Below are 55,558 nucleotides of genomic sequence, written 5' to 3' on the forward strand. Positions count from 1 at the left end.
CTGGTGAGGGTCCGGCGGATATAAAAAAGCCCCAGGTTTCACCTGAGGCTTTGAAGTTGGCTCCGCGACCTGGACTCGAACCAGGGACCCAATGATTAACAGTCATTTGCTCTACCGACTGAGCTATCGCGGAACAGCGGTGCGTATCCTACTGTTAACTAAAGGAAAGTCAACACCTTGCGGATCACAGTACCTGGACGATAGCGTCGGTGACGTGGTCTAAATTGTCGTGGTTCAAGGCTGCTGCGCAGATACGTCCGGTTCCAATGGCATAGACGCCGAATTCCACACGCAGACGCTCGACCTGAGCCGCGGTAAGGCCTGAATAGGAAAACATGCCGCGCTGCTTGGCGACGAAGCTGAAGTCCTGCTTGGCGCCTTTCTCGGCCAGTTGGCGAACCATACTCAGGCGCATGTCCTGAATGCGGCTGCGCATTTCGCCCAGCTCGGTTTCCCACATGGCACGCAGTTCTGGGCTGTTGAGTACGGCGGAGACCACCGTTGCGCCGTGGGTCGGCGGGTTGGAATAGTTGGTACGGATCACGCGCTTGATTTGCGACAACACGCGTGCTGACTCGTCGCGGCTCTGAGTAACCATCGACAATGCGCCAACACGCTCGCCATACAGCGAGAACGATTTGGAGAAGGAGCTGGATACGAAGAAGCTCATGCCTGATTCTGCGAACAGGCGCACGGCCGCAGCGTCTTCCTCGATGCTGTCGCCAAAGCCCTGATAGGCGATGTCGATAAACGGCACGTGATCGTTGGCGCGCAATACCTCGAGGATCTGCTTCCAGTCTTCCGGCTGCAGGTCGACGCCGGTCGGGTTGTGACAGCAGGCGTGCAGCACGACGATCGAGCGGGACGGCAGGTTTTTCAGATCTTCGAGCATGCCGGCGCGGTCGATTCCGTGGCTGGCAGCGTCGTAGTAGCTGTAGTTCTGCACGGCGAAGCCTGCGGATTCGAACAATGCGCGATGGTTTTCCCAACTTGGGTTGGTAATGGCCACGACCGCGTCGGGCAGCATGCGCTTGAGGAAATCCGCGCCGATCTTCAGCGCGCCAGTGCCACCCAGTGCCTGGGTGGTCACCACTCGGCCGGCGGCAACCAGTGCAGAATCGGTACCGAACAATAGGCCTTGTACGGCCATATCGTAGCTGGCGATGCCTTCGATCGGCAGATAGCCGCGCGGTGCGTTCAGTTCCAGACGTGCCATCTCAGCGGCGGCTACGGCGCGCAGCAGCGGAATACGGCCTTCTTCGTTGTAATAGACACCAACACCGAGGTTGACCTTGTTCTGCCGCGTGTCGGCATTGAAGGCTTCATTGAGGCCGAGGATAGGATCGCGCGGCGCCATTTCGACAGCGGAGAACAAACTCATGGTGGGGAGGCTCGAAGAGAAGGAGGTGAGTGATACAGCACCCTCGCTTCGCGCTGAGGGCGGTGCGCAAACGGGGCAAGAGTATAGCGGTCCTGGTCCTTCGTCGCGATATGCTAGGGCGGTTTTTCTGACGGGATAGAGGCTGTCTCGACGCTAGGCTTGCAACGCTTTCCCTGCGCTGAGGCGCGACGCACTTGATATCTTCAGCGCTGGCCGCATTGAAGGGGCAGCGGCCCGGTGCCGTGTAAACGGTGCTGTCAGGGATGCCAAACCGCCCGGTTTAGGGTCGGCTCGCAATCATAAGAGGTCGATATGTCGCAGTTCGAATTGGTCACGCGTTTCAAGCCCGCCGGTGACCAGCCGGAAGCCATTCGGCAAATGATCGAAGGCATCGAGGCTGGCTTGTCGCATCAGACGCTGCTGGGCGTGACTGGCTCCGGCAAGACGTTCAGCATCGCCAACGTTATCGCTCATGTGCAGCGACCGACTCTGGTTCTGGCGCCGAACAAGACGCTGGCTGCGCAGCTCTACGGCGAATTCAAGACATTCTTTCCGAACAACGCGGTGGAGTACTTCGTTTCCTACTACGACTACTACCAGCCGGAAGCCTATGTGCCGTCTTCGGATACCTTCATCGAGAAGGATGCGTCGATCAACGACCATATCGAGCAGATGCGTCTGTCTGCGACCAAGGCGTTGCTGGAGCGGCCCGACGCGATCATCGTTACCACGGTGTCGTGTATCTATGGTCTAGGTGATCCGCAGTCTTATCTGAAAATGGTCTTGCATGTGGATCGCGGTGACCGCCTGGATCAGCGCGAGCTGTTGCGCCGCCTCACCGGCCTGCAGTACACCCGTAACGATATGGATTTTGCCCGTGCGACTTTTCGCGTGCGCGGTGATGTGATCGATATCTTCCCGGCCGAATCCGACCTGGAAGCGGTGCGTATCGAGCTGTTCGACGATGAGGTGGAAAGCCTGTCCGCCTTCGATCCGCTGACCGGCGAGGTGATCCGCAAGCTGCCGCGCTTCACCTTTTACCCCAAAAGCCACTACGTCACGCCGCGAGAAACGCTGTTGGACGCTATCGAGAAGATCAAAGTGGAGCTCAAGGATCGTCTCGACTATCTGCGTGCCAATAACAAGCTGGTGGAGGCGCAGCGGCTGGAGCAGCGGACTCGCTTCGATCTGGAAATGATCATGGAGCTGGGCTATTGCAACGGCATCGAGAACTACTCGCGCTACCTCTCCGGGCGCGAGTCAGGCGAGGCGCCGCCGACGCTTTATGACTATCTGCCGGCCGATGCGCTGTTGGTGATCGACGAGTCTCACGTCAGCGTGCCGCAGGTTGGTGCCATGTACAAAGGCGACCGCTCGCGCAAGGAAACGTTGGTGGAATATGGCTTCCGTCTACCCTCGGCGCTGGATAACCGGCCGATGCGCTTCGACGAGTGGGAAGCGATCAGTCCGCAAACCATCTTCGTCTCGGCGACGCCAGGGCCTTACGAGGCCGAGCATGCGGGACGTGTGATCGAGCAAGTGGTGCGCCCCACCGGGCTGGTCGATCCGCAAATCGAGGTGCGCCCGGCGCTGACTCAGGTCGACGACCTGCTCTCGGAAATCAACAAGTGCGCGGCCAAGGAAGAGCGGGTGTTAGTCACCACGCTGACCAAGCGCATGGCCGAAGACCTCACCGATTACCTCGGTGACCATGGCGTGCGGGTGCGCTACCTGCATTCGGACATCGATACGGTCGAGCGCGTAGAGATCATTCGCGATCTGCGCCTCGGCGTGTTCGACGTGCTGGTGGGGATCAACCTGTTGCGCGAGGGCTTGGACATGCCCGAGGTTTCGCTGGTAGCGATTCTCGACGCCGACAAGGAGGGCTTCCTGCGCTCCGAGCGCTCGCTGATCCAGACCATCGGTCGCGCGGCGCGTAACCTCAATGGCCGGGCGATCCTCTATGCCGATCGCATCACCGGCTCGATGGAACGGGCCATGGGCGAGACCGAGCGTCGACGTAACAAGCAGATCGCCTTCAACGAAGCTCACGGCATCGTTCCGCAAGGCGTGTTCAAGGATGTTCGGGATATTCTCGAAGGCGCCACCGTGCCCGGTTCACGCAGCAAGAAGCGCCGCGGCGAGGCGAAGGCGGCTGAGGAGGCCGCGCGCTACGAGAACGAGCTGCGCTCGCCCAGCGAGATCACCAAGCGCATCCGTCAGCTGGAAGAAAAAATGCTCGCGCTGGCCCGCGATTTGGAGTTCGAAGCCGCCGCGCAGACCCGCGACGAGATCCACAAATTGCGCGAGCGGTTGTTGCAGGTCTGATTCGCCGAGTCGGCGGGCATGTATGCGAGCCGGTCGTGCCAACACTGTGCTCGCCAGCTGGCTCAGTGCGCCGCGCCATCCTTTATGTTCTCCGGCAGCCGGCGCGTCAGCAGCACCGCCACCATGCTGATCGCCAAAGCAATGCTCACGAAATGGAAGGCATCGTTGTACGCCATGATCATCGCCTGCTGATGGGTGATTTCGCTGAGCTTGCCCAGTGCCGCCTGCTCACTGCCCAGCTGCTGGGTAAGTGAATTGAGGCGTTCGGCCACCGCCGGATTGCTTGGCACGACCGATTCGCGCAGGTAATCGAAATAAACCTTGGCACGGCTGTCTAGCAGCGTCGCAAGCAGCGCGATCCCGATAGCGCCGCCGAGGTTGCGGAGAATGTTGAACAGGCTCGACGCGGACCCGGCGTCCTGCGGCTGGATATAGCTTGTAGCGATGATCGAGATGGTCACCATGAGCATTGGCTGGCCGAGCGCGCGGATGATCTGAATCGGGTGGAACTGGTCACCGGCGAAGTCCGGGTTGAGGGCGCCGGAGGCAAAGCTGGAAATGCTGAAGAGGGCAAAGCCGGCCGCGCAGAGCAGCTTCGGCGGAACTGTTTTCATCAGCCTGGGCATAAGCGGAATCACAAACAGCTGCGGAATGCCCATCCACATGATCACCTGGCCGATCTGTAGAGCGTTGTAGTTCTGGATCTGCGCCAGATACAGCGGTACCAGATAAATCGACCCGTAGAGCCCGAGACCCATGCCCAGGCTGGCGATGCTGGTCAGGCCGAAGTTGCGCTCGCGCAGAATGCCCAGGTTGATCAGCGGGTTGGGTCGTGACAGTTGCAGGATCACGAACAGAATCAGGCTGACCAGCGCTACCGAGCCCAGCTGGACGATCAAGGCCGATTCAAGCCAGTCCTTGCGGTGTCCTTCCTCAAGAAACACTTGCAGGCAGCCCAGCCCCATGGCTAGCGTGACGATGCCGGCATAATCCGTGCTCTTCAGCAGCTCCCAGTGCGGTGGCTTCTTTTCCAGCCCATAGAGCAGCCCGGCGATCATCAGCAGGCCGGGCGGCACATTGATATAGAAAATGTATTCCCAGCCCCAATGCTCGGTGAGCCAACCGCCGAGGGTCGGCCCTATTGATGGCGCAAAGGTTGCGGTGATGGCGAATAGCGCCATGCCCTTGGCGCGATGGTGCTCCGGCAGTTTGATCAGCGTCAGGGTAAAGGCCAGCGGGATCAGCGCACCGCCAGTGAAGCCCTGCAGGGCCCGGAACACGATCATGCTTTCCAGGCTCCACGCGAACGAGCAGAGCAGCGATGAAATCAAGAAGCCGATCGATACCCAGACCGCGAGCCGTCGCGCCGACAGCAACTGAACCAGCCAGGCGGTCAGCGGAATCATGATGATTTCCGCTACCAGATAGGACGTGGAAATCCACGAGCCTTCCTCCAGCGTGGCGGACAACGCGCCCTGAATATCCTTCAGCGAGGAGTTGGTGATCTGGATGTCCAGTATCGCCATGAACGCGCCAAGCATAGCGCTCATCACGGCTATCCAGTCGCGCCGGCTGGGTTCGCCAACCGGGCGGATCAGCGCATCAGCGGACACGAAGGTCGATCTTCACATCCACCGACATGCCGGGGCGGATACGCCCATGGAGCGCATTGTCGCTGGCGAAGGTCAGCTTGACCGGAATGCGCTGGACCACCTTGGTGAAGTTGCCGGTGGCGTTGTCCGGCGGCAGCAGACTGAACTGGGCGCCAGAGGCAGGGAACAGGCTTTCGACGCGGCCTTCGATAGGCGTGTCGGGGTAAGTGTCGAAGATCAGCTCGGCACTCTGGCCTGCTTGCATCTTGCCGATCTGGGTTTCCTTGAAGTTCGCCTGGACCCAGATTTCCTCATCCGGGACGATAGACATCAAATAGGCTCCGACCGGCACGTACTGGCCATTGCGGGCAGAACGCTGGCCGACGATGCCGCTGATGGGCGAACGGATTTCGCTGCGGCCGAAGTTCAGTTCGGCCTGTTCGATTTCGGCACGAGCGCTGTCAATCTGTGCTTGCAGGCGTTTTATGTCGGCTTCCAAGGCATCGACCTGCTGGCGCTGAGCGGCCAGGTCCGCTTCGGCTTTCTGGCGTTGCGAGCGGGCGACACGGGCATCGGCGGACAGGGTGGTGACGCGTTCCTCGGAGACGAAGCCGGGCTTGCGCAGCGCCTCGACGCGCGACAGGTCGACCTGGCTGCGCTCCAGATTGGCCTGGGCAGCGCCGACCGAAGCCTGGCTGGCGGCAATCAAACTGCTCTGCTGCGCGAGGCGACTGCGGGCCTGGGCGAGTTCCGCTTCGCGAATAGCAAGATTGGCGTGGGCCTGTTCGACAGCAAGATGGAAGTCGCCGGGCTCTAGTGTCACTAGCAGATCACCTGGCTTCACGTGCTGATTGTCCTGAACATGGACCTTTTCAATACGTGCGGCGAGCTGGCTGGAGATTCGGGTGATCTCTCCCTGCACGTAGGCGTTATCGGTGTGTTCGTAGTAGCGACCGACAAAGTACCAGTGGGCGAAGAACGCGGCCGCGACCAGCAGCACCAGGGCAAAGAAAATGAATAGGCGGCGTTTCAGCTTAGCGGGCATGGGGTCGCTCATAGCCGTGAATTAGCCGGCCAATCTAGCAATGTTCCTGTTGCGTAATAAGCCGTTACAATTGCGAAACTTTGTTGCGCATAAGGAACAATGCGATGGGGTTGGACGATGCGCTGATCTTCACCCGGGTAGTCGAGTGCCACAGCTTTACCCAGGCCGCATCAAGTTTGGGTATGCAGAAATCTACAGTGAGCCGACGCATCGTCCAGCTCGAAGAGCGGCTCGGCGTAAGGTTAATCAACCGAACCACGCGGCGTTTGCGGCTGACCGAGGTCGGGCAGGCCTATTACGAGCGTTGCCGGCAGATCATGCTCGATTTTGCCGAAGCTGAGCAGGCGGTCATGCAGCTACAACAAGCACCGGCCGGGTTGCTGCGAATCACCGCGCCGATCGAGTTCGGTCAGTGGTTTCTTGGTCGCGTGCTGGGCGAATTCATGCGCCGATATCCGGAGATCAATGCCGAGGTTGAACTGGCTTCGCGACATATCGATCCAGTGGAAGAGGGCATCGATATCGTCATATTGGTCGGACAGCCTCAGGACTCCACCTTGATTGCACGCAAGCTGTTCGAGACCCGTCGACGTCTCTGCGCGAGTCCCGCTTATCTAGCGCAGCACGGCATGCCGTTGTATATCGAAGATCTTGCTGGCCACCGCGCGATCACCCTGTCGCGGGATCCGGTGCGTTATTGGCCGATCCTCGAACAGAACGTTGCCTGTCGCCGTGTGCTGTCCTGCAATAACATTACCTTTGCCCGCGAAGCGGCGCTGGCTGGGGCCGGTATCGCAGTGCTGCCAACCATGATCACGGATCAGGAAGTGCGCGACGGTCACCTGGTCGAGCTGCTGCCGGATGTCGCCCTGCCGACCGGCGAGGTGTACGCCGTCTATCCGTCGCGGCGATTTCAGGCGATGAAGGTCAAGGCATTCCTCGACTTCCTGGTGCAGGCGCTGCCCGTAACGGATGGTCGCCTGGTGGAGCCGGTGGAGGCACGCCTGTTAACATCGCGCCTTTATACGCGCTGACTCAGCCGACCGAGCCGGCTAGCGCCAGCTGCCGTGTCTTTCCGTGCATTGATTCGAGAACATCATGACCACCGTTCGCACCCGTATCGCGCCATCTCCCACCGGCGATCCTCACGTCGGTACTGCCTATATCGCGCTGTTCAACCTCTGTTTTGCGCGCCAGCACGGCGGCCAGTTCATCCTGCGCATCGAGGACACCGATCAGTTGCGCTCGACCCGGGAGTCCGAGCAGCAGATCTATGACGCGCTGCGCTGGCTGGGCATCGAGTGGGACGAGGGCCCGGACGTTGGTGGCCCGCATGGTCCATATCGGCAGAGCGAGCGCGGCGAAATCTACAAAAAGTATTCTGACGAGCTGGTTTCCAAAAGCCATGCCTTCCCCTGTTTCTGCAGCGCCGAGCGCCTGGATCAGGTGCGTGCCGAGCAGATGGCGAACAAGGAAACCCCTCGCTACGACGGTCATTGCATGCATATTTCCCCGGAAACGGCGGCACAGCGGATCGCAGCCGGCGAGTCCCATGTGATCCGTATGAAGGTGCCCACCGAAGGCGTTTGCCAAGTGCAGGACATGCTTCGCGGTACGGTGGAAATCGGCTGGGATCGCATGGATATGCAGGTGCTGATGAAGGCCGACGGTCTGCCGACCTATTTCCTTGCCAACGTCGTCGACGACCATCTGATGGGTATCACCCACGTGCTGCGCGGCGAGGAGTGGCTGCCGTCGGCGCCGAAGTTGATCAAACTCTACGAATACTTCGGCTGGGAGCAGCCGCAACTGTGCTACATGCCGCTGCTGCGCAATCCCGACAAGAGCAAGCTGTCCAAGCGCAAGAATCCGACTTCGGTCACTTTCTATGAGCGCATGGGTTTCATGCCCGAGGCGATGCTCAATTACTTGGGCCGCATGGGCTGGTCGATGCCCGATGAGCGTGAGAAATTCACCCTGGCGGAAATGATCGAGCACTTCGACATTAATCGCGTATCGCTGGGTGGGCCGATCTTCGACGTCGAGAAGCTGTCTTGGCTTAATGGCCAATGGCTGCGCGAGTTGCCGGTCGAGCAGTTTGCTACACAGGTGCGCGAGTGGGCTTTCAATCCTGAGTACATGATGAAGATCGCGCCGCACGTGCAACAGCGCGTCGAGACCTTCAGCCAGATCGCGCCTTTGGCCGGTTTCTTCTTCTCCGGGGCGCTGAATCTAGACCCAGCGCTATTCGAGCACAAGAAGCTCGATGCGACCCAGGTCCGTCAGGTATTGCAGCTGACCCTGTGGAAGCTGGAGGCCCTGCGGCAGTGGGAGAAGGAGCGCATCACGGAGTGCATCCAGGCGGTGGGTATGCATCTCGAACTGAAACTGCGCGATGTCATGCCGCTGATGTTTGCATCCATCACCGGGCAGGCCAGTTCCGTCTCGGTACTCGACGCGATGGAAATCATCGGGCCGGATCTGACGCGCTTCCGACTGCGTCAAGCGCTGGAGCTGTTGGGTGGTGCATCGAAGAAGGAAGTGAAGGAGTGGGAGAAGCTGTTCGCGGCGATGGCCTGACAACATTGCTGCCGTGACCAGCGCTCGCTTGGTGGTTTGCGCTTCGATGCTGCCCGCTAGTGATCGTCGCTCAGCCGCTCGTCGGCGTAAGTAGTTGTTCTGAAGCCGAAATTCTTCATCGCTCAGGAAAAATATCGTTGACACTCTGCAGGGGCGCACCTAATATGCGCCCCGTCCTCGAGATGGGGCTATAGCTCAGCTGGGAGAGCGCTTGCATGGCATGCAAGAGGTCGACGGTTCGATCCCGTCTAGCTCCACCAATCTCGATTGCCACACCGGTCGATTCGATCGGTTGCCTTTGAAGGGCTTTGCGTCCCCTTCGTCTAGTGGCCTAGGACACCGCCCTTTCACGGCGGTAACAGGGGTTCGAGTCCCCTAGGGGACGCCATTATTCAGGTCGCGATGCGTAAGCGGCGCGAGTCGAGAGACGTTAAATCCGGGGCTATAGCTCAGCTGGGAGAGCGCTTGCATGGCATGCAAGAGGTCGACGGTTCGATCCCGTCTAGCTCCACCAATCTCGATTGCCACACCGGTCGATTCGATCGGTTGCCTTTGAAGGGCTTTGCGTCCCCTTCGTCTAGTGGCCTAGGACACCGCCCTTTCACGGCGGTAACAGGGGTTCGAGTCCCCTAGGGGACGCCATTTTTATTGCCCGTTTTGGGCATCAAAGGGTCATTTCTCACGAAATGGCCCTTTTGTTTTGGGCGCATTTTTAACGGGCCGTATATTGTACGGCCCGTCTTCATCAGGCTGAAACGGTAACGATGCTGAATGGTCAGGCATAAGTGACCGATACCTGCGTGACATCCACCGCACGCCTGGCTTCCAATAGGCCTCTCCGCAATCTCGGCGGCGCGCAGCACAGCGAGGGTTATGCATGATCTGGGACCAGGACGACGCGTTCATCATTGACTTCGAGGTAAATGCCGAACATATCGACGAGCTCGGCCATGCCAATAATGCGGTTTACGTGTCCTGGCTCGAGCGCTGCGCCTGGCAGCACTCTCAAAGTCTGGGATTGGGGCTGGAAGACTACCGTCGGTTGGATCGTGCGATGGCAGTACTTCGACACGAAATCGATTATCTGGCGGCAGCCTATCGTGGGGATCAATTGCAGTTAGCGACTTGGATCGTCGATTCCGATCAGCGCTTGAAGATGAAGCGGAATTTCCAATTGATCAGGCCTGCAGACGGTACGACTTTGTTGCGTGCTCAAACGACCTTTGTCTGCATTCAGCTGTCGAGCGGCAAACCCAAGCGGATGCCGGCAGAGTTCATCGAGGGGTACGGCAGGGCGCTGGTTCAGCCTTACCCCCTCGACCACTAGGAGAGCGCGTTGCTTTAACGCTGTTCTGGCTTGCTAACGTCGGCCTCACGACGTTCCTCGGCGTCTTCGCGCCAGTCGTCCTGCACTTCATTCTTCATCTTCTCATCCATGGTCTTGCCATCTTTCCCAACATTGGCGGTATTGTCGCGCTGATGGTTTTCGCTCATGGCGCTGCCCTGAGTGTCGCCAGTGGTGCCGTGCGTGCCGTTATGCATATCTTCCTGATTGGCCACCGCGCCGGTGGCTAAAGCGCTGGTGAAGATTGCAGCGACTAGAGTCATTGTTTTCATCGGAAATTCCTCCAGGTGGTTGGAATGGTGATTCCTACCTCTCTTATTCCGACTCGGAGCCTGGAAAATTGTTCGCTTCGAGGCGGTTGGGGGACTGGAAGAGTCGAGTCATCACGGCGTTTGGACTGCCATCGGCTTCGCTCACTTGCGGAGCTCTGGACGCATTTACCCAAGTTGCGGGTTCGCTGATTGAGCGGCTGGTCAGGTGAAATCAGCCCTGGGTATTAGCGCTGTGCTTCATGTTATCCGTTGCGCAATCGATCGCCTGGCTGAGTTGCTGCAAGCAAATCTCGATAGCCAATCCGCGGTGGTTAGGATCGAGCCGCTCCAGATCAGATATGGCCTCAAGCAGATCCAGATAGCCATCTTCGTTCACCAGCATTCCGTGACTCACGGTTAGGGTGCGATCTTCGAGCGACAGCCTGACCGGATCTCGACCGGCCAGCGACGCGCCCGAGGAGAGCAGGCAGTCGATGTGCTTGCGCAAAGCGTGGTGTTTGCGTTGATCTACCTGGTTTGGCAACTGCAGAAGCTCCTCTCTGATGATGTCATTATGATTCCGCTCGATGGCCTCTGCAATTATTGCCAAGCCGCCGACGCAGGTCACCGATCCATCGGTTGTCCGCATTGAGCTGACAATCGGCGATAATGCCTGCGGGCCCGCTCATCCGTACGGCATAGCGTTTTGTGCGAGGAGGAGTGGTCATTGATGACGCTACGAGTTCCCTGCCGTTAATCCGAGCCGAAAAATCATCCACGTCGATTGCGATTGCTTTTACGCCGCGATCGAGATGCGTGACGATCCCAGCCTCGCCAACCGACCTATTGCGGTGGGCGGGTTGGCTGACCGTCGCGGCGTCATTGCGACTTGCAATTACGAAGCGCGCGCCTATGGCGTACGCTCGGCCATGGCGTCTGGGCATGCGCTGAAGCTATGTCCCGATCTGCTGATCCTGCGGCCCCGAATGGATGCCTATAAGGAAGCCTCCCGCGAAATCCACGGCATCTTTCGCACCTACACCAACCTGATTGAGCCGCTGTCGCTGGATGAGGCCTATCTCGACGTAAGCAGCTGCGAGCACTTTGCCGGCAGCGCAACCCGTATCGCGCAGGACATCCGCCGACGCGTCTGGCAGCAGCTGCGCATCACGGTTTCGGCGGGGGTGGCTCCGAACAAGTTTCTCGCCAAGATCGCCAGTGACTGGAATAAGCCTGATGGCTTGTTCGTGATTACGCCGGATCAGGTGGATGATTTCGTGCAGGCCTTACCGGTCACCAAGCTGCACGGTGTCGGACGGGTAACAGCCGAGAAGCTGAAAAGACTGGGAATTCAGACCTGCGCCGACCTGCGCACTTGGAAACGCCTGGATCTGGTACGAGATTTCGGCTCGTTCGGTGAGCGGCTGTGGGGACTGGCGCATGGGGTCGATGAGCGTCAGGTTCAGGTCGAAAGCCGGCGTCAGTCGGTCAGTGTCGAGAACACCTATGACCGTGATCTACCGGATCTCGCGACCTGCCTGGAGCGATTGCCAGAACTGCTTGATGAACTCGCCGGAAGGATGGCGCGGCTCGATAGCGGATACCGTCCCGGCAAACCCTTCGTCAAGCTCAAATTCCACGATTTCACCCAGACCACTCTTGAACAAGCCGGTGCCGGTCTCGAGCTGGAGGATTATGCCGATCTTCTTGCTGGCGCCTTCGCCCGCGGTAAGCGCCCAGTACGGCTGATAGGCGTAGGCGTCCGGTTGATCGACTTGCGCGGAGGCTTCGAGCAGTTGCGCCTGTTCTGAAATGGTCATCGGTAGTGTTTCTCTTCAACTCTGCTGTCTTGCAATCGGCACCCGGTAGCCCTTCGCATCGTATGCAAATCGAATACGTGTCTGAACGAAAAAGGGCCGCTCCGTGAGCGGCCCTTCTATCTGATGTAAAAGAGGGGATTCCCGGCCTGCCTGTACCGAGGTCCCCGAAACTGGTTCACCGAAGAAATGCATCGGTCGTGCCAGTTCAGGAGATTGCAGATTGCTGGCGGAGAAAAAGCTGTGGGCGCTAGCTAACGCTGAATGCGATGGGCTCCGCCGCGAAGCAATTGCACCGCCCGACGCTCGATATCGAAGTGAGCATGCATGCTCGAGGTGCGTTTCCGAGTAGGAATGCTCAGCTTTGGCGCGGTCAGTTCTGTTCCGGCCAGACGCGGATCGGCGCGCCTTTAGCCGGCCAGAAGCGCAGTTGATCGATGTTGGAGACATCCCATCGTTCGATTTGCGACAGCAGCTCAAGAAAGTGCTGCTCCTGCTTCATGATGTGTTCCGCGCACATCTTGCGTGTACTGCCGATTTCGCTGAAGCGGATTTTTTGATTGTCGAGCTGGTAGCTGGCGAACCAGTGGTTACAGCCAGCGTTGCCGTAGACGCGGTCTTCGCTGAAGGTCAGCGAGACGGGGTTGCGACCAACGACCGGCTTGTTTCCTATCCACTCTGCGATATAGGTGACGTCGTTCTGCAGGGTCAGTGGTTCGACCACGCAGCCGCTGACCAATAAGGCGAGACTCGCCAGTGCGAAATTTTTCATTGCTGAGCATCCTTGCATGCAGGGCATAAGTGGCGGCCTGTGTCGTTCTTCCAGCCGAGTTCGGCGATTCGCGCCTCAGCTGCCGGGGTACGAGCGGCTTCGCCTTTGGCTGCATCCACGGCAAATTCGAAGTCCAGCTGCTTGCCGCATCCGTCGCAATCGACCTGCCAATTAACGATCGCCAGCTCGCGGAATACCGGGCCGCTAGCCACTGCCATCCATTGCCCCGGCGGATTGATCAGGTGGCGAACCTTGTCCACGGTCAGGCGTTGGAAGAGTTCGCGGCTGCCCTTGAGCGTGACGATCAGGACATCACCTATGCGAACGTTGCCGCCATTGCCGGTGACCTGATAACGGCCCGGTGCCAGGGCGCGGCATTCGGTCAGTGTGTGTGCGGGATTGAGCAGGTTGTAGCGGAAATCGTGTTCGGCCATGACTCGCGATCGATTGGAATGAGGGGGAGTTGCGGTGGGCGGTAATGCTAGCACGTGAAACATGGAGGGCGGTGCCGGCGCGAGGTGTCGGCGCCATCGGCTGGTTGTGGAGGCTACGTCGAATCTGCCGGCGCGGGAGATGGGGTTCGGAAAACGTGGCATTTAGAAGCTTAGTGAAGACGAGCGCCGGGTTGGGAATGGGCTGATGGTGTTGAACCCTGCCCCTCACCCCAGCCCTCTCCCCGAGGGGAGAGGGGGCAGATTGATGCTGTCGTTGCGTTGTTGTAGACCCGGCAGCGGGTGGGCTTGGAGCTGCAGAAGCTATAACGCCGATTCAGTTATGGCCGGTCGTTGGCAAAGGTCTCGTCGAAGAAGACTTTCATGTCTTCCCAGGAACGTTCGTCCGCGCGCTTGTTGTAGGCCACATCGACGCCTTTGTCTTGGAACTTGTCTGCGCCGGGGTTGGTGAAGCCGTGTTTGGCGCCGGGCAGGTTGACGAACTGGAAGTCGGCGCCGGCCTTGACCATCTCCGCGTTTAGTGCGGCGACGTCTTCGGCGCTGACCATGCTGTCTTCGCTGCCATGTTCGACCAGCACGCGTGCCTTGACGCTGCCCGGGGCAGCGCGAGTTTCAGTCGCCAGCGCGCCGTGAAAGCTGACTACACCTTCGAGCGGAACGCCCTGGCGCGCCATGTCCAAGACCACTTTGCCACCAAAACAGTAGCCGACCGCTGCGAGCTTGTCGGTATCGGTCTGTGGCTGTTGCTTGAGCAGGTCCAGACCGGCATTGAAGCGGCCCTTGGCGGCGTCGGCATCGGCCAGTGCGGCTTTCATGAAGGTCATTGCATCTTTGGGGTGTTCGGTGTTCTTGCCTTCGCCGTACATGTCGATTGCCAGGGCGCTGTAGCCAAGCTCGGCAAGATCGCGGGCGCGGCTTTTCGCGTAATCGTTCAGGCCCCACCATTCATGCACCACCACAACGCCGGGGCGTTTACCTTCGACAGCGTCGTCATAGGCGTAGTAGCCGATCATCTCGGTGCCATCGGCAGCGGTGTAGGGAATTTCCTGGGTCTGTATTTCAGCTTGAGCGACGGCACTGGCGGCCATCAGCGCGCCGAGCAAGTAATAGCGCATGGAAAGGACTCCTTGTTGTGGACAGCGTCGATAGATAGCGGTTGTTCGACTCGCGCGCAACCAGGTTGTTCAGGCGGAGCGCTGCACAGGACCCAGCGCCGGTCGTAACGGGCGCCACCATTACCGATGAAAGAAGCTGTCGTCCCTTCCTTTCGATAAGCATGGATGTTGTGGGTGATGTTTCATCCAGACACAACGGGTGCACCGGCTGAAGGGTCGATCCGGAACGTCACTGCCTGGCTTCTGTCTGCAAAGAAGTTGTCGGTGGTATTCGGCACCTATGCTTATCTTGGGTCGATCAGTATGAGACCGCCGCGATAACAGGCCGTGCTGTGCTAGGCTTCGCGCCTTTTTTTCGAGGCTCGATGGGCCGAATTCGGGACTGATGATGAACGCCGATAGCGACTCCTCGATTCATTTCAAGCGCGGCACCGCCGCCTACCGTCGTGCGACGCTGGCGCTGTTCTGTGCCGGTTTCGCTACCTTCGCCATGCTCTATTGCGTGCAACCGCTGCTACCGCTACTGGCGGGGCATTTTTCCGTCTCGGCCGCCAGCAGCAGTCTGGCGCTATCGTTGACGACCCTGTCGCTGGCGCTCTGCCTTCTGGTGTCCGGGGCTCTGGCAGAGAGCTGGGGACGCAAGCCGGTGATGGTCGCAGCATTGTCGCTGGCAAGCCTGCTGGGACTTGCCTGTGTGCTAGTGGATTCCTGGAGTCTTTTGCTGCTACTACGAGCCTTGTTGGGCCTCGCGCTCAGCGGACTGCCAGCGTTGGCGATGGCTTACGTGGGTGAGGAGTTCGATCCCGATTCGCTGCCGGCTGCGATGGGCTTGTACATAGGCGGGACCGCACTCGGCGGTCTGTTGGGCAGATTGCTGTCTGGGCTGTTGAGCGACATCGGCGGCTGGCAGTTGGCACTCGGCGGGATCGCCGGCCTGGGTCTGCTGGCGCTGGGGTTGTTCATCTGGCTGTTGCCAGCATCGCGTCATTTCAAGGCTCAGCCTTTGTCACTGCGCGGATTGCTGGGCAACTTCGGTCAGCATCTGAGCAACCCGATACTGCGTAACCTATTTCTGCAGGCGTTCCTGCTGATGGGCGGCTTCGTCGCACTGTTCAACTATATTGGCTTTCGTCTGGCTGGAGCGCCTTTCGGTCTTTCCTCGACGGTGATTGGCCTGCTGTTCACCGTTTATCTGGTGGGGATATTTAGCGCGGGTTGGGCCGGAAGGTTGGTGCCGCGCCTCGGAGTCAGGGCAGTCCTGCAAAGCGGAATCGGCTTGATGCTTATGGGCGTGGCGCTGTGTTCGACACCTTGGTTGATCGCCATCGTTGTCGGCCTGGCGCTGTTCACGTTGGGGTTCTTCGCTGCCCATGCGGTCGCGAGTGGGCAGGTCGGCCAGCATGCCAGGGGCGCCAAGGCTCAAGCAGCGGCGTTGTATCTCTGCGCTTATTACCTGGGGTCGAGCGTGGTGGGTTATGCAGCCGGTTATGTCTGGGAGCACGCCGGCTGGTTGCCACTCATGGCCGTGCTCGCCGCGCTGTTCGTGCTTGCCGCCTGGTGGGCACGACGCTTGTAGTGCATTGGCGCGACCGGTTTACTCGACGCGTTGCTGACCGCTGAAAACCAGCGTGGCTCGGCAGCTGCGGCAGAAATAGCGGCGGCCCTTTCGGACCAGGGCGTGACGCTGCGCAGTGAACGAAAAGTCCCGCTCGACGCACTGGCAACGATAGATGTAGCGGCTGACCTGGCGACGGGCGATTTCATAGGTATGACAGCGGTCCGGGGTCAGCTGATACACGCCGCGCATGATCAGCTGCCACTCTTCGCCATGCGGGCGGATGCGCCCGCCGAACATTTGGTGGGCAACCAGATGCGCGACTTCATGGGCCACGGTCTGCTTGAGAAAATGTTCGCGGTTTTCCTGGTAAAGCTTTGGATTGAAGCGCAGCAGGTTCTGGTTCAGATGCGCAACACCCGCTTTCTGTCCGCGCAGTTTGAAGCTGACCTGCGGCCGTTCGAAGCGCTGATTGAAAAAGGTTTCGGCCTGTTGATAACAGGCCTCGATGCGGGCATGAAGCTGCTCGGGCATAGGGGCCTCCAAAGAAGCCCCGAATTATGCCGCAACCTGCCTAGCTGACAACCACTCAGAGACCGCCGGGCTCTTCCTGCGGACGTTCCTGCTGTGTGCCATAGCTCTGGTTTTCCTGCACGGTGCGCTCATAGTTCGGCTCGAGCGAGAGATTCCAGAACAGGATCATGCTAACCAGGACGGTTACCAGCACCAGCAACGCGACGCCCCAGATCGAACTTGCATAGAGAAAGCTCTGCGAGCTGCGCTGACGCATGAAGGCCGGTAGGCCGGTGAACAGCAGATAGGTAGCGTAGATCCCGGCGATCAGCAGGACGATGGCGGCAAACCAGCGATTCGGATACAGGCCGGTGACCCCGGCGAGTAGGAAAGGTGTGATCACATAAGCGATGAAGCCGGTGCATTGGTTCAGGTTCGGTCGCACGTCAAACGCGCGCGCCATCCAGCGTACGAAAAATCCCATGATCACCGTGCCGATGATGATGGTGACGTAGAGCAGCAGGCACAGCTGCAATGCGCTGGCGAAATCGAGCCTTACGCGTTCATCATCTACCAGGCTCCAGCCGACAAAGGTGACCCCGATGAACAAACACACCGTGGGAATCAGCGCCAGCACCAGCAGGTGCATCAGGTAGTGCAGGCTGTGAACATCTTCCTTCTGGCGGATGACTTCCCAGGCACGGTCCGGCCGGGTGAACAAACTGATGAATTCTGGGGTCATGAAAGCCTCCTGATACCGATGCTTGAGCCGCTGTCGTACGTATAGACGTCACAGCGGCGCAGGGATTCAGCAGGCTTTACTTCAATCTGTCGCGCCTGGATGTTCAGGTATATGCAAAAGCTTCAAGCCCCGCCAGTTCGGAGCTTGAAGCTTTAGACCTGCCGCTGTCAGCGGATGTAGATCGGACCGACCCCCATGCCCCACGTAATCACCGACAACGCGATGATGGCCACCAGTACGACCAGCCCGACAGCCAATATCGAGCTGGAGAACAGGAAGCCCTCGTCCGATGGGATGTTCATGAAAGTCGGCAAACCGACATAAAGCAGGTATGTCGTGTAACAGATTGCCGCCGTGCCGACGACCATGCCCAGCCAGATATGCGGATAGAGCGCGGCCAGCCCGCCGACGAACAAGGGTGTCGCGGTGTAGGCGGCAAAAACGATGCACTGAACCAGTGTCGGGCTTGCATCATAGGTACGAGCCATCCAGTGAATGAATCCACCCATCACCGCCACGCCGGCGAGCATCGCCAGATAAGAAAGTAGGGTGAGCTGCAGCGCGCTGCTCTCGGTGAGCTTTACCGCCTCGCCACCGCCAATGCTCCAGCCGACCTGAGTGGTTCCGATGAATGCCGATATCGCTGGAATCGCTGCCAATACCGCGACTTCACCCAAATGTAGGTGTCCGACCTCGCGTTCTTCCCCGGTGATTTCCTGCCATTCCTGGCCAGGATGAGCGAACAGTCCCCAAACGTGATTGATCATGCCAGCGTCTCCTCAGTTTTGGAGGGTCGCTTCGCCTGGCGTGCCGTCAAAAGGACGGGCGTGCGACCTTAAGTCGCAGTATAGGAAGTTGACGGTACGGCGGATTGGGGTTGGTTAGAGCAATTGGGAGCTATGCCATCACCGGTAATAGCGCTGGAGTATTTCCATCGCCAGATTGATTGACTGGATCCGCGTGGTACTGCCGCCGCGGTCGGGATGATGAATGCTGACGAGCTGGCGATAACGTTGCTTGATCATCTGTAGATTCAGCGAAGAACTGCTCTGATCCAGTTCGAACAGTTCCAGTGCCGCACGCTTCTGCTCCGGATCCTCTGCACTGTTCCTCTCGCCGACATAGTCGCCACGCATCCGCGACCAGAAGCTGGCCAGCAGCCGTTCCACTGCGTCCTCGTCGGTATCGCGTAGGTTGGTCATGTCGAGGTAATACTCACGCAGCGGATCCTGTGCCGCTACGCCGCTAGCTGCGGGCGTGTAGGGCTGGAGTTGAACGCACAACGGTGAGATTTGCAGGTTGTGGCTGGTCTCGCCCCACAGCTGATCGCGTAGACGGTACAGCGCATTGAAGACAAGAAAATGGGTGCGAAACAGCACCAGCTTGTCGAGCAGCGGCAGGTTGGGGATATGGGTGCTGTGACGGGCCTTGAGCTGTTGAATCAGCTGGTATTCGCTGCAACCTTCCGGCTGTTCGCGCAGCAGCACGAGTATCTGTTCGGCCAGGTCCATTTCGGGTTCGAGATCATCGTTCATGCCGACAAGCCTAGCATAGCGCCAGCATCGCAAAGGGCTGGATGGATGGGCTGGGGTGACAGCGCTTTTTGCGCGTAAAATGCGCGCCTTTCGCATCTCACCGGACTCTGACATGGGCAACCTCTCGGTCAACCAGAACAAACTGCAAAAGCGCCTGCGCCGCCTTGCTGGCGAGGCCGTCACTGATTTCAACATGATCGAGGATGGCGATAAAGTCATGGTCTGCCTGTCTGGCGGGAAGGACAGCTACACCATGCTCGACGTGCTGCTTTATCTACAGAAGGTCGCGCCGATCAAGTTCGAAATCGTTGCGGTGAATATGGACCAGAAGCAGCCCGGCTTCCCTGAGCATGTCCTGCCCGAGTATCTGCGGTCCATCGGCGTCGATTACCACATCGTCGAAAAAGACACCTATTCGGTGGTCAAGGAAAAGATCCCGGAAGGCAAAACTACTTGCTCGCTGTGCTCGCGCCTGCGTCGCGGCACGCTCTACACCTTCGCCGACGAGATTGGCGCGACCAAGATGGCGCTCGGTCATCACCGCGACGACATACTGGAAACATTCTTTCTCAATATGTTCTACGGCGGCACGCTCAAGGCCATGCCGCCCAAGCTGCTCTCCGACGACGGCCGCAACGTAGTGATCCGCCCACTGGCCTATTGCAACGAGGCCGATATCGAAGCTTATTCGCAGATGAAGGCATTCCCGATCATCCCGTGCAACCTCTGCGGCTCGCAGGAAAACCTGCAGCGCCAGGTAGTCAAGGAAATGCTGCAGGAATGGGAGCGCAAGTCGCCGGGCCGTGTTGAAATCATGTTCCGCGCCCTGCAGAACGTGGTGCCCTCTCAGCTGGCGGATCGCAAGCTGTTCGACTTCACCAGTTTGCGTATCGACGACACCGCCACGCCGCGCTTCCTGGATGTGATGAGCTTGTAAGAGCAGTCGGCAAGCTCCGGACGGCTAGTAGGGTGGGCCGGGCGGCGTTCCGCTTCAGCCCACCACGGTGCGTTCCATAACTTGATAGGTGGGTTGAACCCACCCTACTGGCTGAAGCGGAACACCGCGCGCGCCACGCCGCACTTCGTCGATTTGCTGATCTACGAGGGGCAGACATGAATCATGGTTGAAGGCTGACGGCGCGCTGCGGTAAGGTTCGGCTATCTTACGGAGTCAATCCATGTCGTCCCGCCTCATCCACTTGCCTCTTGCTCTGTCCGGTGCCGTTCGCGCCGCGTTGGCTTGCGCGCAGCAGATAGCCGCGGTCGGCTATTACTTTTTTGGGTATTGGTTTAGCCATAGGCGCGCCTGATACCCCACAGGCGCCCTAGCAAAAGCAGGGTCGCCACCAGACAGTTTTCGAACCCCCGGTCGGCCACCCGATCGGGGGTTTTCTTTTTCCGGCCTGATAAGGCCAACGCACCGAGGACAAACACATGAACAACTACCGCAGCTATTACCGCACCTTCCGCTATGACTGGCGATTTAGTCGCTTCAATGCCGCCCTGTTACCTCTAGACCGAACACTTCGCTAGCCGACGCGGCAGTAATGCCGCGCCGGCAAAGGACCGCCAGATCATGAATACCTCCATCTCCGCACAACTCATCAGCAACAACCCTATCGCCACCCCGACCCGACGCAGCGCTCAACCGCTGCCCAGTCCCGCCGTACTGCGTCAGCGCCTGCCGCTGAATGCCGCGCTTGCAGCACGCACCCAGATCGACCGTAATGCCATCCGCGCCGTGCTCGACGGCAGCGACCCACGCCTGCTCGTGGTGATCGGGCCGTGCTCCCTGCACGATCCGCAATCCGCGCTCGAATACGCCTCGCGCTTGGCCGAGCTGGCGCCGCAGGTCAGCGATCAGCTGTTGCTGGTGATGCGCGCCTATGTCGAGAAGCCGCGCACCACGATCGGCTGGAAGGGGTTGGTCTACGATCCGCGTCTCGACGGCAGCGGCGACATGGCCGAAGGGTTGAACGTATCGCGCAGATTGATGCTGGAGATTCTGGATCGCGGTATGCCGATCGCCACTGAGCTGTTGCAACCGCTGGCGGCGGCCTATTTCGATGATCTGCTCAGTTGGGCAGCGATTGGCGCGCGCACCAGCGAATCGCAGATCCATCGCGAAATGGTCAGTGGCTTGGATCTGCCGGTGGGCTTCAAGAACGGCACCGATGGCAGTGTTGGAATCGCTTGTGATGCGATGCGTTCAGCCGCGCATCCCCATCAGCATTTCGGTATCGATGACCTTGGCCATCCGGCACTGATGAGCACCCTCGGCAACCCGGACACGCATCTGGTGCTGCGCGGCGGGTATGCCGGGCCGAACCATGACGCCAAAAGCGTCGCGATGGCGAATGCTACATTGCTCAAGCAGGGCATCGCCGCGCGAATCATGGTCGATTGCAGCCACGCCAACAGCGGCAAGAACCCGTTGAGTCAGCCGGCGGTGCTGCAGAACGTCATCGATCAGCGCCTGGCCGGTGATGCGAGCCTGCGTGGCGTGATGCTCGAAAGCCACCTGTTCGATGGCTGCCAGCCGCTGGCCGGCAACTTGCGTTATGGCGTCTCCATCACCGATGGCTGCCTGGGCTGGGGCGAAACCGAGCGAATGCTGCATGAGGCGGCCGATCGGTTGCGCGGCTGACTCAGCAAGCCCGGCTGCGACGGCCAGGCTTGCGGTTCGCAGGTCCTTGCGGGCAACCTGTGCGGCTCGTTTTGCCCGATGCACAGGACCTCATGCGCGACTACAAATGGCTGCACGAATATTGTCTGAATCGTTTCGGCTCGGCCGCAGCGCTGGAAAGCCGACTGCCGCGCCCCAGCAGCGCCGACGATCTGCGTGCCGTTCCGGATGATCGCTATCTCTCGTTGATCAGCCTGCGAATCTTCCGTGCCGGACTCAAGCACAGCCTGGTGGATGCGAAATGGCCGGTATTCGAGGAAGTGTTCTTCCGTTTCGATCCAGAAAAATTGGTGTTGATGGGCGGCGAGCATATCGAGCGGCTGATGCAGGACGCACGGGTTATCCGTCATTTGGGCAAGCTCAAGAGTGTGCCGCGCAATGCCCAGTTCGTACTCGACGTCGCGAAGGAGCACGGCAGCTTCGGCAACCTGATCGCCGATTGGCCGGTGACCGATATCGTGGGTTTATGGCGCTATCTGGCCAAACAGGGATGCCAGCTAGGCGGGTTGTCCGCGCCGCGTCTGTTGCGCATGGCCGGCAAAGACACCTTCATCCCGAGCAATGACGTGGTCGCTGCACTCAAGGCGCAAAAAGTGGTCGACAAGGTGCCCAGCAGCCAACGCGACCAGGCGGCCGTGCAGTCAATGTTCAATCAGTGGCACAGCGAGAGCGGGCGCCCCATGTGTCAGCTGTCGGTGATGCTGGCGTTTACCGTTAACCACTGAGCCCATTGCATATCGAGTCGAAGTGCTTCAAGCGCGGTCCTATTTGAAGTCATGTCGCATCAAGCCAGCCAGGGCTGACAGCGAAGGAGGACAAAGATGGACGGAGCCATGCAGCGAATTGCCAAGGCGCTGCGGCAGGCAGAGCGCATCCTGATCATCACGGGCGCGGGGCTTTCCGCGGATTCTGGGTTGCCGACCTATCGTGGCGTCGGCGGGCTATATAACGGTCACACCGAGGACGGCCTGCCGATTGAGGAGGCGCTGTCCGGCCCGATGCTCAGGCGCGATCCGGCGCTGTGCTGGAAATATCTGGCCGAAATCGGTCGCGCCTGCATCCGTGCCAAACCCAACGCCGGCCACGTTGCCATCGCCGAGCTGCAACGGAGCAAGCCTAGCTGTTGGGTGTTGACGCAAAATATCGACGGCTATCACCTGGCGGCCGGCAGCCCGCCACAACGGCTGATCGAAATTCACGGAACCCTTGCACCGCTGTACTGCATGAACTGTGGCGCGCATAGCGACGAGCTGACGGATCATCTTGCCCGTCCGTTGCCGCCGCGCTGCGCATGTGGCGGCGTGCTGCGACCGTCGGTGGTGCTGTTCGAGGAAATGCTGCCGGAGACGGCGCTAGAGCGCTTGCACGTCGAGATGGCAGAGGGCTTCGACGCGGTGGTCGCGGTAGGCACCTCGGCGAGCTTTGCCTATATCGTCGAGCCGATTCTGCGTGCGCGGCACGGCGGCGGTTTTACGGCGCAGATCGATCCGATCGCCAGCGACCTGTCGATTCTGGTTGACGTCCATGTGGCAGCAGGCGCGTCAGACGTTTTGCCGCAGCTAATCCGTCACATTTCTTCTGATTGAATTTGCTCATCGGGGCATCGGCAGGCATAGTCTCGCCACTTTCGACTTCCCGACATGCCTGTGCCATGCGCCGACGCCTCGCACCCCTGTTGCCATTCACCCTCGTCTTGCTGCTGACGGCCTGTGCCGGACATCCAGGGCAGACCGAAAGCCCCTCCGTGCTGCGCGATTTCCAGTTCGACCTTGCGAGCGTCGAAGCAGACGCGGATAGGGCTCAAGCCGAATCATCCGAACCCAGCGAGCAACAGCTCCGTGAACTTGCCGATGAGCAGAGCTATGAGCTGCCGCCGCTCGCCGACAGCATTCTTGAGCGTGGTTTCACACTCGTCGGTACGCCTTACCGTTATGGCGGCACCTCGACTAAAACCGGTTTCGATTGCAGTGGCTTCGTCGGTTTCCTGTTCAGCAAGGAGGCGGGTATCGAGCTGCCACGCTCCACCCGCGAAATGATCAACCTCGACGCACCGAAGATCAAACGCAACGAGCTGGAGCCGGGCGACGTGGTCTTCTTCAACAATCGCGGTCGCGGCCGGGTCAGCCACACGGGCATCTATATCGGCGACGACCAGTTCATCCATTCCTCCAGTAGTCGCAGTGGCGGCGTTCGCGTCGACAGCCTGGATGACAAATACTGGCGCGCAAGCTTTATACAGGCCAAGCGCGTGCTGGCGCTGGCTCACGATTCAAGCACCATTCCCACTCATCATTGAGCGTTGATATAGCGGTGCGCCGGGCTTGCATCCACCGCTGCATGCCGGCAGAGTGATGGCTCATTTGCCTGGACTGCTCTGCCATGCCTCTTCTGGCTCGCTTCTCGACCGTTCTGCTGGCCGCCTTGCTGCTTACAGCCTGTTCCAGCCGAGCGCCTGTCGAGCCGGTAGTCCTTACGCCGCAGCCAACACCTCAACAGTATCCGGGCACGGCTGAAGATGTCCTGTTCACTGCCCTGGGGCTGGTCGGCACGCCTTATCGCTACGGCGGCAACACACCCGATAGCGGCTTCGATTGCAGTGGTCTGATCGGCTACGTCTTCCGTGGCGCAGCGGATCTCGCATTGCCTCGTACCACGCGCGAAATGAGCACCATGCGCGGTACTTCCGTCGGGCGCGATGCGCTACAGGCGGGCGATCTGCTGTTCTTCGCGACCAGTGGCGGGCGCCGCGTCAGCCATGCGGCCATCTACGTCGGCAATGGGCGTTTCGTCCACGCACCATCCAGCGGCGGAACGGTGCGGCTGGACAGCCTCTCCAATAGTTACTGGCAGAAGAACTACCTCAGCGCCAAGCGCCTTCTCGACAGCGAGCATCTCGCCCGCAATCCCTGACTCACGCGCCTGGTAGGAGTCGAAATGACCGACGCATCGTCTGCGCGCAGCACAACCGCATCCATGCAATACCATCTTGGCTTCGACATCGGGTAGAGCAGCTGAGCATGCCGCCTATCCTTCGTCTGCCGGACCAGCCCGAGGCGTGCGAGCTCTGTCGCCGACAGGCACCCTTGACCCGTCATCATCTAATCCCCAAAGCGCTGCACGGCAAAACCTATGTGCGCAAGCGCTTCGCCCGTGAGGAGCGCATCACTGCCACCTTGTGGGTTTGCCGGCCCTGCCACAATCAGATTCATCGACTGTTCAGCGAGAAAGAATTGGCGCTCATCTACAACAGCCGAGAGGCATTGCTTGGTGATCCGCGCCTGAGCATGTTCGTCGAATGGCTGGCAACCAAACCAGCCGGATTTAATCCTAGGCACTAGTTTGGGCCGCTTCTGACGTATACCTCTGCCTAACAAAGGCTGCGACACGGCTGATCAAAAATGCGTTCGCTCTGCTTGGTCATTCGTATATAGACGACATTCTGCCGTTCTTGGCGCCTCTACCAGTGCAGGTTGAAGTGCGATCCCAGCACGAAGCGATCATCCAGCAGATCCCAGCGTTCGACGCAGGCTTTCTTGTCGGTGCCGGGATGCAGCTTGAGGCGGTTGAAAGAATTCGGGGAGGTGCCGCGGACCCGCGATGACAACGTGGTGCCGGCCTGGATCATCCAGATTTCCCGCGACAGGCCGGTGTACTGCTTGGTCAATGGCAACACGTAGGGCAGATGAATATGCCCGCCCATTACCAGATCGAGCCCTTCATCTGCCCAGCAGTGCAACGCTGCGTCGGCGCCGTGTTGCAGGTTGCTCAGATCGCTCAACACCATCGCGCCGAAGGGCTGATGCGCCACCACGATACGGACCTTGTTTGGGTCGCTCTGCTTTAACCGCCGTGCTACCGCCTGCACCTGCTCGGCGGTTACCAGGCCGTCTTTATGCCGTCGCGGGTGGGTAGTATTGAGCCCGATCGCTAGCATTTCGTCGTTTTCGAAGGTCGGTTCCAGATCGTGGCCGAAATGCCGGCGGTAGTTGCGATAGGGCATCAGAAAGCGTGCAAACACGTTGTATAGCGGAATGTCGTGGTTGCCGGGGATCACCAGCGCTTCGGGAATTCCATGACTATGCAGCCGCTGAACGAACGCCTGAGCGGCCGCGAACTGCCCGGCTCTGGCGCGCTGGGTGATGTCACCGGAAAAGATCAGCAGATCGGCACCATGCTCGCGTACATGGTCTTCCATGGCTTGCACCACTGCCGGTTGCTCAGTGCCGAAGTGGGTGTCGGAGATCTGCACGATGGTCGTCATGTGGCTGGCGTCTTCTCGTTGAGGGGTGGCCGGATGGTCCATTGTTGCATTCGAAGCCGGTAAGCGTCTGGCGTTCCGGCAAATTGCCAGCGAGAGGCATCCGATCGTTGTTGTCGTATAGCCCCGAACGCTTCAGGTTGCGCTACGCAGGGCCTTGGACTAACCTCCGCGCTGCTTCAGGTGCCCCTGGCGAAAAGCCAGCTGGGTGAAACAGGGAAGCCGGTTCATTCTTCGAAGATTCCGGCGCTGCCCCCGCAACGGTAGGCGAGACAAGAAACCGCTCACAGCCACTGTGCCACAGGCATGGGAAGGCGCGGTTTCGGGATGCTTCATGCGTCCGCTCGCAAGCCCGGAGACCGGCCTGTCGCATTCCACGGCAGTGCGGCGGGCGCTGATCGGGGTGCGGCTGCCTGCACCTCTTTCATTCTCTCCGTCTGCCTTTATCGACTGTATGTCGTGCGGCGGGCACGACGGAGAATCCCTAACCAATGCGAAGTCCCCTATCCCTGGCAGTAGTCCTGCTGGGTCTCCCTACCTATGTTCTTGCCGAGTCCGGCGCGGCCTTGCACCTGGACCAGCAGCTGATCACCGCCAGCCGGACCGGCAACTCGCCGGTATCCATTGCCTCAAGTAGCCTTATTACCCGTGACGAGATCGAACGCCAGCAGGCCACGAGCGTCCCTGAGCTGCTGCAGCGCCTGGCTGGCGTGAGCGTCACCCGCAACGGCGGACGCGGCAAGAGCACCTCGGTTTCCATTCGTGGTACCAGTGACAAGCATGTGCTGGTGCTGATCGACGGGGTGCGGGTCGGCTCGGCTACTTCCGGCAGCGCCGCGTTGCAGAACATCCCGGTGGAGCAGATCGAGCGCATCGAAATCGTGCGCGGGCCGCGTTCCAGCCTGTACGGTTCGGAGGCGATGGGCGGGGTGATCCAGATATTCACCCGCCGCGGAGGCGCCGATGGTTTCAAGCCATACCTCTCGGTGGGCACGGGCTCGCGTTCGAGCCACAGTGGATCGGCTGGCGTGGCGGGCAGCCACGGCAACGGCTGGTTCAACCTCGGCGTGGCCAGCGAATCCACCGACGGCATCAATGCCCGCGCCTACCGCAGCACTGCGCCCAATGCATTCGAGCCGGACGCCGACGGTTACCGTGAATTATCCGCTCTGCTGCGTGCGGGCTATCGCCTCGACAACGGCCTGGAGCTCGACGGCAGCTGGCTGCAGAGCGAGAACCACAGCGACTTCGACAGTCGTTCAAGCAGCGGCGCCAGCGGTCGCGATGCCTACAGCGACGGCTCCCTGCAAGCGATCAGTGGCCGTGCGCGCTTCTCACCGGCGGCGTTCTGGGGCGTTACCCTGCAGGCAGGGCACAGCGAAGATCTGGGAGATAACTTCCAGGACGGCAACTTCTATTCGCGCTTCGATACTCGCCGCGACAGCTTGAGCTGGCAGAACGACCTCCGGTTCGGAGAGGCGCAGGTATTGAGTTTGGGCATGGAATACCAGACAGACCGCATCGACAGCAGCGACAGCTATGCCAAGGACCGCCGCTACAACAGGGGCTACTTCATCCAGTATCAGGCCGCTTTTGGTCGCCATGGCGTACAGGCGGGACTGCGCCGTGACGATGATGAATTCTTCGGCTCGCACGATACCGGTAGCCTGGGCTACAGCTTCGATCTGAGCGACGCGCTGACGCTGACCGCCGCCTACGGTACCGCCTATCGCGCGCCGACGTTCAACGACCTGTACTACCCGGCAAGCAGCTCCACTGCCGGCAACCCGGACGTCCAACCGGAAGAATCGGAAAGCTACGAGCTGGGCATCCGCGGCAGCCATGGCTGGGGCGACTGGAGCGTCAACGCCTATGAAAACCAGATCGAGGACCTGATCGTCTGGGCGGGCACAAATCCCATGCGCCCGGAAAACGTCGATGTGGCGCGTATCCGCGGCATCGAAACCACCGTAGCCACCGTGTTGGCTGGCTGGGACCTGGCCGCCAACTTGACCTTCATGGACCCGCAGGATCGCAGCAAGGCCAACCATGGCCATCTGTTGCAGCGCCGCGCCAAGCGCCAGTTCAACCTGGATCTGGATCGCCAGTTCGGCGCCGTCGGCCTGGGCGCCTCGCTGTATGCAGTGAGCGAGCGCTTCGACAAAGCAAGCAATGTCGAGAGCTCCCGCATGCCCGGCTACGCCCTCATGGATCTGCGCGGCGAATACCGCTTCGACGAGCCCTGGCGCCTGCAGGCCAAGCTGGCGAACCTGTTCGACCGTGAGTACGAAACGACACAAACCTACGAGCAACCCGGCCGCGCGGTGTATTTCACCCTGCGCTACCAGGCGCTGTAACCGGAAACCCACCCAAGGAGCACACCCATGCACGCCCTGTCCACACGCGCCCAGCTGGCAATAGGCGCCGCGCTGATCCTGCTGATGGCCATGACTCGTGGCCAACACTTCGCCAGCGTCGAGAATCTACCCAGCGCCAGCTGGTCGATCTTCTTCCTGGCCGGCTTCTACCTGCGTCCGCGCTGGATGTTCGTGCTGCTGTTCGCCGTGGCGTCCGTGCTGGACTTCGGCTCCCTGGCCAGCGGCAGCATCAGCGACTGGTGCTTGTCACCGGCCTATTGGGCGTTGGTTCCGGCCTACGGCAGTTTGTGGTTGGCAGGGCGGCTGTTCGCCGGCTGGCAGCGCGACGACCTGCGCAGTCTGGCCGTGCTGGCGTTGACGCTGGTGGCAGCGACATTCATCGCCTACCAGATCTCCGGCGGCGGTTTCTACTTCTTCTCGGGCCGCTACCCCGAGCCGACGCTGGCTGGGTTCCTGCCACGTATCGGTGAGTACTTTCCGCGTCATCTGAGCAACGTGGCTTTTTACGTGGGTACCGCGCTGGTGCTGCACGTCGGCATCGTTTCGGCGCTGCGCCTGATTCGCCCGCGGCAGGTGCACTGATGGACGGGCGCGACGAGCGACACAAGGCGCGGATGCAGCGCAAGAAGGCGGTTATCGACGCGAAGATCGCCGAGGCCCAGGACGAGTACGGCCTGTTGCTGGTGCACACCGGTAACGGCAAGGGCAAGAGCAGCTCCGCCTTCGGCATGGTTGCCCGTGCGCTCGGCCACGGCATCAAGGTTGGCGTGGTGCAGTTCATCAAGGGCGCGGCCAGCACGGGAGAGGAGACCTTCTTCCGGCGCTTCCCTGAGGAGGTGCGTTATCACGTGATGGGCGAAGGTTTCACCTGGGAAACCCAGGATCGCCAGCGTGACATCACCAAGGCTCGCGAAGCCTGGGCGGTGGCGGCGCAGCTGCTAGCTGATCCCGAGATCGGGCTGGTGGTGCTGGACGAGCTGAACATTGCGCTCAAATACGGCTACCTGGAACTCGAACCCGTGCTGGCCGATATCGAGTCGCGGCCGCTGCTGCAGCATGTGGTGGTGACCGGTCGCGGTGCGCCGTCCGGACTGATCGAAGCGGCCGACACCGTGACGGAAATGAGCCTGATCAAACATGCCTTCAAAGCCGGGGTAAAGGCGCAAAAAGGGGTGGAATTCTGATGCCTGCGTTCCGGACCTGCGTAGGGTGGATGACGCTTTTTTCATCCACCCTTGCCGGCGGTGGATGGGTAGAGCGTCATTCACCCTACGATGTCGCGCCGCTTGCACGTAAATCGACCTCCGCCGGGAGCGGGGCCGCACAATGAACGCGCCGCGTCAGTGCCCGGCGCTGTTGATCGCCGCGCCGGCGTCAGGGCAGGGTAAGACCACTGTCACCGCTGGTCTGGCACGCTTGCATGCCCGCCTGGGCAAGCGCGTGCGGGTGTTCAAATGCGGTCCGGACTTTCTCGACCCGATGGTGCTGGCGCGCGCCAGTGGTCAGCCGGTCTACCAACTCGATCTGTGGATGGTGGGCGAAGCCGAGAGCCGGCGGCTGCTGTGGGAAGCGGCGGGCGAGGCCGATCTGATTTTGATCGAAGGCGTCATGGGGCTGTTCGATGGCACGCCGTCGGCGGCTGATTTGGCGCGCCGTTTTGGTATTCCGGTATTGGGGGTTATAGACGGTTCGGCCATGGCGCAAACGTTCGGTGCGCTGGCGCACGGCTTGGCCAGCTATCAGCCGGACCTGCCATTTGCCGGCGTGCTGGCCAATCGGGTGGGCAGCAGCCGTCATGGCGAGATTCTGCGGGACTGCTTGCCAGAGGAGATTCATTGGTATGGCGCCTTGCCGCGCAGCGAGTCCGTAAGTTTGCCGAGCCGTCATCTTGGGCTGGTGCAAGCTCAGGAGCTGGCGGATCTGGATGCGCGGCTCGATGCCGCTGCCGATGCGCTGGCGGCGAGTGCCGACAGCGCACTGCCGGCAAAGGTGAGCTTTCCACCACCGGAGCCGTTGGCCATCCCGCCGTTGCTGCAGAACGTGCGGATCGGCGTGGCGCGGGATGCCGCTTTCACCTTCATCTACCAGGCCAATCTGGATCTGCTTAAGGCACTGGGCGCCGAGTTGCTGTTTTTCTCCCCGCTGCATTTTTCCAAGTTGCCCGCGGTGGACAGCCTGTACCTGCCTGGCGGCTACCCGGAGCTGCATATGCGCACGCTCGCCCGCAACCGGGCAATGAGCGAGGCGATCCGAGCGCATCACGAAGCCGGCAAACCGATGCTCGCCGAATGCGGCGGCATGCTTTACCTGCTCGACGCGCTGACCAACCAGGCCGGTGCGCGCGAAGCCATGCTCGGCCTGCTGCCTGGCGAAGCGCAGATGCAGAAGCGCTTGGCCGCGCTGGCTTTGCAGGACGTCGAACTGCCGGAAGGGCGCCTGCGCGGCCATACCTTTCACCATTCCTTGCTCGAATCGGCCATGCAGCCAATGGCCCGCGGCGAATGCCCGAATTACAAGCGCACCGCCGAGGCGGTCTATCGGCAGGGCCGGCTGACGGCCTCCTATATTCACTTCTATATGCCGTCCAATCCCCAAGCGACTGCGGCCTTATTCAAGCCATGAGCAAGCACGCCTTCACCAAGTCAGAGCGCGCCGGTGTCTATCGCGCCATTGCCGAGCGGCGCGACATGCGCCATTTCAGCGGCGGCGAAGTCGCGCCCGAGCTGCTTGCGCGATTGCTGGAGGCCGCGCATCAGGCCCCAAGTGTTGGACTGATGCAGCCTTGGCGATTCATTCGTATCCGGCGCGCCGAGCTGCGTTCGGCCATCGCTGGACTGGTCGAGCGTGAACGTGTGCTGACCGCCGAGGCGCTGGGCGAGCGTGGCCGTGAATTCATGCAGTTGAAAGTCGAGGGCATCAAGGGTTGCGCCGAACTGCTGGTGGTCGCGTTGATGGACGGGCGCGAACCGCATGTGTTTGGTCGGCGCACCATGCCGCAGATGGACCTGGCCTCGACGGCCTGCGCCATCCAGAATCTCTGGCTCGCCGCGCGAGCAGAGGGGTTGGGTATGGGCTGGGTGTCATTGTTCGATCCGCAGGCGTTGGCCGAACTGCTGAAGATGCCGACCGGAGCGGAGCCGGTGGCGGTGATCTGCCTCGGGCCGGTCGATGAGTTCTATCCAACCCCGATGTTGGTGCTGGAAGGCTGGACCCAACCGCGCCCGCTAGGAGAGTTGTTATTCGATAACGAGTGGGGGAGCTGGGAGTGAGCGTGGCGCTGAGCTGCCTCGCCGGGGTCGGCCTGGATGTGCTGCTGGGCGAACCTCGGCGCAGTCATCCTCTGGTGGTCTTCGGACGGCTGGCTGACCGATTGGAACAACACTTCAACGGCGCGGACGGCCGCGGTTGGCGCAGCCATGGCGTCACCGCCTGGTGCCTAGCGGTCCTGCCGCTGACGGTCATCGCCTGGTTGGCGAGCTTGCTGCCTGGCGTTGGTTGGCTGGTCGAAATCTTTCTGCTGTATCTCGCGCTTGGCCTGCGCAGCCTGGGCGAGCACCTGATGCCGGTCGCGCTCGCCTTGCGCAGTGGCGACCTGACCGCGGCGCGGCGACGTGTCGGTTTCATTGTCAGTCGCGACACCGGTGAGCTGGACGAACAGGGCGTAGCCCGCGCGGCGACCGAATCGGCGCTGGAGAACGGCAGCGATGCGGTCTTCGCGGCGCTGTTCTGGTTCGCCGTGGCCGGCGCGCCGGGCGTGGTCCTGTATCGCCTGAGCAATACGCTGGATGCCATGTGGGGCTACCGCACCGAACGCTTCGAGCGCTTTGGCTGGGCCGTCGCGCGAATCGACGACGCGCTCAATTTCATACCCGCCCGGCTGGTCGCGCTGACCTATGCCGTGCTGGGCCAGACGCGCAAAGCTTGGCGCTGCTGGCAACGGCAGGCGCCATTGTGGGACAGCCCAAACGCGGGGCCGGTGATGGCCGCTGGAGCCGGTGCGCTGGGTCTGTCGCTGGGCGGGCCGGCTATCTATCACGGCGAGTTGCAGTTGCGTCCGACCTTGGGTGAGGGCGAGGCTCCGAGTGCGCGCGATATCGAGCGCGCGCTGGATTTGGTCTGGGCTGGCGTCGGCCTCTGGCTGCTGGTGCTGTTTCTGGAGGGCTTGCTGCATGCTTGAGCATGGCGGACGCCTGCGAGCGGCGACGCGCGACTTTGGCATCCCGCTGACGGAGTGGCTCGATCTGTCCACGGGTATCGCGCCTTATGGCTTCGACTTGCCGCCCGTTCCGGCGGATGCCTGGCGTCGACTGCCGGAAGTCGAGGATGGCCTGGCCGCTGCGGCTCGTGATTACTACGGCGTCGAGTCGCTGTTACCAGTGGCCGGCTCGCAGGCAGCGATCCAGATGTTGCCGCGGCTGCGTCGGTCGCTTCAGATTGGCATCGTCTCGCCCTGTTATGGCGAGCACGCCGAGGCTTGGCGCCGCGAAGGGCATCGCATCAGCGAGTTCAGCGAAGGGTCCGCGCCGCGGGCGCTGGATCAGCTCGACGTTCTGGTGGTGGTCAACCCGAACAATCCCACCGGGCGACTGCTGCAGCCCGAACAGTTACTCGGCTGGCATGCGCGGCTGGCGGAGCGCGGCGGCTGGCTTGTGGTTGATGAAGCATTCATGGACCCAACGCCTGAGCTCAGTCTGGCAAGTCATGCGCACCTACCAGGCCTGATCGTGTTGCGCTCGTTCGGCAAATTCTTTGCCATGGCCGGCGCACGGCTCGGCTTTGTCTTGGCTGAAAACGAGCTGCTGCGTGCGCTGAGCGATGCTTTGGGACCCTGGCCGATCGCCGGGCCGTCACGGTTCGTCGCCACCGCATTGCTCGCTGATCGCGAAGGGCAAAGCCGCCAGCGCGAACGGCTCTTGGCAGATGGCGAGCGGTTGGCGCAGGTGCTGTCAAATTACGGGTTGTCGCCTACGGGCGGTTGCGGCCTGTTTCAGTGGGTCGTAACCGAAGAGGCGGATCTGCTGTACGAGTTTCTCGCCTGTCAGAGCATTCTGGTTCGCCGTTTTCACTATCCACCGAGCCTGCGTTTCGGTCTGCCGGCAGACGAACCCGGCTGGGTCCGCCTGGCTCGCGCGCTGGCCCATTACAGAGAAATTAGCGCATGAGCACTTTGATGATTCAGGGCACCACTTCGGATGCCGGTAAAAGCACCCTGGTGACCGCGCTGTGCCGTTGGCTCCGGCGCCAAGGCGTCGCAGTAGCGCCGTTCAAGCCGCAGAACATGGCACTCAACAGCGCGGTCACCGCCGAGGGCGGGGAGATCGGCCGCGCCCAGGCGGTACAGGCCCAAGCTGCCGGGTTGGCGCCGCACACTGACATGAATCCGGTGCTGCTCAAGCCCAACAGTGATATCGGCGCGCAGGTAATCATTCACGGTCGCGCCGTCAACAACATGGACGCTGTGGCATACCACGACTACAAACGCGTGGCGATGGATGCGGTGCTTGAATCCCATCAGCGCCTCAATGCCGCGTATCAAGTAGTGATGGTCGAGGGCGCCGGCTCACCCGCCGAGATCAACCTGCGGGCCAACGACATCGCCAACATGGGCTTTGCCGAGGCGGTGGATTGCCCGGTCATCCTGATTGCCGATATCGACAAAGGTGGGGTGTTCGCTCATCTGGTCGGCACGCTGGAGTTGCTCAGCCCGAGCGAACAGGCGCGGGTGCAGGGATTCGTGATCAACCGCTTTCGCGGCGATATCGCCCTGTTGCAGCCGGGGCTGGACTGGCTCGAACAACGCACCGGCAAGCCGGTACTTGGCGTGTTGCCCTATCTGATGGATTTTCATCTGGAAGCCGAAGATGCAATCGATGCGCGCCAGTCCGCCAAGGCCGAACAGACGCTCAAAGTCGTGGTTCCGGTATTGCCTCGCATCAGCAATCACACCGACTTCGACCCGCTGCGCCTGCATCCCCAAGTCGATCTGCATTTTGTCGGCCCCGGCCAGGCGATACCCGGCGCCGATCTGATCATTTTGCCGGGCTCAAAGAGCGTCCGTGCCGATCTCGCCTGGTTGCGCGAGAACGGCTGGGAGGCGGCGATCCGACGTCATCTGCGCTACGGCGGCAAGGTGCTCGGAATCTGCGGCGGGCTGCAGATGCTTGGTGAATGCATCGCCGATCCTCTCGGGCTCGAGGGCGCGGCGGGGCAGAGCAACGGGCTCGGGCTGCTGGCTTTGTCGACCGAACTGGCCGCGGAGAAACAATTGCGCAACGTGCGTGGGCGACTCTGCTTGGGCGACGTTGACGTCAGCGGCTACGAAATTCATGCCGGAGTCAGTAGCGGCCCGGCACTCGAACGAGCTGCGATAGACCTCGATGATGGGCGAGTGGATGGCGCCATTAGCGAGGACGGTCAGGTACTCGGCACCTATTTGCACGGCCTGTTCGAATTACCCGCGGCCTGCGAAGCGCTGTTGCGCTGGGCCGGGCTGGAGAACGCGCAGCGGGTGGATTATCACGCGCTGCGTGAACGCGACATCGAGCGGCTCGCCGACTTGGTCGATGCGCATCTGGATACGCATTTATTGCGTGGGCTTTGCGGTGTTAATCCGTAGGGCGTTTGCAGCCCGCCTTTGGGAACTGGCCTTGAGTGTGTCCGGCGGGTTGCACCGCCCTACGGGAGGCTCAACGAATCGTGGGAACCAATATGCTTGAACTGATTCTCGGCGGTGCCCGATCCGGCAAGAGCCGGCTGGCCGAGCGCTTGGCCAGCGAATGTGGCCTGCCGGTCACCTATATTGCCACCAGCCAACCGCTGGACGGCGAGATGAGCGAGCGTATCGCCCATCACCGCGCGCGTCGGCCAGCGAACTGGACACTGGTAGAGGAGCCGCTGGAGCTAGCCGCGGTACTGCGTGAACACGCGACCGATGATCGTTGCCTGCTGGTGGATTGCCTGACGCTGTGGTTGACCAATCTGCTGATGCTGGACGATCCGGCTCGCCTGGCCGCCGAGCGCGATGCCTTGCTCGAATGCCTGCCCGGATTGCCGGGGCGCGTGCTGTTGGTCAGCAATGAAACCGGTCTGGGCGTGGTGCCGCTGGGCGAGCTGAGCCGGCGTTACGTCGACGAAGCTGGCTGGCTGCATCAAGCGCTGGCCGAGCGCTGCGAGCGCGTGATGTTCACCGTGGCGGGCTTGCCGATGCTTTTGAAAGGGCATCATCTGAGTGGAGAGCTGCTTTGATCGAACATTGGTGGCAGGCGTCTTGCCGCGGTCTGGATGAGCGTGCGCGCCAGGCGGCGTTGGCGCGCGATGCGCAATTGACCAAGCCGAGCGGCGCGCTGGGGCGTGTCGATGCGTTGGTGCCGCAGCTGGCGGCGCTGCGCAGCGATGCGAATCCGAGCGTGGACCCGGTCTGGATCAGCATTTTCGCAGGCGATCATGGTGTCGCCGCTGAGGGCATTTCGGCTTTTCCGCAGTCGGTAACCGGGCAGATGCTGGGCAACTTCATCAACGGCGGCGCTGCGATCAGCGTGTTGGCTCGTCAGCTAGGCGCGACGCTGGAAGTGGTCGACCTGGGGACGGCGTCGCCGGTTGGGCCGTTGTCCGGCGTTCGTCACCTGGCGCTGGGCGCGGGCACGGCTAACTTCGTCGAAGGGCCGGCGATGAGCATGGATATTTGCCTGCAAGCGATGCAGGCCGGGCGTGACAGCGTGTTGCGTGCACAGGCAGGCCAAGCCGCGCTGTTCATTGGCGGGGAGATGGGCATCGGCAATACCACCACCGCAGCCGCGTTGGCCTGCGCACTGCTGGGGTGTGCCCCACACTATCTGGCTGGACCTGGGACGGGCCTGGATGCCGCAGGCGTAGCGCACAAACGTGCCGTGATCGAGCGCGCATTGGCTCTGCACGCCGGTAATCACGACACGCTCGGCTGGATGCAGCGACTCGGTGGCTTCGAACTGGCTGCTCTGACCGGAGCTTATCTGGCCTGCGCCCAGCAGGGCATCGTGGTGCTGGTGGATGGCTTTATCTGTGGCGTTGCGGCGCTCTGTGCGGTGCGTTTGAATCCGGCCTGCCGCGACTGGCTGTTATTCGCTCACCGTTCGGCGGAGCCTGGGCATCAGGCCGTGCTGGAGGCGCTGGACGCACAGCCGTTGCTCGACCTCGGCCTGCGACTGGGCGAAGGCAGTGGCGCAGCGCTGGCAGTGCCGCTACTGCGCATGGCCTGCGCGCTGCATAACGACATGGCCACGTTCGCCGAAGCGGCCATCGCCGGGCAGGACGCATGAACCTGCATCTGGATATGCTGCGTCACGGCGAGACGGTCTCCGGCGGCGGCTTTCGTGGACGATTGGATGACGCGCTCACTGAAGCCGGGTGGCAACAAATGCGCTCCGCGATAGCCAACGCTGGACGCTGGGATCGGATCATCAGTTCGCCGTTGTGCCGTTGCGCGGCCTTCGCTACCGAGTGTGCCGAGCAGTGCAAACTACCGCTGGAATTCGAACCCGACCTGCGTGAACTCGACTTCGGCGATTGGGAAGGTCGTACGGCTGCCGAGCTGATGATCGACCAAAGCGATGCCTTGGGCCGCTTCTGGAACGATCCCTACGGATTCACCCCGCCCGGCGGCGAGCGGTTGGTCGATTTTGAAGCGCGCGTGCTGACGGCCATCGAGCGACTCACCGACCGCTTTGCTGGCGAGCGAATCCTGCTGGTCACCCATGCCGGTGTGATGCGCCTGTTGCTGGCCGAAGCGCGTGGTTTGCCACGTGGGCAACTGTTGCAGGTCGAAGTGGGTCACGGACAAGTGTTCGGGTTGAGAACCGGTTTCGCCGATGCCACGCTCTGGCTGGAAGAAGCATGCAGCCCTTTCTGATCGCGCTGCAATTTCTCACCAGCTTGCCGGTGCACCTCAGTGGCATCCCCCAGCCGCAAGCGGTCGGCAGGTCGATGCTGTATTACCCGCTGATGGGGTTGTTGCTGGGCACGATTCTATGGCTCGTCAGTGTTGTGCTGGGCGACGCAGCGCACCCGATGCAGGCGGCGTTGTTGCTGGCAGTCTGGGTGTCGCTGACTGGCGGGCTGCATCTCGATGGCCTTGCCGACAGTGCCGATGCCTGGGTCGGCGGTTTCGGTGATCGGGAGCGTACCCTGGCGATCATGAAAGACCCGCGCAGCGGTCCGATTGCCGTGGTGGTGCTCGTGTTGTTGCTGCTGCTCAAGTTCGTTGCGCTGTGGACGCTGCTCGCGCAGGGTGATCAATTAGTGCTGTTGCTCGCACCGTTGTTAGGGCGAAGCGCATTGCTCGGTTTGTTTTTGACGACACCCTATGTACGTCCTGGCGGCCTGGGTCAGGCAGTGGCCGACCATCTGCCGCGTGCGCAGCTTCGCGTCGTGCTGACCTTGGTTATCGCGTTGTGTCTGGCGCTGGGCACAAGCGGTTGGCTGGCGCTGGCGGTGAGTGTAGGCATCGGCTTGCTGGCGCGTCGGGCAATGTGCCGGCGCATCGGCGGCACCACCGGCGACACGGCCGGTGCGCTGCTGGAGCTGGTCGAATGCGGCGTGCTGGTCGCGCTTGCGCTGCAAGCGTGATGTGACTCAGCCCAGCAGCGCCACCGTTTTGATCTGTGCCCACATAGCCTTGCCCACTGCGACGTCAAGCTGATCGGCCGAGCGCCGGGTGATGCGCGCCAGCAACGGCGTGCCTTGAGCGTCCAGTCGCACGAGAACGTGCGCCGGCGTGTCGGCAGCGACGATCTGCTCGACGCGCGCCGGTAGCAGATTGCTGATGCTGGTGCCCTCCGCTCGTTCCAGGGCGAGGCTGACGTCTCGTGCATGGACGCGAAAGCGCAGCCGATGCCCGATTGCTTCGTCACGCTGAGCCACCAGTACCTCACCACCGGTAAAGACCAGGCGGGTGAGGTGATAGCTGAGGTCATGCTCGGCAATCGTCGACTCGATGACCACGCCCGCATCCTCACTGAATGCGGTGGGCAGATCGAGGCGGGCAAGCGTCTCGCGCAGCCCGCCCTGAGCCACGGCGCGACCTTCTTCAAGCAGCACCAGATGATCAGCCAGCCGCGCCACCTCGTCCGGTGAGTGGCTGACATAAAGGACCGGAATTTCGAGCTCGTCATGCAGCCGCTCAAGATACGGCAGGATTTCCTGCTTGCGCTTGAAATCCAGGGCAGCCAGCGGTTCGTCCAGCAGCAGCAGTCTCGGACTGGTAAGCAGGGCGCGAGCGATTCCGACGCGTTGTCGCTCGCCGCCAGACAGGCGCTCGGGCATGCGTTCGAGCAGATGCTCGATGCCCAGCAGCTCGATCGCCTGCTCCCAGGCCACGCGACGCGCGTTTCTCGCGACGCGCTTCATACCGAATTCCAGGTTGCGCTTCACCGAAAGATGGGCGAACAGGTTGGCCTCCTGAAATACATAGCCGATCGCCCGCTGGTGCGGCGGTACGAAGCGGCCACTGGCCGAGCCCTGCCAGCGCTCGCCGTTGATCTCGATGAGCCCGGTTGCGTTGCGCTCGAGGCCGGCGATGCAACGCAGGCAACTGGTCTTGCCGGAGCCCGAGGGGCCGAACAGGGCGGTCACGCCGCGGCCCGGTAGTTCCAGATGAACGTCCAGCGTGAAGCTGGGATGGTTCATCCGTAGCTGTGCATGGATTCCTTTTGAGGAGCCGGTCATCCGCGCCATCCTTGTTTGAGGCGGCTGCTGTAAAGCACCAGCAAGACCAGGAAGGAAAACACCAGCATGCCGCCCGCCAGCCAGTGCGCTTGCGCATATTCCATGGCCTCGACGTGATCGTAGATCTGCACGGACAGCACGCGGGTTTTCTCCGGAATGTTGCCGCCGATCATCAGCACCACGCCAAACTCCCCGACGGTATGAGCGAAGCCGAGGATGCTGGCGGTGATGAATCCGGGCCGGGCAAGCGGCAGTACGACATTGAAAAATGTGTCTAGCGGCCCTGCGCGCAAGGTCGCGGAGGCCTCGAGGGGCGCTTCGCCGATGGCCTCGAACGCGTTGTGCAGGGGCTGCACGACAAAGGGCATGGAATAGAACACCGACGCCACGACCAGACCGGCAAAGGTGAAAGGCAGTGTGCCTAATCCGAGGCTCTGGGTAAGTTGGCCAACCGGGCCATTCGGCCCCATGGCGACCAGCAGGTAGAAGCCCAGCACCGTCGGCGGCAATACCAGTGGTAGCGCCACCACTGCACTGATCGGCCCCTTGAGACGAGAGTGGGTCCGCGCCAGCCACCAGGCGATGGGTGTGCCAATCAGCAGCAGCAGCAATGTCGTCGTTCCGGCGAGCTTGAGCGTCAGCAGAATTGCCGACAAGCCAATATTGTCCAACGGCATCTTCTTTATTCCAGGCTGTAGCCGTAAGCCTTGATCACCTCAGCCGCCTTTGCGCCTTTGAGGTAGTCGAGCAGCGCTTGCGCCGCAGGATTGCCGCGGCCCTTGTTCAGCAAGAGCGCGTCCTGGCGAATCGGCGGATGGAAGGTCGCGGGTACGACCCAGCCGGAACCTTGGCTGATCGCACCGTTATCCACGACCTGCGAGAGGGCAACGAAACCCAGCTCCGCGTTGCCGCTGGCCACGAACTGATGCGCCTGGGCAATGTTCTCGCCCTGCACCAGCCTCCCACGTACCGATTCGGTCAGGCCGAGTTTCTCCAGCGTCGCCATTGCTGCGGCGCCGTAGGGCGCGGTTTTCGGATTGGCGATCGCGAGATGGCGATAAGGCTGTTGGTTCAACGCCTTGGCTTGATCATCGAGGTAGTCGTTACGGGCCGACCAGAGCACCAGCGTCCCGATGGCATAGGGAAAGCGGCTGCCAGTCACGCCCAGTCCCTCGCTTTCCAGCTTGGCTGGGACCGCTTCGTCAGCGGCCAGCAACACGTCGAACGGCGCACCGTTGTGAATTTGCGCATACAGCTTTCCGGTCGAACCGAAGGCGAGTAGGGCCTTGTATCCGGTGTCCTGTTCGAATCGTTCGGCGATGACCTGCATGGGTTTGGTGAAATTCGACGCCACCGCGACCTGCACCTCGGCAGCTTGGCCGGCCAAGGGCAGCAACGCGATCGTAAACAGGGCGGTGATTGTGCAAAGACGTTTCATCCGTTTTTTTCCTTAGTCCACGGCGATGATGACGTGCGACGCCTTGATCAGCGCCGTACAGGGTTGACCAAGCGCCAGGCCCAGCTCTTCGGCACTTTCGTTGGTGATAACCGCGCCCAGCGTGCGATTGCCGGGCAGCAGCAGCTTGACCTCGCAGTTCACCGCGCCGGGCACCAAGCCGCTGATGGTGCCGGTCAGGCGGTTGCGGGCGCTGATTTTTACCGCCGGGTCGGGTGAAAGCAGCACGAAGCTGGCTTTGATCAGCGCCATCGCGGTCTTGCCGGGCATCAGGTGAAGTTCGTCGATGCTGTCGTTAGTCAGCGTGGCGGTAATCGTCTGGCCTTCACCGATATCGAGGCTAAGACTGCCGTTCACTGCGCCTTTCTCGACGTGAAGGATGCGACCGCGAAACTGATTGCGTGCGCTGGTTTTCATGGCGATTGCCCGGAGTAGTTTGTCGATGTCGTCGAACCCTTCGATGCCCTGTGCTACTTGGGCAAGAAAACGTTCGTACTCATGTTGCATGCGCTGCCAGACATGGAGCATTTCGCGGCCGAACTCGGTCAGTCGCGTACCGCCGCCCTTGGCGCCACCGGTTGCGCGAATCACCAGCGGCCGTTCCGACAGGTTGTTCATGGCATCCACTGCATCCCAGGCGGCCTTGTAGCTGAGATTGATAGCTTTGGCTGCGCGACTGATCGAGCCGGTCGCATCGATCTGTTCGAGAAGTTCGATGCGTTTGCCGCCGAGATAGCCTTTCTCGCCGCGGTTGAACCAGAGTCGCCCGTCGATGCGCAACGGGTCGAGATGTTGTGGATCGTTCATGTTTGGCTCCCGCTCAATGCGGGGCATTCTGACAAGCGTTATATAGATTTGTATATAGCGATGGCGAATCGTTTGGAATGCTTGCTGCGGCGGGTTAAAAGGACAGGCGTTGCCGGGCGGGCCGCTCGGGAGTAGCGTGTGACGACCCCGCTCGGAGATTTGCCATGAGAATTCATCTGGTCGCTGCCTCACTTGCCCTGACCTTGCTCGCTGGCAATGCAGCGGCGGATCAATGCCCGGCGTTGCTCGAGCATGAACTGCCGAAACTGCGCTCGAAGGAAACCATCGACTTATGCCAGCAGTTCCAAGGTAAGGCGCTGGTCGTGGTCAACACGGCCAGCTTCTGTGGCTTCGCGCCGCAGTTCAAAGGTCTCGAAGCGCTTTATCAGCGGTACAAGGACGACGGCCTGGCAGTACTCGGTGTGCCGTCCGACGACTTCTTTCAGGAATCGGACGATGCTGCCGAAACGGCTGAAGTCTGCTACGTCAATTACGGCGTGACCTTTCCGATGGCGCAAACGCAACCGGTGCGGGGTAGCGATGCGATACCGCTGTTCAAGGAATTGGCCGAGCAGGCCGGGGGCGCGCCGCGCTGGAATTTTTACAAGTACGTGGTGGATCGCAACGGGCGGGTGGTCGACTACTTTTCGAGCAAAGTCGAGCCGGATGACCCTGAGCTGATCGCGGCGGTAGAAAAGGCGCTGGGTAAGTAGCGAGAGGGAAGTGCCCCGACCGAGCGGCCGGGGCACGGGTGCATCAGAAGCGGTAGGTCATCGCAGCGCCAAAACCGTGAGCGCTGTTTTCGTAGGTGGCGTTGTAGGCGCCGCGCGTAGCGCTTGCCTGACTGATTTTGGTGTCCTCTTCCCATAGATAAGAGTAGGCCAGATCAACAGTCATATCGTCGGTTGGGTTCCATGCCAGACCAAAGCTCACCGCTGTACGATCGCCAGTCGGGATGCGCGGGGAGCGGTGGGTATTGTTGGTCGGGCTCTGATCAAGCGCCACGCCAGTACGCAGCGTCCACTGCTTATTCAATTTGTAAGCCGCGCCGAGGGCGTAGGACCAAGTGTCATGCCAGTCTTGTTCTTCGGAAATCGTTCCGAAAAGACCTGAGGCTGGGCCAGGCGCGACACCCTCGTTTTCCACAACGATCGATTCGAGACGGCTCCAGCGGGTCAGCGTTGCGCCGCCGTAGATCGTCCACTGATCGTTCAATTCGTGGGTCAACGACAAATCGATAGACTCAGGCGTTTCCAGATCAAGGGAGGCATCGTACTTACCATAGGCGCCAAAAGACCCCAGAGCCAAGTCGCTTCCGGTGATCTCGGTATCGCCCTCTAGCTTGTAGTCGACTTTTGAGTGATAGGTTAATCCCGCCCGTGTATGCGGGCTGAACTCGTACAGCATGCCGATGTTGAAACCAAGGGCGGTATCGTCGCCTTTGATTTTTACTCGGCTGTCGCTGGTGCCCGCTAGTGGAGGTACGGCGCTCTCCAACTGTCCATCGATGCGGTTGATCGTCGGGCCAAAGCCGACCGAGAGTTTTTCGTTAAAGCGATAGCTGACGGTGGGCTGTACGGTGATTACACGCACTTCGCTGTAGTCACCGAAATAACGGCCTTGAAAGCCATTTTCATAGTCGGTAATCAGCCCGAATGGAACATAGACGCCTAGACCCAGCGCCCATTTATCGTCGATTGGCTTGACGTAATAGCCCATCGGAACGGCTGTTACCGGGACCATGTCACCGTCATTGCTGCCAGTAGGCGGAACGCCACTGGCATCCTTGATATCCGTCTTGGCATTGATCGCCGCTACCCCGAAGCTGACTTGTTCGCGCTTGAGCAGCGCCATGCCTGCAGGGTTACCAAAGACCGTGCTGGCATCATCGGCAGAAGAAGAGCGACCTGCGAATGAGGTGCCCATGCCGCTGATGCTCTGCTCGTTGAGGGCGAAACCGGCAGCCAGGGCTTGAGTGGAAAGTGCACCTACAGCCACCGCTATCGCGGTCTTCAACCATGTTGTTTTCATTGTTGTACTCCTGGGAAAAAGCGGGTCGGACCCTACCAAGGTTTTCAGATTCCTCGCAAACGGAAGAGTGCAATTTTTCGTAAATATCACGACGATCGGCAGGGAATTATTGCCGAAGTTCGTTAAAAACCATTTAGGCAAAATATGACCGGGCAGCCATCTTTGGGAGGACGAAACTCAGGCAACGGGGCGCTGGGGGTCGGTGATCCATTCGCTCCAGGAACCTGGGTACAGTTTCGCCAAGGGATATCCGGCCAGGCACAGCGCGAACAGGTTGTGACAGGCAGTCACGCCCGAACCGCAGTAGGCCACCAGTGTTTCCGGGGCTTTGCCGGCCAGTAGTTGATCGAAACGAGCATGCAGCTCATTGGGTTGCAGAAAGCGCCCCGTAGCGTCCAGGTTTTCAGTGAATGGAGCGCAGCTCGCGCCAGGAATGTGGCCCGCAACCGGATCGATAGGTTCGATTTCGCCAAGAAAGCGCGGCAGGGCACGCGCATCGATGAGGGGCAGGTCTGGCGTATCGAGCCGGCCCGACAGGTGCGTTGCATCCATGATCAGGCTGTCATCGGGCTGACCTGATAAATTACCGTCCATCTCAGTAGGAACGCTGGCATCCAGGGGCAGCCCAGCCTCGTGCCATGCCTTGACGCCGCCATCAAGCAGATAAACGCCGTCACGCTTGCCCAGCCAGGCCAGCAGCCACCACGCCCGAGCGGCGAACGCGCCTGGGCCGTCATCGTAGAGCACAATATCGCTGTCGTTGTTAAGTCCCCAATTCCTGAACTTCTCTATCAGGTCATGCGGCGCCGGCAGAGGATGCCGGCCGGTAACGCCTGGAACAATTTCCGCAGACAAGTCGCGCTCGAGATCGGCATGGCGGGCGCCAGGAATATGCGCCTCGGCATAGCTGCGCTGCCCGTATTCGGGGTCTTCGAGGGCGAAGCGGCAATCCAGAATGCGTAGATCTGATTGTTGCAGGCGCTTGGATAAATGTTCAGGGCTGATCAGTTGAGCGATGGGCATGGCGGGGCTCCTTCTGTAATTCCGAAACGTTAGCACGCAGGTCATCGCCGATGTTTGCACGGCGATTCGGCGGTCGCGATATATACTGCGCGCCTCTTCGATCGGGCACCCGGTCGCAAGCCGAATAACAAAGGAGGGCCTAGTGGCCATCGAAACTCAATGGGTCCTGGATAACGCTCATCTGGCCCGCTTGTGCGCCGAGTGGCGCCAGCTGCCCTATGTCGCGGTGGATACCGAGTTCATGCGGGTCGATACCTTCTACCCGATAGCCGCCTTGCTGCAGGTTGGCGACGGGCGCTGTGCCTATCTGATCGATCCACTGCTGATTACCGATTGGGCGGCCTTTGCCGGCTTGTTGGAAGACCAGGCGGTGGTGAAGGTCCTGCATGCCTGCAGCGAAGACCTCGAAGTGCTCTGGCGCCTCACCGATAGCCTTCCGGTGCCGTTATTCGATACGCAGCTGGCTGCCGGTTATCTGAACATTGGTTTCTCGATGGGCTATTCGCGATTGGTGCAGACGGTGCTGGGCCTCGAATTGCCCAAGGGCGAAACACGCTCCGACTGGCTCCAGCGACCGCTCAGTGAGACCCAGATCCAATATGCTGCCGAAGATGCGCAACACCTGGCCGAACTGTACGAAGCGCTGATGCCGAAGCTGTCCGAGGACAAGCGCGCCTGGGTGCTGGAAGACGGCGCTGAGCTGGTGATGAATCTGCAGCGTGAAACCGACCCTGACGAGGCTTACCGTGAGATCAAGCAGGCCTGGCGCCTCAAGCCGAGGCAGCTTGCCGTGCTGCGATGCTTGGCTGCCTGGCGTGAGCGGCAGGCGCGGGCGCGCAACCAGCCTCGGAATCGAGTCGTGCGCGAGCATAGTCTGTGGCCATTGGCGCGCACCCAGCCCACCGATCTGGTCGGCCTTGCGCGTATAGACGATATGCATCCACGCACCGTACGTCAGGATGGCGAGACGCTGCTCGAACTGATCCGTACCGCTGCGGCCACGCCTGAGCAGGATTGGCCTGAGCTTTTGCCCGAGCCCTTGCCGCTGGATGCATCGGGGCTACTGAAGAAGCTTCGTGCAGTTGGGCAGCACGAAGCCCAAGCCCTGGATATCGCTCCTGAACTGATGCTGCGCAAGAAGGTGCTCGAAGCGTTGTTGAAAACCGGATACCCGGATGGCCCTTATGAATTACCCGATTCACTGCGAGGTTGGCGCCGGGAGCGAATGGGCCAAGCCCTTCTCGATGCGCTGGAGGCGAAATCATGAAACGCATCTGTTCTATTTATAGAAGCCCGCGCAAAAACGAGATGTACCTGTACGTCGAACGCAGCGAGGCGCTGGCGCGTGTGCCCGAAGCCTTGCTCGCCGCCTTCGGTCCGCCGCAGCACGCTTTCGATATCGTTCTGACCCCGGAGCGCAAGCTGGCGCGGGAAGACATCGCGACGGTGCTCGATAACCTGGATAAACAGGGTTATCACCTTCAGATGCCGCCGCCTGAGGAAGAATATATCGAGCATTTGCCCGAAGAGCTGCTGCGCCGTAACGACCCTGTATGAGGTAAGAGCGGGCGCAGCCGCCGGTCATTTGTCGGCCCACGGAATCCCTCCGCGCGCAGCCAAGCTTGGCCGGCCGTACGGCAATGGCTAGCAGACCGTTGAAAACGACGAGGCAGGCAAGACAAGGCGCAACGACCAGCGGAAGTAACAGCCGAAGGCTGGCCCGAAGGGCGAGCGCAGCGAGTCAAAACAGCCAAAAAGCGGACCGGGCTCGCGTACGAGTTTACGTACTGTAAATGAGCGTTTGAGGCTGTTTTTTAACGCAGTATTGTCAACGTAGGTAGTTTTTCAACGGCCTGCTAGACTCGCGTCTTTATCAGAGATGGCAGATTCAATGGCGGCAAAAGTCGAACCCTTCTGGAAGCGCAAAACCCTCGCCGAACTGGACTCGGCCGAATGGGAGTCGCTTTGCGATGGCTGCGGATTGTGCTGCCTGCAAAAGCTAGAGGATGAAGAGGACGGCAGCGTCTACTACACCCGCATCGCGTGCAAATTGCTCGATCTGAAAAGCTGCCGCTGTACAAACTACCCCAACCGACGCGCCAGCGTGCCTGATTGCGTTCAGCTGACGGCTGTCGATGCCGCGCAATTCAAATGGCTGCCACCCACCTGCGGTTATCGACTCGTTGCCGAAGGCAAGGACCTCCCGCTTTGGCATCATCTGGTTTGCGGCGACCCGGATGCGGTGCACGCTGAGCGCATTTCTCAGTCCGGGCGGATGATTGCCGAGGGCTCCGTTGCAGAGGAAGACTGGGAAGATCATCTGATTTTTCGGGCCGGTTGAATCTACGTATGGCCACGTCGTCATAGCACTGAACCTTATCTGGAGCCGCTCGATGTCTCTCCGTCAGCTACCGCTGCTAGCCGTTCTGTTGTTGCTCATTGCTCAGGCGCACGCTGCCAAGCGCGTCGATTTGGATTTCAACGTCAAGTTCGTTCCCGAGCAGGACCTTGCTGAAATCGAGCTGCTTGTCGAAGAAGGCGATGCCATCAGATACCTCGATTTCAACCTCGGCGACGAGGGGCTTTATAGCGATTTCGAGACCAGCGACGAAGGCAGCTGGAAGCAAGAGGGCGGTCGCGGCGTTTGGCGGCCAGGTGCTGGCAAGGCTCGGTTGAGCTACCGAGTGAAGGTTAGTCATCAGCGCAAGAGCGGCCGCTTCGATGCCCGGATGACTGACGACTGGGCGTTGCTGCGAGGCGACGACCTGGTACCGTCCGGCCGCGTCGATCAGCAGGATGGCGTCAGGCTGATCTCGCGCTTGAAGATCGAACTGCCTGAGGGTTGGAAAAGCGTAGAAACGGGCTGGCCGCGGATAGGCAAAAATCGGTTTCGCATCGATAACCCCGAGCGCCTTTTTGATCGTCCGACCGGCTGGATACTTGCCGGTAAGCTTGGCAGTCGTCGGGCCAGACTCGGTGAAACCGACGTAACGGTAGCCGGCCCGGTAGGCGAGGGGCTGCGGCGGATGGATATCCTCACGCTGCTGACGTTCGTCTGGCCGGAGGTGCAGAACGTATTTCCCCGTGATCCGAAGAAGCTGCTGATCGTCGGTGCCGGCGATCCGATGTGGCGGGGCGGCCTTTCGGGTCCGAACTCGTTGTTCATGCACGCGGATCGTCCGCTGGTCAGCGAAAATGGCACCAGTTCGCTGGTCCATGAGCTGGTCCACGTGTTCAGCCGTATCACCGATGCCGATCGCAGCGACTGGATCAGCGAAGGGCTGGCCGAGTATTACGCCATCGAGTTGATGCGCCGCGCCGGCGGCATGAGTGAGGATCGCTATCAGCGGGTTCGTGAACACCTGACCAAGTGGAGCCGCAAGGTCAGCACCTTGCGCACCGAGCGCTCCAGTGGTCCCGTCACGGCCAGGGCTGTGTTGCTGCTGCAGGAGCTCGATCGCGAAATCCGTCAGCGCAGCAAGAACCGTCACTCGCTGGATGATGTCGCCCGTGGGCTGATGCGCCTCGACAAGGTCACCACCGACGACTTCATCAATATCACTGAAACGATGCTGGGCAGCGGCTCGGCCGTTCTGGATACACGCCTGTTGCGTTGAGTCGGGCGAACCTGACATCAAATGCGTCAGCATATGAGCGCCATCCAACAAGGAATTGCCATGAGTGTCATCGATCTTCGCAGCGATACGGTCACCCAGCCCACACCGGGCATGCGCGAGGCGATGCTGGGCGCTCCGGTGGGAGATGATGTTTATGGCGAAGATCCGACGATAGGTCAGCTAGAGCAGACCCTCGCAGAGAAGTTGGGGATGGCAGCGGGTTTGTTCGTGCCTAGCGGAACCATGAGTAATTTGTTGGCGCTGATGTCGCACTGCGAGCGTGGTGATGAGTACATTACCGGCCAGCTGGCCCATACCTATAAATATGAGGCGGGTGGCGCCGCGGTGCTTGGCTCGATTCAGCCTCAGCCGATCGAGATGGAAGCTGACGGTTCTTTAGATCTGGAGCGAGTCGCCGCTGCGATCAAACCGGACGATTTCCACTTCGCTCGCACCCGCTTGCTGGCCCTGGAAAACACCATGCACGGAAAGGTCCTGCCGCTCCGGTATCTGGCCGAGGCGAGGGCGTTCACGCGCGAACGCGGGCTCGCCTTGCATCTCGACGGCGCTCGAATGTTCAACGCCGTAGTCAAGTTGAACTGCACCCCGCAGGACATCAGCCGCCACTTCGATTCGGTATCGGTGTGCTTGTCGAAAGGGTTGGGTGCGCCGGTCGGCTCAGTGCTCTGCGGTGACGAGGCGTTCATCGCAAAAGCCAGACGGCTGCGCAAGATGGTTGGCGGCGGCATGCGTCAGGCTGGCGTGCTGGCTGCCGCCGGGCTCTATGCACTGGAGCACCAAGTGCAGCGTTTGGAACACGATCACCAGCGCGCCCTCGAAATCGCTGAAGGACTGGCCGCGCTGGGTTATGCCGTCGAGCCGGTGCAGACGAACATGGTGTATGTGCAGATGGGCGCGCGGGCCGGGGCGCTTAAAGCGTTCTGCGCGGAGCGTGGAATAATTCTCACCGCGGCGCCGCGGTTGCGAATGGTGACGCACTTGGATGTGCATCCCGAGCATGTCGAACCCATCATCGAAAGCTTCGCGGCATTCGCCAGGGCATAAGGTCGAATCGCAGTCGAATAGCTTGATTCAATCTTATTTATCCTCTATGCGCGAGGCGTGGGCCCGATATAATGCGGCCCTTTGCCGGCTATCCGTTGGGATAGTTGCGAACCGGCTCCCGGTGCCGCCTCGCCGTGTCGTTTTGCAGCCGTTCGGCCGCAGTCTTCTGGAAGAAATCTATGAAAAGCGCAGAAATCCGTGAAGCCTTCCTCCGCTTCTTCGAAGAGAAGGGCCATACCCGTGTGGCCTCCAGTTCGCTGATTCCGGCGAACGATCCAACCCTGCTATTTACCAATGCCGGCATGAACCAGTTCAAGGACTGCTTCCTCGGCCTGGAAAAGCGCGCCTACACCCGCGCGACGACTAGCCAGAAATGCGTACGAGCCGGCGGCAAGCACAACGATTTGGAAAACGTCGGCTATACCGCGCGTCATCACACTTTCTTCGAGATGCTCGGCAACTTTAGCTTCGGTGACTACTTCAAACGCGACGCGATTAGCTATGCCTGGGAATTCCTGACGTCCGAGAAGTGGCTGAATCTGCCGAAGGAGAAGCTGTGGGTTACCGTCTACGCCAGCGATGACGAAGCCTATGGCATTTGGACCAAGGAAGTCGGCGTACCGGCTGAGCGCATGGTGCGCATCGGCGACAACAAGGGCGCACCCTACGCTTCGGACAACTTCTGGGCGATGGGCGACACTGGCCCCTGTGGTCCTTGTACCGAAATTTTCTTCGATCATGGCGAACACATCTGGGGCGGCCCACCCGGCTCGCTGGAAGAGGATGGCGATCGCTACATCGAGATCTGGAACAACGTGTTCATGCAGTTCAATCGCACCGTGGACGGCGTTATGCACCCGCTGCCAGCGCCGAGTGTGGATACGGGCATGGGGCTGGAGCGCATCAGCGCGGTACTGCAGCACGTTAATTCCAACTATGAAATCGATCTGTTCCAAAGCTTGCTCAACGCCTCCGCGCAAGCCATCGGTTGCGGCAATGAAGGGCAGGCGTCGCTGAAGGTCGTCGCTGACCATATCCGCTCCTGTGGTTTCCTTATCGCCGATGGCGTGACGCCGTCCAACGAAGGCCGCGGCTACGTGCTGAGGCGGATCGTCCGTCGCGCCTGCCGTCACGGAAATAAGCTGGGCGCGAAGGGCAGCTTTTTCCATAAGATCGTCGCCGCGCTTGTTATGGAAATGGGCGAAGCCTTCACCGAATTGAAAGCGCAGCAGTCGCATATCGAGCGCGTGCTGAAAACCGAAGAAGAGCAGTTCGCCAAGACGCTTGAACAGGGCCTGAAGATCCTCGAGCAGGACCTGGCCGAACTGAAGGGCAGCGTCATCCCCGGCGACGTGATCTTCAAGCTCTACGACACTTACGGCTTTCCTGTCGACCTCACCGGTGATATCGCTCGCGAGCGCGAGTTGACGCTGGACGAGGAAGGTTTCGAGCGCGAAATGGACGCTCAGCGCGAGCGCGCGCGTTCAGCCAGCGCCTTTGGCATGGATTACAACAGCCTGGTCAAGGTCGAGGGAGAAACGCGCTTTACCGGCTATTTGGGTACGTCCGGCAGCGGCAAGGTATTGGCGTTGTTCAAGGAAGGTATGGCGGTACAGAGCCTGTCGGCGGGCGAGGAGGGTGTGGTCGTTCTCGACGAGACGCCGTTCTATGCCGAATCAGGTGGTCAGATTGGTGACTGCGGTTATCTGTCCGCTGAAGGGTTGCGCTTCGATGTACGCGATACCAGTAAGGCTGGCGGCGCATTTCTACACCACGGCATTCTAGATAACGGCGATTTGCACGTGGGCGCAACTGTCGATGCCACGGTCGACGCATCGGTTCGTCAGGCCACGGCGCTGAACCATTCCGCGACGCACCTGCTCCATGCAGCGCTGCGACAGACTCTGGGCGAGCACGTCAGTCAGAAAGGCTCACTGGTCGACAGTCAGCGTCTACGCTTCGACTTCAGTCATTTCGAGGCGATCAAACCTGAGCAGCTCAAGGCGCTGGAAGACAAGGTGAATGCTGAGATTCGGACCAACACCATCGTTGAAATCGAGGAAACCGACATCGAGACCGCCAAGGCGAAAGGTGCCATGGCGCTGTTCGGAGAGAAGTACGGCGATCAGGTGCGAGTTCTGACCATGGGTGACGGTTTCTCGGTTGAGCTCTGTGGTGGTACTCACGTCAAGCGTACCGGCGATATTGGGCTGTTCAAGATTGTCAGTGAAGGCGGCGTGGCTGCCGGCGTTCGTCGTATCGAAGCAGTAACCGGCGAGCAGGCACTGGCCCATCTGAACAGTGCCGAGGATCAGTTGAAGGAAGCTGCTGCGTTGGTCAGGGGCAGTCGCGAAAACCTGCTGGACAAGCTGGGGGCAATGCTGGAGCGCAATCGTCAGTTGGAGAAGGAACTCGAGCAGCTCAAGGCCAAAGCGGCCAGCGCTACCGGTAATGACCTTGCTGGCTCTGCTGTCGATATCAGCGGAGTAAAAACCCTGGCTGCTCGGGTCGATGGTCTGGACGGCAAGGCGTTGCTGGCCCTGGTCGACCAACTGAAAAACAAGCTTGGCAGTGGTGTGATTCTTCTCGGTGGTGTGCTGGACGAAAAAGTCGTGCTGGTGGCAGGCGTGACGCAGGACCTCACCGGCCGGTTGAAAGCAGGCGATTTGATGAAACAGGCGGCAGCCGTAGTAGGCGGCAAGGGCGGTGGTCGTCCGGATATGGCGCAGGGCGGTGGGAACGACGCCGGTCGCCTCGATGACGCATTGGCGCTTGCCCAATCCTTCGTCGAGCAAAGCCTGTAACCAGGCGACACAAGACCGTCCGGCTTCTGGTCAGGACGGGGCGGGGCGGTGTTAACGACGTATTGCGCACCGGGCAGGCCGCTGCTCGAGTGCAAGGCGGCTTGGGGTTGTTTGTTTAATGAGCGCCCGTGACGGGCTTAGGCGGCGATGAAATGGCTTTGATCGTACAGAAGTTTGGAGGTACCTCGGTGGGCTCCGTCGAGCGCATCGAGCAAGTGGCGGCGAAGGTCAAGAAGTTCCGCGACAACGGCGACGACATCGTCGTGGTGGTCTCGGCGATGAGCGGTGAAACCAATCGCCTGATCGATCTGGCCAAGCAGGTCAGTGAGCAGCCGGTGGCTCGTGAGCTGGACGTGATGGTTTCGACTGGCGAGCAGGTGACGATCGCCCTGCTGGCGATGGCGCTGATCAAGATTGGCGTGCCGGCGGTGTCTTACACGGGCAGCCAGGTCCGTATCCTGACTGATAGCGCTCACACCAAGGCCCGCATTCTCCAGATCGATTCGCAGAGCATCCACAAGGAGCTCAAAGCGGGCCGTGTCGTTGTGGTTGCTGGTTTCCAGGGCGTGGACGAAGGCGGCAACATTACTACGCTGGGGCGTGGTGGTTCGGATACCACCGGTGTAGCGCTGGCCGCGGCGCTGAAGGCCGATGAGTGCCAGATTTATACCGATGTCGATGGTGTTTACACGACCGACCCCCGCGTCGTTTCGAAGGCCCAGCGCCTCGACAAGATCACGTTTGAAGAAATGCTCGAGATGGCCAGTCTCGGCTCCAAGGTATTGCAGATCCGTGCCGTGGAGTTTGCCGGCAAATACAGCGTGCCCTTGCGCGTGCTGCACAGCTTTCAAGAGGGTCCGGGAACCCTCATTACCCTTGATGAAGAGGAATCCATGGAACAGCCCATCATTTCCGGCATCGCTTTCAATCGTGACGAAGCCAAGCTGACCATTCGTGGTGTGCCGGATACGCCCGGGGTAGCCTTCAAGATCCTCGGGCCAATCAGTGCGGCGAACGTCGAGGTCGATATGATCGTGCAGAACGTCGCGCACGATAACACCACCGATTTCACCTTCACCGTGCACCGGAACGACTACCATAACGCGCTGCAAGTGCTCGAAAGCATCGCGCGGGAGATGGGTGCCAGGGAAGTCATCGGCGATATCGATATCGCAAAAGTTTCGATCGTCGGTGTTGGCATGCGCTCTCATGCGGGAGTCGCTAGTCGCATGTTCGAAGCGCTGGCCAAGGAAAACATCAATATTCAGATGATATCCACCTCGGAAATCAAGGTGTCGGTGGTAATCGAAGAAAAATATCTGGAGCTGGCAGTGCGGGCGCTGCATACCGCTTTCGAGCTGGACGCTCCAGCCGGAAAAGCGGAGTAATTGGCAGAAGGTGCGACTAATTCGCACCTTCCGTCGATTCGAACGGCGTAAAAGGAACTTTAGACTCTCTCTTACTGGTCAATAGCTGGTGAAACGCTCTAGGGTCGATGTCTCACGGAACATTATCCGTTTTTATCTTTGCAGACTGTTTACTGAACTGAATCCGTTTTAAGGAGAAAGGAATGCTGATTCTGACTCGCCGGGTCGGAGAGACCCTGATGGTGGGTGACGATGTGACTGTCACTGTACTGGGTGTCAAGGGAAATCAAGTGCGTATAGGAGTAAATGCACCCAAAGAGGTAGCGGTGCATCGCGAGGAGATTTATCAACGGATCCAAAAAGAGAAAGATCAAGAACCAAACCATTAATTTTTATCTGATTTTTGGCTTTGCAAGCGGGGTAAAGATGGGTATTATGCGCCCCGTGTTGCGGAGAGGTGGCCGAGTGGCCGAAGGCGCTCCCCTGCTAAGGGAGTACATCTCAAAAGGGTGTCGGGGGTTCGAATCCCCCCCTCTCCGCCATTTTGCATAGTCGGATCGTGAAGTGGTTTTAGCAATACGGTTTGATGATAAATCATTGAACCAAAGAACTTGACCAAGCAAATCACGAACTTATAATGCGCACCCTCAGTGCACTCATAGCTCAGCTGGATAGAGTACTCGGCTACGAACCGAGCGGTCGGAGGTTCGAATCCTCCTGAGTGCACCATATTGAGACAAATCGCAGAAATGCGATTTGTTGCTACAACCAGCGGTGATCTGGTTTATCAAGCGCTAATGCACTCATAGCTCAGCTGGATAGAGTACTCGGCTACGAACCGAGCGGTCGGAGGTTCGAATCCTCCTGAGTGCACCAAACCATAAAAAGGGCCTGCAGCAATGCAGGCCCTTTTTTCGTTGTGCGCTTCTTTCAGCGCTTGCCGCGAACGCAGCCATGTTCATCGAAGTTGACGGTTCTTGTCCGGTCTTTGTCGCTGTTATAGCGATACTGCACCTGTCCATTGCGGCCAATGACGGCGTCCGGTGTACCGAGGGTGCTTTCGATATCGGCGCGGGTCATGCCGGGAAGGACCTGCTGACTGATCATCGCATTGCGTCTTGCGCTGCCCGTTACGCGATTACCGCACCCGTCGTCCTGTTTACCTACGACTGTAAGCTGCTGCCTATCTGTTTCTGTGTGGCTTATCTTGCGCCGTGGTTTTGGCTTTGCCATAGGAACGGCCCTGCCGGAGCCTGGCGTCGGATTCAATGCTTCTTGTAACTGCCCTGACTGATTCGCTGGACAGCCTTGTCGGGTGAATGTCAGATGACCTGCTTCGTCGACGCAGCGATAGACGTTCGCGGCGAACGTCGGGGTGGCAGTAAGAAACAGAGCGCAACAACTTGCTGTGAGTAGAGTGTTCATGGTCGTCCTCCTTGACGATTTGCCGAGCCAGCCTAGCCAATAATTTCTTTCGCTGCAGTCGTGCCTTCCCGCAACGTGAATGCGTCGACACTGCTAGCAAGCAATCCTCACCGAGACTGCGATGCAAGCGATTGTATTGCTTGTATTTCATGGTCTGGCTTGACGGTTGCGGTGGTATTATTGCGCGGTCCGCCCTCTTGGGCTTCTGGATCCCCCTCATGGATTTGCCCAGTAGTCGTACAAAACTTTCGCTTGCCAATCACGTATCGAATGATTGATCCCCTGGCGCGCTCCGACCGCTGGGGGTGGAGTGCGCCATGATTGAAGTAGAAGCAAAAAAGCCGCAAGAAAGTCTCCAGGATCGTCTGGCGCAAGTCGTCGAGCTGCTTCATCGCCACAAGATCGTTGAAGACCTGGCGCATCGCCAAGGCCAGGAAGGACAGCACCAAGAGTTGGTCGAGAATCTGGTGCATCGCCAGAACCTCGTCGAGCTGCAGCGCAAGCTGGAGGCGCTACACCCGGCCGACATCGCGCACATCCTCGAAGCATTGCCGCTGGATGATCGTCTGACGGTCTGGCAATTGGTCAAGTCGGACCGGGACGGCGACATTCTGCTTGAGGTCTCCGACGCGGTTCGCGAAACGCTGATCGCCGACATGGATGATCACGAGCTCCTCGCTGCGGCCAAGGAAATGGACGCCGACGAGCTGGCGGACCTCGCCGCTGAGTTGCCGCGCGACGTTGTTCATGAGCTGATGGAAACCCTCGACGCGCAGCAGCGTGAGCGCGTCCGCTCAGCTTTGTCCTATGAGGAGGATCAGGTTGGCGCATTGATGGACTTCGAGATGGTCACGATCCGAGAGGACGTAAGTCTCGAAGTGGTTCTTCGCTACCTGCGGCGACTGAAGGAATTGCCTGGG

The 55,558-nt window shown here is 60.4% G+C and carries 55 protein-coding genes, 8 tRNA genes and 1 riboswitch (1 of these 64 cut by a window edge); of the genes, 42 read left to right on the plus strand and 21 right to left on the minus strand.

Annotated elements, in window-relative coordinates:
• Positions 1-57: 57 nt before the first annotated feature.
• Both AC2LD7_RS17485 and AC2LD7_RS17490 read right to left on the minus strand, forming a co-directional pair.
• Positions 58-133, minus strand: a tRNA-Asn gene (locus AC2LD7_RS17485).
• Positions 134-184: 51 nt separating this feature from the next.
• Positions 185-1,381: an amino acid aminotransferase gene (locus tag AC2LD7_RS17490; protein ID WP_484599002.1), complete on the minus strand. Its 1,197-nt coding sequence runs from the start codon at positions 1,379-1,381 to the stop codon at positions 185-187.
• Positions 1,382-1,693: 312 nt separating this feature from the next.
• Here AC2LD7_RS17490 and uvrB point away from each other — a divergent pair, with 312 nt between their 5' ends.
• Positions 1,694-3,709 carry an excinuclease ABC subunit UvrB gene (gene uvrB, locus AC2LD7_RS17495; protein WP_484599003.1) on the plus strand — a complete coding sequence of 672 codons (2,016 nt, stop codon included), beginning with the start codon at positions 1,694-1,696 and terminating at the stop codon, positions 3,707-3,709.
• A 62-nt stretch (positions 3,710-3,771) separates the two neighbouring features.
• On the opposite strand, the gene AC2LD7_RS17500 is transcribed toward uvrB, so the two are convergent.
• Together AC2LD7_RS17500 and AC2LD7_RS17505 are read right to left on the minus strand one after the other, a co-directional pair.
• The gene (locus AC2LD7_RS17500) at positions 3,772-5,322 is read right to left on the minus strand and encodes an MDR family MFS transporter (protein ID WP_484599004.1); all 1,551 of its coding nucleotides are present in this window, start codon (positions 5,320-5,322) and stop codon (positions 3,772-3,774) included.
• Positions 5,312-6,346, minus strand: coding sequence for an HlyD family secretion protein (locus AC2LD7_RS17505; protein WP_484599005.1), 1,035 nt, complete (start codon positions 6,344-6,346; stop codon positions 5,312-5,314). The genes AC2LD7_RS17500 and AC2LD7_RS17505 overlap by 11 nt, the downstream gene beginning before the upstream one ends.
• Before the next feature lie 104 nt (positions 6,347-6,450).
• Here AC2LD7_RS17505 and AC2LD7_RS17510 point away from each other — a divergent pair, with 104 nt between their 5' ends.
• The 7 genes from AC2LD7_RS17510 (at position 6,451) to AC2LD7_RS17540 (ending at position 10,253) form a co-directional block, all read left to right on the plus strand.
• Positions 6,451-7,380 (plus strand): LysR family transcriptional regulator, encoded by a 930-nt coding sequence (locus tag AC2LD7_RS17510; RefSeq protein ID WP_484599006.1) that lies wholly within the window; start codon positions 6,451-6,453, stop codon positions 7,378-7,380.
• 64 nt (positions 7,381-7,444) lie between these two features.
• Entirely contained in the window at positions 7,445-8,926 is a 1,482-nt protein-coding gene (gltX, locus tag AC2LD7_RS17515; protein WP_484599007.1) for a glutamate--tRNA ligase, read from the plus strand.
• 184 nt (positions 8,927-9,110) lie between these two features.
• A tRNA-Ala gene (locus tag AC2LD7_RS17520) sits at positions 9,111-9,186 on the plus strand.
• A 52-nt stretch (positions 9,187-9,238) separates the two neighbouring features.
• Positions 9,239-9,314, plus strand: a tRNA-Glu gene (locus AC2LD7_RS17525).
• 50 nt (positions 9,315-9,364) lie between these two features.
• A tRNA-Ala gene (locus AC2LD7_RS17530) sits at positions 9,365-9,440 on the plus strand.
• Positions 9,441-9,492: 52 nt separating this feature from the next.
• Positions 9,493-9,568, plus strand: a tRNA-Glu gene (locus AC2LD7_RS17535).
• A gap of 235 nt (positions 9,569-9,803) precedes the next feature.
• Complete coding sequence (locus tag AC2LD7_RS17540; RefSeq protein ID WP_484599008.1) at positions 9,804-10,253, plus strand: acyl-CoA thioesterase; 450 nt, start codon at positions 9,804-9,806, stop codon at positions 10,251-10,253.
• A 14-nt stretch (positions 10,254-10,267) separates the two neighbouring features.
• Here the strand turns inward: AC2LD7_RS17540 and AC2LD7_RS17545 are convergent, their stop codons facing one another.
• Positions 10,268-10,543: a hypothetical protein gene (locus AC2LD7_RS17545; protein WP_484599009.1), complete on the minus strand. Its 276-nt coding sequence runs from the start codon at positions 10,541-10,543 to the stop codon at positions 10,268-10,270.
• A 211-nt stretch (positions 10,544-10,754) separates the two neighbouring features.
• Positions 10,755-11,150 (minus strand): hypothetical protein, encoded by a 396-nt coding sequence (locus AC2LD7_RS17550; protein WP_484599010.1) that lies wholly within the window; start codon positions 11,148-11,150, stop codon positions 10,755-10,757.
• Between the two features lie 142 nt (positions 11,151-11,292).
• Between AC2LD7_RS17550 and dinB the strand changes: the two genes are divergently transcribed.
• Positions 11,293-12,333 carry a DNA polymerase IV gene (gene dinB, locus AC2LD7_RS17555; protein WP_484599052.1) on the plus strand — a complete coding sequence of 347 codons (1,041 nt, stop codon included), beginning with the start codon at positions 11,293-11,295 and terminating at the stop codon, positions 12,331-12,333.
• A 379-nt stretch (positions 12,334-12,712) separates the two neighbouring features.
• Here the strand turns inward: dinB and AC2LD7_RS17560 are convergent, their stop codons facing one another.
• From AC2LD7_RS17560 to AC2LD7_RS17570, 3 genes are all read right to left on the minus strand, one after another.
• Positions 12,713-13,111: an META domain-containing protein gene (locus AC2LD7_RS17560; protein ID WP_484599011.1), complete on the minus strand. Its 399-nt coding sequence runs from the start codon at positions 13,109-13,111 to the stop codon at positions 12,713-12,715.
• Entirely contained in the window at positions 13,108-13,545 is a 438-nt protein-coding gene (locus AC2LD7_RS17565; RefSeq protein WP_484599012.1) for a hypothetical protein, read from the minus strand. Before AC2LD7_RS17565 ends, AC2LD7_RS17560 begins: the two co-directional genes overlap by 4 nt.
• 338 nt (positions 13,546-13,883) lie before the next feature.
• A complete protein-coding gene (locus tag AC2LD7_RS17570; protein WP_484599013.1) occupies positions 13,884-14,678 on the minus strand; it encodes a dienelactone hydrolase family protein in 795 nt (264 codons plus the stop codon).
• Positions 14,679-15,066: 388 nt separating this feature from the next.
• On the opposite strand from AC2LD7_RS17570, the gene AC2LD7_RS17575 reads away from it, so the two are divergent.
• Positions 15,067-16,254, plus strand: coding sequence for an MFS transporter (locus tag AC2LD7_RS17575; protein ID WP_484599053.1), 1,188 nt, complete (start codon positions 15,067-15,069; stop codon positions 16,252-16,254).
• An 18-nt stretch (positions 16,255-16,272) separates the two neighbouring features.
• Here AC2LD7_RS17575 and AC2LD7_RS17580 read toward each other — a convergent pair whose 3' ends face one another.
• The 4 genes from AC2LD7_RS17580 to AC2LD7_RS17595 all read right to left on the minus strand — a co-directional run bounded on the left by AC2LD7_RS17580 (position 16,273) and on the right by AC2LD7_RS17595 (position 19,023).
• A complete protein-coding gene (locus AC2LD7_RS17580) occupies positions 16,273-16,767 on the minus strand; it encodes a SprT family zinc-dependent metalloprotease (RefSeq protein WP_484599014.1) in 495 nt (164 codons plus the stop codon).
• 55 nt (positions 16,768-16,822) lie between these two features.
• The gene (locus tag AC2LD7_RS17585; RefSeq protein WP_484599015.1) at positions 16,823-17,488 is read right to left on the minus strand and encodes a Yip1 family protein; all 666 of its coding nucleotides are present in this window, start codon (positions 17,486-17,488) and stop codon (positions 16,823-16,825) included.
• Positions 17,489-17,655: 167 nt separating this feature from the next.
• The gene (locus AC2LD7_RS17590; protein ID WP_484599016.1) at positions 17,656-18,255 is read right to left on the minus strand and encodes a Yip1 family protein; all 600 of its coding nucleotides are present in this window, start codon (positions 18,253-18,255) and stop codon (positions 17,656-17,658) included.
• A gap of 138 nt (positions 18,256-18,393) precedes the next feature.
• The gene (locus AC2LD7_RS17595) at positions 18,394-19,023 is read right to left on the minus strand and encodes a DNA-J related domain-containing protein (RefSeq protein WP_484599017.1); all 630 of its coding nucleotides are present in this window, start codon (positions 19,021-19,023) and stop codon (positions 18,394-18,396) included.
• A gap of 112 nt (positions 19,024-19,135) precedes the next feature.
• Between AC2LD7_RS17595 and ttcA the strand changes: the two genes are divergently transcribed.
• The 7 genes from ttcA to AC2LD7_RS17630 all read left to right on the plus strand — a co-directional run bounded on the left by ttcA (position 19,136) and on the right by AC2LD7_RS17630 (position 25,047).
• Positions 19,136-19,960 carry a tRNA 2-thiocytidine(32) synthetase TtcA gene (gene ttcA, locus AC2LD7_RS17600; RefSeq protein WP_484599018.1) on the plus strand — a complete coding sequence of 275 codons (825 nt, stop codon included), beginning with the start codon at positions 19,136-19,138 and terminating at the stop codon, positions 19,958-19,960.
• Between the two features lie 639 nt (positions 19,961-20,599).
• Positions 20,600-21,670: a 3-deoxy-7-phosphoheptulonate synthase gene (locus AC2LD7_RS17605; RefSeq protein WP_484599019.1), complete on the plus strand. Its 1,071-nt coding sequence runs from the start codon at positions 20,600-20,602 to the stop codon at positions 21,668-21,670.
• 92 nt (positions 21,671-21,762) lie between these two features.
• Complete coding sequence (locus AC2LD7_RS17610; protein ID WP_484599020.1) at positions 21,763-22,434, plus strand: DNA-3-methyladenine glycosylase I; 672 nt, start codon at positions 21,763-21,765, stop codon at positions 22,432-22,434.
• Positions 22,435-22,530: 96 nt separating this feature from the next.
• Complete coding sequence (locus tag AC2LD7_RS17615; RefSeq protein ID WP_484599021.1) at positions 22,531-23,295, plus strand: NAD-dependent deacylase; 765 nt, start codon at positions 22,531-22,533, stop codon at positions 23,293-23,295.
• A 65-nt stretch (positions 23,296-23,360) separates the two neighbouring features.
• A complete protein-coding gene (locus AC2LD7_RS17620) occupies positions 23,361-24,005 on the plus strand; it encodes a C40 family peptidase (protein WP_484599022.1) in 645 nt (214 codons plus the stop codon).
• An 83-nt stretch (positions 24,006-24,088) separates the two neighbouring features.
• The gene (locus AC2LD7_RS17625; protein WP_484599023.1) at positions 24,089-24,619 is read left to right on the plus strand and encodes a C40 family peptidase; all 531 of its coding nucleotides are present in this window, start codon (positions 24,089-24,091) and stop codon (positions 24,617-24,619) included.
• Positions 24,620-24,726: 107 nt separating this feature from the next.
• Positions 24,727-25,047 (plus strand): hypothetical protein, encoded by a 321-nt coding sequence (locus AC2LD7_RS17630; RefSeq protein ID WP_484599024.1) that lies wholly within the window; start codon positions 24,727-24,729, stop codon positions 25,045-25,047.
• 119 nt (positions 25,048-25,166) lie between these two features.
• Here the strand turns inward: AC2LD7_RS17630 and AC2LD7_RS17635 are convergent, their stop codons facing one another.
• Positions 25,167-25,970: a metallophosphoesterase family protein gene (locus AC2LD7_RS17635; protein WP_484599054.1), complete on the minus strand. Its 804-nt coding sequence runs from the start codon at positions 25,968-25,970 to the stop codon at positions 25,167-25,169.
• Between the two features lie 161 nt (positions 25,971-26,131).
• Positions 26,132-26,349: riboswitch (cobalamin riboswitch) on the plus strand.
• A 109-nt stretch (positions 26,350-26,458) separates the two neighbouring features.
• Between AC2LD7_RS17635 and btuB the strand changes: the two genes are divergently transcribed.
• From btuB to AC2LD7_RS17695, 12 genes are all read left to right on the plus strand, one after another.
• Complete coding sequence (gene btuB, locus AC2LD7_RS17640) at positions 26,459-28,324, plus strand: TonB-dependent vitamin B12 receptor (RefSeq protein ID WP_484599025.1); 1,866 nt, start codon at positions 26,459-26,461, stop codon at positions 28,322-28,324.
• Between the two features lie 27 nt (positions 28,325-28,351).
• Positions 28,352-28,927 (plus strand): hypothetical protein, encoded by a 576-nt coding sequence (locus AC2LD7_RS17645; RefSeq protein WP_484599026.1) that lies wholly within the window; start codon positions 28,352-28,354, stop codon positions 28,925-28,927.
• On the plus strand, positions 28,927-29,529 hold the full coding sequence (gene cobO / locus AC2LD7_RS17650; protein WP_484599027.1) for a cob(I)yrinic acid a,c-diamide adenosyltransferase: 603 nt from the start codon (positions 28,927-28,929) through the stop codon (positions 29,527-29,529). The genes AC2LD7_RS17645 and cobO overlap by 1 nt, the downstream gene beginning before the upstream one ends.
• Before the next feature lie 142 nt (positions 29,530-29,671).
• Positions 29,672-30,967, plus strand: coding sequence for a cobyrinic acid a,c-diamide synthase CobB (locus AC2LD7_RS17655; RefSeq protein WP_484599028.1), 1,296 nt, complete (start codon positions 29,672-29,674; stop codon positions 30,965-30,967).
• Positions 30,964-31,614, plus strand: a complete 651-nt coding sequence (bluB, locus tag AC2LD7_RS17660; protein WP_484599029.1) for a 5,6-dimethylbenzimidazole synthase — start codon at positions 30,964-30,966, stop codon at positions 31,612-31,614. Before AC2LD7_RS17655 ends, bluB begins: the two co-directional genes overlap by 4 nt.
• Positions 31,611-32,522: an adenosylcobinamide-phosphate synthase CbiB gene (gene cbiB / locus AC2LD7_RS17665; protein WP_484599030.1), complete on the plus strand. Its 912-nt coding sequence runs from the start codon at positions 31,611-31,613 to the stop codon at positions 32,520-32,522. Before bluB ends, cbiB begins: the two co-directional genes overlap by 4 nt.
• Positions 32,515-33,507 carry a threonine-phosphate decarboxylase CobD gene (gene cobD, locus AC2LD7_RS17670; RefSeq protein WP_484599031.1) on the plus strand — a complete coding sequence of 331 codons (993 nt, stop codon included), beginning with the start codon at positions 32,515-32,517 and terminating at the stop codon, positions 33,505-33,507. The genes cbiB and cobD overlap by 8 nt, the downstream gene beginning before the upstream one ends.
• Positions 33,504-34,961 carry a cobyric acid synthase gene (locus AC2LD7_RS17675; RefSeq protein ID WP_484599032.1) on the plus strand — a complete coding sequence of 486 codons (1,458 nt, stop codon included), beginning with the start codon at positions 33,504-33,506 and terminating at the stop codon, positions 34,959-34,961. Before cobD ends, AC2LD7_RS17675 begins: the two co-directional genes overlap by 4 nt.
• Positions 34,962-35,053: 92 nt before the next feature.
• Positions 35,054-35,590, plus strand: coding sequence for a bifunctional adenosylcobinamide kinase/adenosylcobinamide-phosphate guanylyltransferase (cobU, locus tag AC2LD7_RS17680; protein ID WP_484599033.1), 537 nt, complete (start codon positions 35,054-35,056; stop codon positions 35,588-35,590).
• Positions 35,587-36,639 carry a nicotinate-nucleotide--dimethylbenzimidazole phosphoribosyltransferase gene (gene cobT, locus AC2LD7_RS17685; protein ID WP_484599034.1) on the plus strand — a complete coding sequence of 351 codons (1,053 nt, stop codon included), beginning with the start codon at positions 35,587-35,589 and terminating at the stop codon, positions 36,637-36,639. Before cobU ends, cobT begins: the two co-directional genes overlap by 4 nt.
• Complete coding sequence (gene cobC / locus AC2LD7_RS17690) at positions 36,636-37,229, plus strand: alpha-ribazole phosphatase family protein (protein ID WP_484599035.1); 594 nt, start codon at positions 36,636-36,638, stop codon at positions 37,227-37,229. The genes cobT and cobC overlap by 4 nt, the downstream gene beginning before the upstream one ends.
• Positions 37,214-37,945 carry an adenosylcobinamide-GDP ribazoletransferase gene (locus tag AC2LD7_RS17695; RefSeq protein WP_484599036.1) on the plus strand — a complete coding sequence of 244 codons (732 nt, stop codon included), beginning with the start codon at positions 37,214-37,216 and terminating at the stop codon, positions 37,943-37,945. Before cobC ends, AC2LD7_RS17695 begins: the two co-directional genes overlap by 16 nt.
• Before the next feature lie 6 nt (positions 37,946-37,951).
• Here AC2LD7_RS17695 and modC read toward each other — a convergent pair whose 3' ends face one another.
• The 4 genes from modC to AC2LD7_RS17715 are packed head-to-tail and all read right to left on the minus strand — an operon-like array spanning position 37,952 to position 41,306.
• Positions 37,952-39,043, minus strand: a complete 1,092-nt coding sequence (modC, locus tag AC2LD7_RS17700) for a molybdenum ABC transporter ATP-binding protein (protein ID WP_484599037.1) — start codon at positions 39,041-39,043, stop codon at positions 37,952-37,954.
• On the minus strand, positions 39,040-39,720 hold the full coding sequence (gene modB, locus AC2LD7_RS17705; protein WP_484599038.1) for a molybdate ABC transporter permease subunit: 681 nt from the start codon (positions 39,718-39,720) through the stop codon (positions 39,040-39,042). The genes modC and modB overlap by 4 nt, the downstream gene beginning before the upstream one ends.
• Before the next feature lie 5 nt (positions 39,721-39,725).
• Positions 39,726-40,481, minus strand: coding sequence for a molybdate ABC transporter substrate-binding protein (gene modA, locus AC2LD7_RS17710; protein WP_484599039.1), 756 nt, complete (start codon positions 40,479-40,481; stop codon positions 39,726-39,728).
• Between the two features lie 12 nt (positions 40,482-40,493).
• The gene (locus AC2LD7_RS17715; protein WP_484599040.1) at positions 40,494-41,306 is read right to left on the minus strand and encodes a TOBE domain-containing protein; all 813 of its coding nucleotides are present in this window, start codon (positions 41,304-41,306) and stop codon (positions 40,494-40,496) included.
• Between the two features lie 164 nt (positions 41,307-41,470).
• Here AC2LD7_RS17715 and AC2LD7_RS17720 point away from each other — a divergent pair, with 164 nt between their 5' ends.
• Positions 41,471-42,019 (plus strand): glutathione peroxidase, encoded by a 549-nt coding sequence (locus AC2LD7_RS17720; RefSeq protein ID WP_484599041.1) that lies wholly within the window; start codon positions 41,471-41,473, stop codon positions 42,017-42,019.
• A 43-nt stretch (positions 42,020-42,062) separates the two neighbouring features.
• On the opposite strand, the gene AC2LD7_RS17725 is transcribed toward AC2LD7_RS17720, so the two are convergent.
• Complete coding sequence (locus tag AC2LD7_RS17725) at positions 42,063-43,337, minus strand: OmpP1/FadL family transporter (RefSeq protein ID WP_484599055.1); 1,275 nt, start codon at positions 43,335-43,337, stop codon at positions 42,063-42,065.
• Positions 43,338-43,514: 177 nt separating this feature from the next.
• Positions 43,515-44,360, minus strand: coding sequence for a sulfurtransferase (locus tag AC2LD7_RS17730; protein ID WP_484599042.1), 846 nt, complete (start codon positions 44,358-44,360; stop codon positions 43,515-43,517).
• A gap of 142 nt (positions 44,361-44,502) precedes the next feature.
• On the opposite strand from AC2LD7_RS17730, the gene rnd reads away from it, so the two are divergent.
• The 11 genes from rnd to AC2LD7_RS17785 all read left to right on the plus strand — a co-directional run bounded on the left by rnd (position 44,503) and on the right by AC2LD7_RS17785 (position 54,089).
• Positions 44,503-45,627 (plus strand): ribonuclease D, encoded by a 1,125-nt coding sequence (gene rnd / locus AC2LD7_RS17735; RefSeq protein ID WP_484599043.1) that lies wholly within the window; start codon positions 44,503-44,505, stop codon positions 45,625-45,627.
• Positions 45,624-45,917 carry a YcgL domain-containing protein gene (locus AC2LD7_RS17740; protein ID WP_484599044.1) on the plus strand — a complete coding sequence of 98 codons (294 nt, stop codon included), beginning with the start codon at positions 45,624-45,626 and terminating at the stop codon, positions 45,915-45,917. The genes rnd and AC2LD7_RS17740 overlap by 4 nt, the downstream gene beginning before the upstream one ends.
• A gap of 334 nt (positions 45,918-46,251) precedes the next feature.
• Positions 46,252-46,701 carry a YcgN family cysteine cluster protein gene (locus AC2LD7_RS17745; protein ID WP_484599045.1) on the plus strand — a complete coding sequence of 150 codons (450 nt, stop codon included), beginning with the start codon at positions 46,252-46,254 and terminating at the stop codon, positions 46,699-46,701.
• Positions 46,702-46,753: 52 nt separating this feature from the next.
• Positions 46,754-47,977, plus strand: coding sequence for a M61 metallopeptidase family protein (locus AC2LD7_RS17750; protein WP_484599046.1), 1,224 nt, complete (start codon positions 46,754-46,756; stop codon positions 47,975-47,977).
• Between the two features lie 60 nt (positions 47,978-48,037).
• Positions 48,038-49,042, plus strand: coding sequence for a low-specificity L-threonine aldolase (gene ltaE, locus AC2LD7_RS17755; RefSeq protein ID WP_484599047.1), 1,005 nt, complete (start codon positions 48,038-48,040; stop codon positions 49,040-49,042).
• A 179-nt stretch (positions 49,043-49,221) separates the two neighbouring features.
• Positions 49,222-51,846, plus strand: a complete 2,625-nt coding sequence (gene alaS, locus AC2LD7_RS17760; RefSeq protein WP_484599048.1) for an alanine--tRNA ligase — start codon at positions 49,222-49,224, stop codon at positions 51,844-51,846.
• Between the two features lie 152 nt (positions 51,847-51,998).
• A complete protein-coding gene (locus AC2LD7_RS17765) occupies positions 51,999-53,234 on the plus strand; it encodes an aspartate kinase (RefSeq protein ID WP_484599049.1) in 1,236 nt (411 codons plus the stop codon).
• A 182-nt stretch (positions 53,235-53,416) separates the two neighbouring features.
• Positions 53,417-53,602, plus strand: coding sequence for a carbon storage regulator CsrA (gene csrA / locus AC2LD7_RS17770; protein WP_003085981.1), 186 nt, complete (start codon positions 53,417-53,419; stop codon positions 53,600-53,602).
• A gap of 62 nt (positions 53,603-53,664) precedes the next feature.
• Positions 53,665-53,755, plus strand: a tRNA-Ser gene (locus tag AC2LD7_RS17775).
• Positions 53,756-53,865: 110 nt separating this feature from the next.
• Positions 53,866-53,942 (plus strand) — tRNA-Arg (locus AC2LD7_RS17780).
• Positions 53,943-54,012: 70 nt separating this feature from the next.
• A tRNA-Arg gene (locus AC2LD7_RS17785) sits at positions 54,013-54,089 on the plus strand.
• Between the two features lie 54 nt (positions 54,090-54,143).
• Here the strand turns inward: AC2LD7_RS17785 and AC2LD7_RS17790 are convergent.
• Positions 54,144-54,638 (minus strand): DUF4124 domain-containing protein, encoded by a 495-nt coding sequence (locus AC2LD7_RS17790; RefSeq protein ID WP_484599050.1) that lies wholly within the window; start codon positions 54,636-54,638, stop codon positions 54,144-54,146.
• Positions 54,639-54,955: 317 nt separating this feature from the next.
• On the opposite strand from AC2LD7_RS17790, the gene mgtE reads away from it, so the two are divergent.
• Positions 54,956-55,558, plus strand: the beginning of a protein-coding gene (mgtE, locus tag AC2LD7_RS17795) for a magnesium transporter (RefSeq protein ID WP_484599051.1). 846 nt of this gene lie beyond the right edge of the window; 603 of the gene's 1,449 nt are visible here — the first part of the coding sequence; it begins with the start codon at positions 54,956-54,958; the stop codon falls past the right edge of the window.

It is taken from the genome of Stutzerimonas sp. (assembly GCF_982611455.1).

Coding starts and splice junctions, on each gene's coding strand:
- modB (WP_484599038.1), bottom strand. CDS start 39,720: ATGCCGTTGGACAATATTGGCTTGTCGGCAATTCTGCTGACGCTCAAG.
- AC2LD7_RS17565 (WP_484599012.1), bottom strand. CDS start 13,545: ATGGCCGAACACGATTTCCGCTACAACCTGCTCAATCCCGCACACACA.
- ttcA (WP_484599018.1), top strand. CDS start 19,136: ATGGGCAACCTCTCGGTCAACCAGAACAAACTGCAAAAGCGCCTGCGC.
- uvrB (WP_484599003.1), top strand. CDS start 1,694: ATGTCGCAGTTCGAATTGGTCACGCGTTTCAAGCCCGCCGGTGACCAG.
- AC2LD7_RS17675 (WP_484599032.1), top strand. CDS start 33,504: ATGAGCACTTTGATGATTCAGGGCACCACTTCGGATGCCGGTAAAAGC.
- AC2LD7_RS17595 (WP_484599017.1), bottom strand. CDS start 19,023: ATGAACGATGATCTCGAACCCGAAATGGACCTGGCCGAACAGATACTC.
- AC2LD7_RS17620 (WP_484599022.1), top strand. CDS start 23,361: ATGCGCCGACGCCTCGCACCCCTGTTGCCATTCACCCTCGTCTTGCTG.
- cobC (WP_484599035.1), top strand. CDS start 36,636: ATGAACCTGCATCTGGATATGCTGCGTCACGGCGAGACGGTCTCCGGC.
- AC2LD7_RS17765 (WP_484599049.1), top strand. CDS start 51,999: ATGGCTTTGATCGTACAGAAGTTTGGAGGTACCTCGGTGGGCTCCGTC.
- AC2LD7_RS17635 (WP_484599054.1), bottom strand. CDS start 25,970: ATGACGACCATCGTGCAGATCTCCGACACCCACTTCGGCACTGAGCAA.
- AC2LD7_RS17560 (WP_484599011.1), bottom strand. CDS start 13,111: ATGAAAAATTTCGCACTGGCGAGTCTCGCCTTATTGGTCAGCGGCTGC.
- cobU (WP_484599033.1), top strand. CDS start 35,054: ATGCTTGAACTGATTCTCGGCGGTGCCCGATCCGGCAAGAGCCGGCTG.
- AC2LD7_RS17745 (WP_484599045.1), top strand. CDS start 46,252: ATGGCGGCAAAAGTCGAACCCTTCTGGAAGCGCAAAACCCTCGCCGAA.
- bluB (WP_484599029.1), top strand. CDS start 30,964: ATGAGCAAGCACGCCTTCACCAAGTCAGAGCGCGCCGGTGTCTATCGC.
- AC2LD7_RS17585 (WP_484599015.1), bottom strand. CDS start 17,488: ATGACCCCAGAATTCATCAGTTTGTTCACCCGGCCGGACCGTGCCTGG.
- AC2LD7_RS17715 (WP_484599040.1), bottom strand. CDS start 41,306: ATGAACGATCCACAACATCTCGACCCGTTGCGCATCGACGGGCGACTC.
- modC (WP_484599037.1), bottom strand. CDS start 39,043: ATGACCGGCTCCTCAAAAGGAATCCATGCACAGCTACGGATGAACCAT.
- AC2LD7_RS17505 (WP_484599005.1), bottom strand. CDS start 6,346: ATGCCCGCTAAGCTGAAACGCCGCCTATTCATTTTCTTTGCCCTGGTG.
- cobO (WP_484599027.1), top strand. CDS start 28,927: ATGGACGGGCGCGACGAGCGACACAAGGCGCGGATGCAGCGCAAGAAG.
- gltX (WP_484599007.1), top strand. CDS start 7,445: ATGACCACCGTTCGCACCCGTATCGCGCCATCTCCCACCGGCGATCCT.
- AC2LD7_RS17625 (WP_484599023.1), top strand. CDS start 24,089: ATGCCTCTTCTGGCTCGCTTCTCGACCGTTCTGCTGGCCGCCTTGCTG.
- modA (WP_484599039.1), bottom strand. CDS start 40,481: ATGAAACGTCTTTGCACAATCACCGCCCTGTTTACGATCGCGTTGCTG.
- AC2LD7_RS17490 (WP_484599002.1), bottom strand. CDS start 1,381: ATGAGTTTGTTCTCCGCTGTCGAAATGGCGCCGCGCGATCCTATCCTC.
- ltaE (WP_484599047.1), top strand. CDS start 48,038: ATGAGTGTCATCGATCTTCGCAGCGATACGGTCACCCAGCCCACACCG.
- AC2LD7_RS17730 (WP_484599042.1), bottom strand. CDS start 44,360: ATGCCCATCGCTCAACTGATCAGCCCTGAACATTTATCCAAGCGCCTG.
- AC2LD7_RS17540 (WP_484599008.1), top strand. CDS start 9,804: ATGATCTGGGACCAGGACGACGCGTTCATCATTGACTTCGAGGTAAAT.
- AC2LD7_RS17545 (WP_484599009.1), bottom strand. CDS start 10,543: ATGAAAACAATGACTCTAGTCGCTGCAATCTTCACCAGCGCTTTAGCC.
- AC2LD7_RS17750 (WP_484599046.1), top strand. CDS start 46,754: ATGTCTCTCCGTCAGCTACCGCTGCTAGCCGTTCTGTTGTTGCTCATT.
- AC2LD7_RS17590 (WP_484599016.1), bottom strand. CDS start 18,255: ATGATCAATCACGTTTGGGGACTGTTCGCTCATCCTGGCCAGGAATGG.
- AC2LD7_RS17725 (WP_484599055.1), bottom strand. CDS start 43,337: ATGAAAACAACATGGTTGAAGACCGCGATAGCGGTGGCTGTAGGTGCA.
- AC2LD7_RS17605 (WP_484599019.1), top strand. CDS start 20,600: ATGAATACCTCCATCTCCGCACAACTCATCAGCAACAACCCTATCGCC.
- AC2LD7_RS17790 (WP_484599050.1), bottom strand. CDS start 54,638: ATGAACACTCTACTCACAGCAAGTTGTTGCGCTCTGTTTCTTACTGCC.
- AC2LD7_RS17630 (WP_484599024.1), top strand. CDS start 24,727: ATGCCGCCTATCCTTCGTCTGCCGGACCAGCCCGAGGCGTGCGAGCTC.
- csrA (WP_003085981.1), top strand. CDS start 53,417: ATGCTGATTCTGACTCGCCGGGTCGGAGAGACCCTGATGGTGGGTGAC.
- AC2LD7_RS17580 (WP_484599014.1), bottom strand. CDS start 16,767: ATGCCCGAGCAGCTTCATGCCCGCATCGAGGCCTGTTATCAACAGGCC.
- AC2LD7_RS17720 (WP_484599041.1), top strand. CDS start 41,471: ATGAGAATTCATCTGGTCGCTGCCTCACTTGCCCTGACCTTGCTCGCT.
- AC2LD7_RS17615 (WP_484599021.1), top strand. CDS start 22,531: ATGGACGGAGCCATGCAGCGAATTGCCAAGGCGCTGCGGCAGGCAGAG.
- alaS (WP_484599048.1), top strand. CDS start 49,222: ATGAAAAGCGCAGAAATCCGTGAAGCCTTCCTCCGCTTCTTCGAAGAG.
- btuB (WP_484599025.1), top strand. CDS start 26,459: ATGCGAAGTCCCCTATCCCTGGCAGTAGTCCTGCTGGGTCTCCCTACC.
- AC2LD7_RS17510 (WP_484599006.1), top strand. CDS start 6,451: ATGGGGTTGGACGATGCGCTGATCTTCACCCGGGTAGTCGAGTGCCAC.
- cobD (WP_484599031.1), top strand. CDS start 32,515: ATGCTTGAGCATGGCGGACGCCTGCGAGCGGCGACGCGCGACTTTGGC.
- AC2LD7_RS17695 (WP_484599036.1), top strand. CDS start 37,214: ATGCAGCCCTTTCTGATCGCGCTGCAATTTCTCACCAGCTTGCCGGTG.
- AC2LD7_RS17655 (WP_484599028.1), top strand. CDS start 29,672: ATGAACGCGCCGCGTCAGTGCCCGGCGCTGTTGATCGCCGCGCCGGCG.
- AC2LD7_RS17740 (WP_484599044.1), top strand. CDS start 45,624: ATGAAACGCATCTGTTCTATTTATAGAAGCCCGCGCAAAAACGAGATG.
- AC2LD7_RS17645 (WP_484599026.1), top strand. CDS start 28,352: ATGCACGCCCTGTCCACACGCGCCCAGCTGGCAATAGGCGCCGCGCTG.
- AC2LD7_RS17610 (WP_484599020.1), top strand. CDS start 21,763: ATGCGCGACTACAAATGGCTGCACGAATATTGTCTGAATCGTTTCGGC.
- AC2LD7_RS17575 (WP_484599053.1), top strand. CDS start 15,067: ATGAACGCCGATAGCGACTCCTCGATTCATTTCAAGCGCGGCACCGCC.
- AC2LD7_RS17570 (WP_484599013.1), bottom strand. CDS start 14,678: ATGCGCTATTACTTGCTCGGCGCGCTGATGGCCGCCAGTGCCGTCGCT.